At 44.6% G+C, this 57,671-nt stretch carries 54 protein-coding genes, 3 pseudogenes and 1 riboswitch (1 of these 58 running past the window's edge); of the genes and pseudogenes, 34 read left to right on the forward strand and 23 right to left on the reverse strand.

The genetic code is table 11. The annotated features are described in order from the left end of the window. Positions 1 to 197 precede the first annotated feature (197 nt). The 5 genes and pseudogenes from napA to VTH8203_RS09040 all read left to right on the forward strand — a co-directional run. A pseudogene (gene napA / locus VTH8203_RS09020) lies at positions 198 to 2,318 on the forward strand (periplasmic nitrate reductase subunit alpha); the annotation flags it as partial. Positions 2,319 to 2,391: 73 nt separating this feature from the next. After that, the gene (locus VTH8203_RS09025; protein WP_096993374.1) at positions 2,392 to 2,853 is read left to right on the forward strand and encodes a nitrate reductase cytochrome c-type subunit; all 462 of its coding nucleotides are present in this window, start codon (positions 2,392 to 2,394) and stop codon (positions 2,851 to 2,853) included. Between the two features lie 25 nt (positions 2,854 to 2,878). Then, positions 2,879 to 3,457 (forward strand): NapC/NirT family cytochrome c, encoded by a 579-nt coding sequence (locus VTH8203_RS09030; protein ID WP_096993375.1) that lies wholly within the window; start codon positions 2,879 to 2,881, stop codon positions 3,455 to 3,457. 10 nt (positions 3,458 to 3,467) lie between these two features. Then, positions 3,468 to 3,602, forward strand: coding sequence for a TIGR02808 family protein (locus tag VTH8203_RS09035; RefSeq protein ID WP_096993376.1), 135 nt, complete (start codon positions 3,468 to 3,470; stop codon positions 3,600 to 3,602). A 129-nt stretch (positions 3,603 to 3,731) separates the two neighbouring features. Next, entirely contained in the window at positions 3,732 to 6,896 is a 3,165-nt protein-coding gene (locus VTH8203_RS09040; RefSeq protein WP_096993377.1) for an HD domain-containing phosphohydrolase, read from the forward strand. Between the two features lie 86 nt (positions 6,897 to 6,982). On the opposite strand, the gene secF is transcribed toward VTH8203_RS09040, so the two are convergent. The 3 genes from secF to VTH8203_RS09055 all read right to left on the reverse strand — a co-directional run bounded on the left by secF (position 6,983) and on the right by VTH8203_RS09055 (position 10,297). After that, on the reverse strand, positions 6,983 to 7,885 hold the full coding sequence (secF, locus tag VTH8203_RS09045; RefSeq protein ID WP_096993378.1) for a protein translocase subunit SecF: 903 nt from the start codon (positions 7,883 to 7,885) through the stop codon (positions 6,983 to 6,985). A 2-nt stretch (positions 7,886 to 7,887) separates the two neighbouring features. Further along, a complete protein-coding gene (secD, locus tag VTH8203_RS09050) occupies positions 7,888 to 9,711 on the reverse strand; it encodes a protein translocase subunit SecD (protein WP_096993379.1) in 1,824 nt (607 codons plus the stop codon). A gap of 109 nt (positions 9,712 to 9,820) precedes the next feature. Further along, entirely contained in the window at positions 9,821 to 10,297 is a 477-nt protein-coding gene (locus VTH8203_RS09055; RefSeq protein ID WP_096993380.1) for a hypothetical protein, read from the reverse strand. A 158-nt stretch (positions 10,298 to 10,455) separates the two neighbouring features. Here VTH8203_RS09055 and VTH8203_RS09060 point away from each other — a divergent pair, with 158 nt between their 5' ends. Further along, on the forward strand, positions 10,456 to 10,848 hold the full coding sequence (locus tag VTH8203_RS09060) for a hypothetical protein (protein WP_096993381.1): 393 nt from the start codon (positions 10,456 to 10,458) through the stop codon (positions 10,846 to 10,848). A gap of 18 nt (positions 10,849 to 10,866) precedes the next feature. On the opposite strand, the gene VTH8203_RS09065 is transcribed toward VTH8203_RS09060, so the two are convergent. Continuing rightward, positions 10,867 to 11,538: an SH3 domain-containing protein gene (locus VTH8203_RS09065; protein ID WP_096993382.1), complete on the reverse strand. Its 672-nt coding sequence runs from the start codon at positions 11,536 to 11,538 to the stop codon at positions 10,867 to 10,869. A gap of 378 nt (positions 11,539 to 11,916) precedes the next feature. On the opposite strand from VTH8203_RS09065, the gene VTH8203_RS09070 reads away from it, so the two are divergent. Continuing rightward, positions 11,917 to 12,870 carry a phosphate/phosphite/phosphonate ABC transporter substrate-binding protein gene (locus tag VTH8203_RS09070; protein ID WP_096993383.1) on the forward strand — a complete coding sequence of 318 codons (954 nt, stop codon included), beginning with the start codon at positions 11,917 to 11,919 and terminating at the stop codon, positions 12,868 to 12,870. Positions 12,871 to 12,884: 14 nt separating this feature from the next. Continuing rightward, complete coding sequence (locus VTH8203_RS09075) at positions 12,885 to 15,047, forward strand: EAL domain-containing protein (protein ID WP_096993384.1); 2,163 nt, start codon at positions 12,885 to 12,887, stop codon at positions 15,045 to 15,047. Positions 15,048 to 15,049: 2 nt separating this feature from the next. Here VTH8203_RS09075 and VTH8203_RS25485 read toward each other — a convergent pair. Next, a pseudogene (locus VTH8203_RS25485) lies at positions 15,050 to 15,133 on the reverse strand (GGGtGRT protein); the annotation flags it as partial. A gap of 629 nt (positions 15,134 to 15,762) precedes the next feature. On the opposite strand from VTH8203_RS25485, the gene VTH8203_RS09080 reads away from it, so the two are divergent. Continuing rightward, the gene (locus VTH8203_RS09080) at positions 15,763 to 17,475 is read left to right on the forward strand and encodes an ArnT family glycosyltransferase (RefSeq protein WP_096993385.1); all 1,713 of its coding nucleotides are present in this window, start codon (positions 15,763 to 15,765) and stop codon (positions 17,473 to 17,475) included. Positions 17,476 to 18,832: 1,357 nt separating this feature from the next. Here VTH8203_RS09080 and VTH8203_RS09090 read toward each other — a convergent pair. Further along, positions 18,833 to 19,603 (reverse strand): annotated as a pseudogene (locus VTH8203_RS09090) (ABC transporter substrate-binding protein); the annotation flags it as partial. A 164-nt stretch (positions 19,604 to 19,767) separates the two neighbouring features. Here VTH8203_RS09090 and mpaA point away from each other — a divergent pair. Further along, positions 19,768 to 20,505, forward strand: coding sequence for a murein tripeptide amidase MpaA (mpaA, locus tag VTH8203_RS09095; protein ID WP_096993387.1), 738 nt, complete (start codon positions 19,768 to 19,770; stop codon positions 20,503 to 20,505). Positions 20,506 to 20,512: 7 nt separating this feature from the next. On the opposite strand, the gene VTH8203_RS09100 is transcribed toward mpaA, so the two are convergent. Beyond that, positions 20,513 to 20,731, reverse strand: coding sequence for a hypothetical protein (locus tag VTH8203_RS09100; RefSeq protein ID WP_158296102.1), 219 nt, complete (start codon positions 20,729 to 20,731; stop codon positions 20,513 to 20,515). Positions 20,732 to 20,964: 233 nt separating this feature from the next. On the opposite strand from VTH8203_RS09100, the gene VTH8203_RS24480 reads away from it, so the two are divergent. The 4 genes from VTH8203_RS24480 (at position 20,965) to VTH8203_RS09115 (ending at position 24,844) form a co-directional block, all read left to right on the forward strand. After that, positions 20,965 to 21,366, forward strand: coding sequence for a hypothetical protein (locus VTH8203_RS24480; RefSeq protein WP_158296103.1), 402 nt, complete (start codon positions 20,965 to 20,967; stop codon positions 21,364 to 21,366). Positions 21,367 to 21,464: 98 nt separating this feature from the next. Then, the gene (locus VTH8203_RS09105; RefSeq protein WP_096993540.1) at positions 21,465 to 23,564 is read left to right on the forward strand and encodes a protein-disulfide reductase DsbD family protein; all 2,100 of its coding nucleotides are present in this window, start codon (positions 21,465 to 21,467) and stop codon (positions 23,562 to 23,564) included. Beyond that, positions 23,554 to 24,081 (forward strand): protein disulfide oxidoreductase, encoded by a 528-nt coding sequence (locus VTH8203_RS09110; protein ID WP_096993389.1) that lies wholly within the window; start codon positions 23,554 to 23,556, stop codon positions 24,079 to 24,081. Before VTH8203_RS09105 ends, VTH8203_RS09110 begins: the two co-directional genes overlap by 11 nt. A gap of 25 nt (positions 24,082 to 24,106) precedes the next feature. Then, complete coding sequence (locus VTH8203_RS09115) at positions 24,107 to 24,844, forward strand: DsbA family protein (protein ID WP_096993390.1); 738 nt, start codon at positions 24,107 to 24,109, stop codon at positions 24,842 to 24,844. Here VTH8203_RS09115 and VTH8203_RS09120 read toward each other — a convergent pair. Further along, entirely contained in the window at positions 24,837 to 25,781 is a 945-nt protein-coding gene (locus VTH8203_RS09120) for a LysR family transcriptional regulator (RefSeq protein WP_096993391.1), read from the reverse strand. The genes VTH8203_RS09115 and VTH8203_RS09120 overlap by 8 nt on opposite strands. Before the next feature lie 100 nt (positions 25,782 to 25,881). Between VTH8203_RS09120 and VTH8203_RS09125 the strand changes: the two genes are divergently transcribed. Together VTH8203_RS09125 and VTH8203_RS09130 are read left to right on the forward strand one after the other, a co-directional pair. Beyond that, complete coding sequence (locus VTH8203_RS09125; protein ID WP_096993392.1) at positions 25,882 to 27,234, forward strand: MATE family efflux transporter; 1,353 nt, start codon at positions 25,882 to 25,884, stop codon at positions 27,232 to 27,234. A 70-nt stretch (positions 27,235 to 27,304) separates the two neighbouring features. Beyond that, positions 27,305 to 27,637 carry a zinc ribbon domain-containing protein YjdM gene (locus VTH8203_RS09130; protein WP_096993393.1) on the forward strand — a complete coding sequence of 111 codons (333 nt, stop codon included), beginning with the start codon at positions 27,305 to 27,307 and terminating at the stop codon, positions 27,635 to 27,637. Positions 27,638 to 27,755: 118 nt separating this feature from the next. Here VTH8203_RS09130 and VTH8203_RS09135 read toward each other — a convergent pair whose 3' ends face one another. Continuing rightward, positions 27,756 to 28,196, reverse strand: coding sequence for a YtoQ family protein (locus VTH8203_RS09135; RefSeq protein ID WP_096993394.1), 441 nt, complete (start codon positions 28,194 to 28,196; stop codon positions 27,756 to 27,758). Continuing rightward, positions 28,193 to 28,507 (reverse strand): putative quinol monooxygenase, encoded by a 315-nt coding sequence (locus tag VTH8203_RS09140; RefSeq protein ID WP_096993395.1) that lies wholly within the window; start codon positions 28,505 to 28,507, stop codon positions 28,193 to 28,195. Before VTH8203_RS09140 ends, VTH8203_RS09135 begins: the two co-directional genes overlap by 4 nt. Before the next feature lie 86 nt (positions 28,508 to 28,593). On the opposite strand from VTH8203_RS09140, the gene VTH8203_RS09145 reads away from it, so the two are divergent. Further along, complete coding sequence (locus tag VTH8203_RS09145) at positions 28,594 to 28,998, forward strand: VOC family protein (RefSeq protein WP_096993396.1); 405 nt, start codon at positions 28,594 to 28,596, stop codon at positions 28,996 to 28,998. Between the two features lie 43 nt (positions 28,999 to 29,041). On the opposite strand, the gene hutZ is transcribed toward VTH8203_RS09145, so the two are convergent. Genes hutZ through hutW form a run of 3 tightly spaced genes read right to left on the reverse strand, consistent with a single transcriptional unit; the run spans position 29,042 to position 31,597 of the window. Continuing rightward, positions 29,042 to 29,578, reverse strand: a complete 537-nt coding sequence (gene hutZ / locus VTH8203_RS09150) for a heme utilization protein HutZ (protein WP_096993397.1) — start codon at positions 29,576 to 29,578, stop codon at positions 29,042 to 29,044. Between the two features lie 57 nt (positions 29,579 to 29,635). After that, on the reverse strand, positions 29,636 to 30,157 hold the full coding sequence (hutX, locus tag VTH8203_RS09155; protein WP_370739215.1) for a heme utilization cystosolic carrier protein HutX: 522 nt from the start codon (positions 30,155 to 30,157) through the stop codon (positions 29,636 to 29,638). 24 nt (positions 30,158 to 30,181) lie between these two features. After that, positions 30,182 to 31,597, reverse strand: a complete 1,416-nt coding sequence (gene hutW / locus VTH8203_RS09160; RefSeq protein ID WP_096993399.1) for a heme anaerobic degradation radical SAM methyltransferase ChuW/HutW — start codon at positions 31,595 to 31,597, stop codon at positions 30,182 to 30,184. Positions 31,598 to 31,759: 162 nt separating this feature from the next. Here hutW and VTH8203_RS09165 point away from each other — a divergent pair, with 162 nt between their 5' ends. The 6 genes from VTH8203_RS09165 (at position 31,760) to VTH8203_RS09190 (ending at position 36,445) form a co-directional block, all read left to right on the forward strand. Then, on the forward strand, positions 31,760 to 32,509 hold the full coding sequence (locus VTH8203_RS09165; protein ID WP_096993400.1) for an energy transducer TonB: 750 nt from the start codon (positions 31,760 to 31,762) through the stop codon (positions 32,507 to 32,509). Between the two features lie 2 nt (positions 32,510 to 32,511). Then, positions 32,512 to 33,210, forward strand: coding sequence for a MotA/TolQ/ExbB proton channel family protein (locus tag VTH8203_RS09170; protein WP_096993401.1), 699 nt, complete (start codon positions 32,512 to 32,514; stop codon positions 33,208 to 33,210). Continuing rightward, positions 33,203 to 33,619 carry an ExbD/TolR family protein gene (locus VTH8203_RS09175; RefSeq protein WP_096993402.1) on the forward strand — a complete coding sequence of 139 codons (417 nt, stop codon included), beginning with the start codon at positions 33,203 to 33,205 and terminating at the stop codon, positions 33,617 to 33,619. Before VTH8203_RS09170 ends, VTH8203_RS09175 begins: the two co-directional genes overlap by 8 nt. A 46-nt stretch (positions 33,620 to 33,665) precedes the next feature. After that, complete coding sequence (locus VTH8203_RS09180) at positions 33,666 to 34,520, forward strand: heme/hemin ABC transporter substrate-binding protein (RefSeq protein ID WP_096993403.1); 855 nt, start codon at positions 33,666 to 33,668, stop codon at positions 34,518 to 34,520. A gap of 63 nt (positions 34,521 to 34,583) precedes the next feature. Continuing rightward, entirely contained in the window at positions 34,584 to 35,618 is a 1,035-nt protein-coding gene (locus VTH8203_RS09185) for a FecCD family ABC transporter permease (RefSeq protein WP_096993404.1), read from the forward strand. A 38-nt stretch (positions 35,619 to 35,656) separates the two neighbouring features. Further along, a complete protein-coding gene (locus VTH8203_RS09190) occupies positions 35,657 to 36,445 on the forward strand; it encodes a heme ABC transporter ATP-binding protein (protein ID WP_096993541.1) in 789 nt (262 codons plus the stop codon). A gap of 72 nt (positions 36,446 to 36,517) precedes the next feature. Here VTH8203_RS09190 and VTH8203_RS09195 read toward each other — a convergent pair whose 3' ends face one another. Next, positions 36,518 to 36,979, reverse strand: a complete 462-nt coding sequence (locus VTH8203_RS09195) for a TetR/AcrR family transcriptional regulator (RefSeq protein ID WP_096993405.1) — start codon at positions 36,977 to 36,979, stop codon at positions 36,518 to 36,520. A gap of 520 nt (positions 36,980 to 37,499) precedes the next feature. Here VTH8203_RS09195 and VTH8203_RS09200 point away from each other — a divergent pair. Continuing rightward, positions 37,500 to 37,799, forward strand: a complete 300-nt coding sequence (locus tag VTH8203_RS09200) for a YfcZ/YiiS family protein (RefSeq protein ID WP_096993406.1) — start codon at positions 37,500 to 37,502, stop codon at positions 37,797 to 37,799. 28 nt (positions 37,800 to 37,827) lie between these two features. On the opposite strand, the gene VTH8203_RS09205 is transcribed toward VTH8203_RS09200, so the two are convergent. Continuing rightward, positions 37,828 to 38,118 carry a YnjH family protein gene (locus tag VTH8203_RS09205; protein WP_096993407.1) on the reverse strand — a complete coding sequence of 97 codons (291 nt, stop codon included), beginning with the start codon at positions 38,116 to 38,118 and terminating at the stop codon, positions 37,828 to 37,830. Positions 38,119 to 38,162: 44 nt separating this feature from the next. Between VTH8203_RS09205 and VTH8203_RS09210 the strand changes: the two genes are divergently transcribed. The 3 genes from VTH8203_RS09210 (at position 38,163) to VTH8203_RS09220 (ending at position 40,705) form a co-directional block, all read left to right on the forward strand. Next, positions 38,163 to 38,765: a leucine-rich repeat domain-containing protein gene (locus VTH8203_RS09210; protein WP_096993408.1), complete on the forward strand. Its 603-nt coding sequence runs from the start codon at positions 38,163 to 38,165 to the stop codon at positions 38,763 to 38,765. A 113-nt stretch (positions 38,766 to 38,878) separates the two neighbouring features. Next, positions 38,879 to 39,097, forward strand: coding sequence for a hypothetical protein (locus VTH8203_RS09215; RefSeq protein WP_096993409.1), 219 nt, complete (start codon positions 38,879 to 38,881; stop codon positions 39,095 to 39,097). 3 nt (positions 39,098 to 39,100) lie between these two features. Continuing rightward, positions 39,101 to 40,705 carry an SgrR family transcriptional regulator gene (locus VTH8203_RS09220; protein WP_096993410.1) on the forward strand — a complete coding sequence of 535 codons (1,605 nt, stop codon included), beginning with the start codon at positions 39,101 to 39,103 and terminating at the stop codon, positions 40,703 to 40,705. A gap of 18 nt (positions 40,706 to 40,723) precedes the next feature. Here the strand turns inward: VTH8203_RS09220 and VTH8203_RS09225 are convergent, their stop codons facing one another. Continuing rightward, on the reverse strand, positions 40,724 to 41,623 hold the full coding sequence (locus VTH8203_RS09225) for a LysR family transcriptional regulator (protein ID WP_096993411.1): 900 nt from the start codon (positions 41,621 to 41,623) through the stop codon (positions 40,724 to 40,726). Between the two features lie 113 nt (positions 41,624 to 41,736). Here VTH8203_RS09225 and VTH8203_RS09230 point away from each other — a divergent pair, with 113 nt between their 5' ends. From VTH8203_RS09230 to VTH8203_RS09245, 4 genes are read left to right on the forward strand one after another with little or no spacing between them, the layout of a single operon-like run. Beyond that, a complete protein-coding gene (locus VTH8203_RS09230) occupies positions 41,737 to 42,495 on the forward strand; it encodes a (Fe-S)-binding protein (RefSeq protein WP_096993412.1) in 759 nt (252 codons plus the stop codon). Next, complete coding sequence (locus VTH8203_RS09235; protein WP_096993413.1) at positions 42,492 to 43,925, forward strand: LutB/LldF family L-lactate oxidation iron-sulfur protein; 1,434 nt, start codon at positions 42,492 to 42,494, stop codon at positions 43,923 to 43,925. The genes VTH8203_RS09230 and VTH8203_RS09235 overlap by 4 nt, the downstream gene beginning before the upstream one ends. 14 nt (positions 43,926 to 43,939) lie before the next feature. Beyond that, positions 43,940 to 44,605, forward strand: coding sequence for a LutC/YkgG family protein (locus tag VTH8203_RS09240; protein ID WP_096993414.1), 666 nt, complete (start codon positions 43,940 to 43,942; stop codon positions 44,603 to 44,605). Between the two features lie 17 nt (positions 44,606 to 44,622). Then, positions 44,623 to 47,496: an FAD-binding and (Fe-S)-binding domain-containing protein gene (locus VTH8203_RS09245; protein WP_096993415.1), complete on the forward strand. Its 2,874-nt coding sequence runs from the start codon at positions 44,623 to 44,625 to the stop codon at positions 47,494 to 47,496. A 73-nt stretch (positions 47,497 to 47,569) separates the two neighbouring features. On the opposite strand, the gene VTH8203_RS09250 is transcribed toward VTH8203_RS09245, so the two are convergent. Further along, positions 47,570 to 48,751 (reverse strand): GGDEF domain-containing protein, encoded by a 1,182-nt coding sequence (locus VTH8203_RS09250; RefSeq protein WP_158296104.1) that lies wholly within the window; start codon positions 48,749 to 48,751, stop codon positions 47,570 to 47,572. Between the two features lie 348 nt (positions 48,752 to 49,099). Between VTH8203_RS09250 and VTH8203_RS09255 the strand changes: the two genes are divergently transcribed. Further along, positions 49,100 to 49,441, forward strand: a complete 342-nt coding sequence (locus tag VTH8203_RS09255) for a helix-turn-helix domain-containing protein (protein WP_096993417.1) — start codon at positions 49,100 to 49,102, stop codon at positions 49,439 to 49,441. A 106-nt stretch (positions 49,442 to 49,547) separates the two neighbouring features. Here the strand turns inward: VTH8203_RS09255 and mepA are convergent, their stop codons facing one another. The 5 genes from mepA to VTH8203_RS09280 form a co-directional block, all read right to left on the reverse strand. Beyond that, positions 49,548 to 50,384: a penicillin-insensitive murein endopeptidase gene (mepA, locus tag VTH8203_RS09260; protein WP_096993418.1), complete on the reverse strand. Its 837-nt coding sequence runs from the start codon at positions 50,382 to 50,384 to the stop codon at positions 49,548 to 49,550. Positions 50,385 to 50,759: 375 nt separating this feature from the next. Continuing rightward, a complete protein-coding gene (locus VTH8203_RS09265; RefSeq protein WP_096993419.1) occupies positions 50,760 to 51,767 on the reverse strand; it encodes an adenosine deaminase in 1,008 nt (335 codons plus the stop codon). A 94-nt stretch (positions 51,768 to 51,861) separates the two neighbouring features. Further along, positions 51,862 to 51,961, reverse strand: a riboswitch (purine riboswitch). 92 nt (positions 51,962 to 52,053) lie between these two features. Then, a complete protein-coding gene (locus VTH8203_RS09270) occupies positions 52,054 to 53,451 on the reverse strand; it encodes a glycoside hydrolase family 1 protein (RefSeq protein ID WP_096993420.1) in 1,398 nt (465 codons plus the stop codon). 4 nt (positions 53,452 to 53,455) lie between these two features. Next, a complete protein-coding gene (locus VTH8203_RS09275) occupies positions 53,456 to 54,358 on the reverse strand; it encodes an ROK family protein (protein ID WP_096993421.1) in 903 nt (300 codons plus the stop codon). A gap of 21 nt (positions 54,359 to 54,379) precedes the next feature. Further along, positions 54,380 to 55,279, reverse strand: a complete 900-nt coding sequence (locus VTH8203_RS09280) for an ROK family protein (RefSeq protein ID WP_096993422.1) — start codon at positions 55,277 to 55,279, stop codon at positions 54,380 to 54,382. A 260-nt stretch (positions 55,280 to 55,539) separates the two neighbouring features. Between VTH8203_RS09280 and VTH8203_RS09285 the strand changes: the two genes are divergently transcribed. Next, positions 55,540 to 56,388, forward strand: coding sequence for a pirin family protein (locus VTH8203_RS09285; protein ID WP_096993423.1), 849 nt, complete (start codon positions 55,540 to 55,542; stop codon positions 56,386 to 56,388). Between the two features lie 146 nt (positions 56,389 to 56,534). Here the strand turns inward: VTH8203_RS09285 and ppnP are convergent, their stop codons facing one another. Continuing rightward, positions 56,535 to 56,816 carry a pyrimidine/purine nucleoside phosphorylase gene (gene ppnP, locus VTH8203_RS09290; RefSeq protein WP_031493856.1) on the reverse strand — a complete coding sequence of 94 codons (282 nt, stop codon included), beginning with the start codon at positions 56,814 to 56,816 and terminating at the stop codon, positions 56,535 to 56,537. Positions 56,817 to 56,950: 134 nt separating this feature from the next. Between ppnP and VTH8203_RS09295 the strand changes: the two genes are divergently transcribed. After that, on the forward strand, positions 56,951 to 57,671 hold the 5' portion of the coding sequence (locus tag VTH8203_RS09295; RefSeq protein ID WP_096993424.1) for an ABC1 kinase family protein. It continues 599 nt past the right edge of the window; the window shows 721 of its 1,320 coding nt (coding positions 1-721); its start codon is at positions 56,951 to 56,953; its stop codon lies off the right edge, out of view.

The raw sequence follows: 57,671 nt of genomic DNA on the forward strand, positions 1-57,671 counted from the left end.
GACCCCAGTTCAACGCCATAATGGAGAGGATAGTACCATCTTAGCTAAGCGCAAAGAGCTTTATAAACAAGCGAGAGCAGCCAACCCACAGCGGTGGTCAAACGAATCTAGAAACTGGGATGAAGTTGGTGAAGTTAAGCTAAATCCTGAAAGGCAGAAAGAAGCTGCTTAAAAAATTAAAGGCGACAACTACCTTGAAAAACGCCGACATCATGGCTGAGAAGTGGAAAGCTTCACTAAAAGCGAAAGGCCCAACGAGTATCGGTATGTTTGGCTCAGGCCAATGGACGGTTATGGAAGGTTATGCGGCTGCTAAGATGATGAAAGCCGGCTTTCGTTCAAACAACATTGACCCGAACGCTCGTCACTGTATGGCGTCAGCGGTAGTAGGCTTTATGCGTGCTTTCGGTATCGATGAACCAATGGGCTGTTACGACGACTTTGAAAATGCGGATGCATTCGTTCTTTGGGGTTCAAACATGGCAGAGATGCACCCTGTTCTTTGGACTCGTATCACTGACCGCCGCTTAAGCCACCCTCATGTTCGCGTAAACGTACTTTCTACTTACTACCATCGTTCGTTCGAGCTTGCTGACCACGGTTACATTTTCAATCCTCAGTCTGACCTTGCGATTGCAAACTTTATCGCAAACTACATCATTGAAAACGATGCAGTAAACTGGGACTTTGTTAACAAGCACACCAACTTCAAGCAAGCTGAAACTGACATCGGCTACGGTCTGCGTGACGATGACCCACTACAAAAAGCAGCGGCTCACCCGAACTCAGGCAAAATGTCAGACATTACGTTTGAACAATACAAAGCGTCCGTTGCGCCTTACACGGTAGAAAAAGCTTCTGAAATATCTGGTGTTGAGCCAGAGAAGTTGATTGAGCTTGCCAAACAGTACGCCGATCCAAACGTTAAAGTGATGTCTCTATGGACTATGGGTATGAATCAACATACTCGTGGTGTATGGATGAACGGTCTAGTTTATAACATCCACCTACTAACCGGTAAAATCGCCACTCCGGGTAATAGCCCATTCTCACTAACAGGTCAGCCATCAGCATGTGGTACAGCCCGTGAGGTTGGTACCTTTGCGCACCGTCTACCAGCAGACATGGTTGTAGCAAATCCTAAGCACCGTGCGATTGCCGAGAAAGAGTGGAAGCTTCCAGAAGGGACTATTCCACCAAAACCAGGCTTCCATGCAGTGTTGCAAGACCGAATGCTGCACGATGGCGTATTAAACTGTTACTGGATTCAATGTAACAACAACTTGCAAGCGGGTCCAAACATCAACACGGAACGTCTGCCAGGTTATCGCAACCCAGAAAACTTCATTGTCTGTTCGGACCCATACCCAACGGCAACAGCGCAAGCAGCAGATTTGATTCTTCCTACCGCAATGTGGATAGAAAAAGAAGGGGCTTATGGTAACGCAGAGCGTCGTACCCAAGCCTGGTATCAACAAGTAGAGACGGTTGGAGAAGCAAAGTCTGACTTGTGGCAAGTGATGGAGTTCTCTAAACGCTTTAAGATGGAAGATGTGTGGCCGGAAGAGCTGCTTGCAAAAGCGCCAGAGTACCGCGGTAAAACTATGTACGACATGCTGTTCCAAAACGGCCAAGTAGATAAGTACCCTATCGAAGAGGCTCGAGAGCTTAACGATGATGCCCATCACTTCGGTTACTATGTTCAAAAAGGTTTGTTTGAAGAGTACGCAGCATTTGGTCGTGGTCATGGTCACGATCTGGCTCCATACGATGTTTATCACCAAGTTCGCGGTCTACGTTGGCCTGTTGTGGATGGTAAGGAAACATTGTGGCGTTACAAAGAAGGCTCTGACCCATATGCAAAAGCGGGGTCTGGATGGGACTTCTATGGTAAACCAGACGGCAAAGCTCTGATTATTTCAGCACCATACGAAGCACCACCAGAAGTACCAGATGAAGAGTTCGACCTATGGTTATGTACGGGTCGTGTTCTTGAGCACTGGCATACAGGTACCATGACTCGTCGTGTTCCTGAGCTGTACAAAGCGGTTCCGGATGCGGTCTGTTATATCCACCCTGACGATGCGAAATCTCGTGGTCTACGCCGTGGCGATGAAGTGCTGATGGCTAATAAACGTGGTGAAGTACGTGTCCGTGTTGAAACTCGTGGACGTAACCGTCCGCCAAAAGGTTTGGTATTCGTACCATTCTTCGATGCTCGTATCCTAATCAACAAGTTGATTCTTGATGCGACTGATCCTCTGTCTAAACAGACAGACTTCAAGAAGTGCCCTGTTAAGATCACGAAAGTGGCGTAACAGAGTCAATAGGAATAATGGCTGCTTTAGCAAAGCAGCCTACGAAGAATTTGCCAAATGGCGGAGAATTAAAATGAAAAAACTGTTAGTCGCTATTCTTTCTCTTAGTGCGCTTCTTGTCGGTGTAGCTCAAGCAGAACTGAATAACCCAGGTGGTATCGGTGGAGTCGAATCTCTGCGCGGTGCTAGTGAACTAGAAGATACTCGTCCGGCGGACGATTTTAAGAAATACCCGAGAGATCAGGTAATCGAGAGTGATTATGTGTATCAGCCTCCACTAATCCCTCACCAAATCCGTGGCTATGAAGTATCGCTTAACGCGAATAAGTGCTTAGCATGCCATAGTTGGAAAAATGCGAAAGAAATGGGCGCTACCAAAGTGAGCGTCACTCACTATCAAAACCGTGAGGATGCGGTATTAGCGGATGTATCTCCGCGTCGTTATTTCTGTTTGCAATGTCATGTTCCACAGGCGGATGCAAAACCACTTATTCAGAACGATTTTAAGCGAGTCGATTCGTTACGTACTGAATAGCCATAGAAGTTAAGAGAGGCTATCTATGAAAATTTTAAAAGCGTTTTGGACGCGTCTGAAAAGTCCAAGCAAAGCAGCTGTGGGTGTCGTACTTTTCCTAGGCTTTGCCGGCGGCCTGTTGTTTTGGGGTGCGTTTAATACCGGTATGGAAGCAACAAATACCGAAGAGTTCTGCTCAGGTTGCCACGCGCCTATTGTAGCGGAAATTCAAGAAACGATTCACTATTCTAACCGTTCTGGTGTTCGTGCAATCTGCTCTGATTGCCACGTGCCTCATAACTGGACAGATAAAATCGTTCGTAAAGTACAAGCATCAAAGGAACTCTTTGCTCATTATGTAACCAAAACCATCGATACACCAGAGAAGTTCCAAGCACGTCGTGGGCATCTTGCTGAACGAGAATGGGCTCGGCTAAAGGCTAATGACTCACTCGAATGTCGAAATTGTCACGAATTTGAATATATGGATTTTTCAGAACAAGGACCTAGAAGCGTCAAGCAGCACTCGACTGCTCTAGCATCTGGTGAAAAAACGTGTGTTGATTGTCATAAGGGGATCGCACACAAATTACCAGATATGCATGGCGTAGAAGGCTGGCAATAAGGAGCACTGAATGAGCACATTTGAATCGGTGATTTGGCACATACTCGGTTATGCTGCAATGCCAGTCATCATATTGTCGGGATTCGTTGGGGTAGCAGCCGTGTCAATTTGGCTACTGTCTCTCGGCAAAGACAAACAACAATAAACTTCTTCGCCCCACATCTGTGGGGCTTTTTCGTCTTCTGATGATGCGATATTTTCTATAGAGAATGTACTCTAACAAAAATAACAATTAGAGTAATATAGTTCTAACAATATTAACGCTGCTTCTATTATGGAAAATATCAGTGGCCATATGACCCAAAAAAAGAAAACCTCTAGCCGACTGTCCATACGTCGAGTCGTTGCCTTGCTTTTTACTTTCGCAGTAACCGCCACAGCAGTAATCTCTGCCTCGGTGATTTATTCACTTACCAAAGAACGAGAACTCAATCACGCCCTCGATAACTACCGATTACTCTCTTCGCTGTTATCACAGCGACTAGAGCAAATCGACCATGTTGGTGAGCAATCTGCTGTTCAGCTTGGCTATTTGTTAAGTACTCAATTAAATGAAAAAGAGCCGTCTGAATTGATGGAGTTGTTTGGTGCCACCTTTTTAGGCAATCCATTTATTTATAGTATCTACATTGGTTTTAACGATGATAATTTCCTTCAACTTGTCAGCTTAGAACCGGACTATATTGCTGATAAATTGAATCTCCTTGACGGAGAGTCTTGGATGATGATCCAACACACCACAGACAGTGATGGCAACAGGGTCAAACGGACTAAGTTTTTCTACGACAATTTCACGTTAAGCCGAGAGCAGGAAGAAGCGAGTACCTATTACCCCACTCAACGCAGTTGGTATACGCACGCTTCTGATGAAAAAACGTATAAAACCGCACCGTATCTTTTTCATAACTTGCGAGTCACCGGGCAAACTTTCTCGCGCAAAGTACCCAACCTCGATGCGGTGATCGGTGTCGATATCGCCCTAGCGTCACTACATAAACATTTTGAAGACAGCCTGTCAGATAACATCTCGTTAGAAGGCGCAGATGCTTATATCACCAGCAGTGATGGTAGGATCATTGCTACCAACACTTTTTCATACGCGACTAGTGATTTGCCCTCAGTTGCTCGAATGCCGCTTAGCGAAGAGGAAATGGATTTAGTCATTAACTCACCCGCGCTAAAGGTCTCGAATCAATTAGATTGGGAACCACTGGACTTTACCGTGGTCGGCAATCCTGACGGTCTGGCCATTGACACGTTTCGCCTTATCTCAGACGCCACTGGATTGCAATTCAAATACGTTAACGGCCGCAGTTGGCAAGAGCTAATTGGAGATTTTCGACTTGGAGATATCGATATTCTTCAATCTATTGTAACTGGCAGTAATATTACAAATAGTACTCTAGAGAGCGGCCCCCTATTCTCTCTCGATTATGTCATTGCTACGCATCAAGATGCGCCCCAAATCACCTCTTGGGATGAATTAAATGGTTCAGCCATTGGTTTTTTGGATGGGTGGTTCATTGTTAATAAGCTCAGAGAAGACTATCCCATGGTTGAACTGCTTAGCTACGACAGTTATGAACAGGCTTTCGAGGATGTGGAAAACCAAAAAATTCTGGGTGTTATTGATGTCGCGCCAGTAATAAAGAGTAAAGTAACTCGACTTGTCGATAACAACATAACCATCCAACCACTGGGACAACATCCTGCGCTACCAAGCAGTTTTGTTTTTGTTGCTGACGATAAGCTTGAGCCTTACTTACATTTGATCAATAAAGCGATCACTTACCTCGATCAAAACCAGGTTCGAACAACTCTGGAGCAAAAATGGCTTGACAGCGAGCAACCCAGCACCAGTCATATTCCATCAAACGAACTGTTAGCCATGTTGGAAAATCCGAGTTATCACGGAAAGATTTCGTCGGTAGATATCAACGAACAACAGTACTTTGTCTATATCACTGAAGTGAGTGACGCTCCCGAAGAATACTTTGTGTTGGCAATACCTGAACAAAAACTTCTAAGCAATGCCTATAGCACTATCATCAATAGCGCCTTATGGACACTGGCAGTACTAATCATCATGGTCCCATTGGTTTGGCGCCTAAGTACCCCGCTCTCAAGCCCGATTAAGCAGTTGCTGTTGCAAACAAAACGCATCAAACATCGCCAGTACCATAAAGTGAAGAGGTTTCGTACTTCAGTAAGAGAGATTAACGAACTGTCTCATGCCATTTATGACATGTCCCAGTCATTAGACGCATTCCAACGCTCACAAGATGCCTTTATCGAAGCGATCATTCAGTTGATTGCTCGCGCCGTCGACGAGAAGTCACCCTACACTGGCTCCCACTGTTTGCGTGTACCAGAACTGGCATTTTTGCTAAGTGATGCTGCGGAACAATCCAATGATGGCATCTTTGAATCCTTTGAGTTTGAAAATGATGCCAAACGCAGAGAGTTTCGAATCGCCGCTTGGCTGCACGATTGTGGAAAGATCACAACGCCTGAATACGTGGTCGACAAAGGAACCAAATTAGAAACCAACTACAATCGAATTCACGAGATTCGGACCCGCTTTGAAGTATTATGGCGTGATGCCGAAATTACTGCATTAAAGGCTCAGTTAGAGCAGCCTGATTTGGCTGACGAAGCAAAACAACATCTAGAGCAACGCCAAGCAGAGTTACTAGAACAATTTAACTTTATCGCCAAGTTAAACTTAGGCAATGAGTTCATAAATAAACAAGATAAAATTCGAATTACAGAGATTAGCAAGCAAACTTGGCTAAGCCACTTTGACCGTCATTTAGGACTGTCTCCTGTTGAAGAGCAGCGCCTATCGACGCAACCGAGCGAGTTAACTCACGAACCACTACTGAGCGATAGACCTGAACATATCATCAAGCGCTCAAGTAACTATGACATAGATGAGAAACTAGGTATTAATATGAAGGTTCCTGAGCACCTCTATAACCTGGGAGAAATCTATAACCTCTCCATATCAAGAGGAACTTTAACTCAGGAAGAACGCTTTAAGATTAATGAGCATATGATTGCCGGCATTAAGATGCTAAGTAGCATCCCTTTTCCTGACGACCTGAAAAACGTAGAACGTATTGCCACGACCCATCATGAGACCATGCGAGGTGATGGATACCCTAGACGTTTAACTGGTGATGAACTGTCTATTCCTGAACGTATTTTAGCGGTAGCGGATATTTTTGAAGCGCTTACTGCCGCAGATAGGCCTTATAAAAAAGCCAAAACGGTCAGTGAGTCGCTAGACATTTTGCACAAAATGGCGCTTGAGCAACACGTTGATCTTGCTGTTTTTCAACTGTTCGTGAAAAGCGGTGTGTACAGGACATACGCAGAGCGATTCTTATCGACAAATCAAATTGATAATGTCGACGAAAGCAAATATTTAGGATAAAGCCTTATATTACTGATAACTTAGAATGTTAGACAATAAAAAACCGCCAGTCTTGTTAGCGGTTTTATTTGTTCATTCAATACCTGCTACGGGGCAGTATCGATTTCCACTGGTTGGTAGTGTTTCGCTTCAAGATGTAACCACTCAGGTATGACTGTACCCATTGAAATGGATGACCAAGTACCGGAGAAAATACCAATAAACATTGCTGTCGCAAAACCTTGCAGTGCGTCCCCGCCTAGTAACCATAGTGCCGCTACCGTAATCAATGTTGTACCCGAGGTGACCATTGTTCTTGCAAAAGTAGCAATAACCGCTTGGTCACTCACGTCCGCAGTTTGTTCATTGGGGCGTAATTTTAAAATCTCACGAATACGGTCAGCGATGATAATTGAGTCGTTCAACGAATAGCCCAAAATCGCCAGGATTGCCGCAAATACCGTAAGGTTAAACTCCATTTGAGTCAGTGCGAAGAAACCAAGGACTAGAATGACATCATGCAACAATGCAACAAGGGCACCACTTGCCAAGCGCCATTCAAAGCGAAAGCTCAAATAGCCTAAAATACACAACAAGCAAACGAGTAGCGCTAAACCGCCTTGGTCATAAAGATCCTGACCCACCTGCGCACCGACGATACTGTCACTGACAATCGTTGAACCTGGATAGGCTTTTAGTAACGTTTGTTTAAATTCGTTGTGTTTCTCTGCACCTTGGTCACCCGCATAACGAATCGTCCAACGACCCTCTTCACCTGATTGGGTAACTGTGATGCCCTCACCCAACACAGGTTCCAGTGTCTTCCTCAAATCGGCTTGGGTTGTTGATGAGGCTAATCGCACTTCTGACACCACACCGCCAGTGAAATCAAGACCAAAATTTAGCCCTTTGACGACAACCGCGATAATAGAGATGACCACCAACGCAATGGATAGGATGTTGGTGAAATATCGAATTGAACGAATATTAGTTTTAAAGAAGTCTTTCATGATTAAACCCTCACCTCACGACGAGTGTCTCGTCCCCACTTCATATTAATAATTGCGCGCGATGCGAAAATACCGGTAAACATACTGGTTAACAGACCAAGGCCCAGTGTTAGGGCAAAACCTTGAATCGGACCATTACCAATTGCGTACAAAATAACGGCAGTAATCATGGTAGTAATATTGGCATCCATAATGGTTGCGACAGCAGAGTTAAAGCCTTGATCGATGGCTTGAGCAAAGCTACGACCTTCCGCCAACTTATCTCGAATACGTTCGAAAATAAGCACGTTAGTATCTACCGCCATACCGACTGTTAAAACTAGGCCAGCGATACCGGGCAAGGTCAAAATAGCACCCGGGACAAGGGCAATCAGGCCGAGCAAGCAACTCATGTTTAGGATCAAAGCGACGTTAGCAACCCAACCCAATCGACGATACCATAAAGCCATGAACGTTAGGGTGAGTCCCATACCTAGTGCTAAAGCGGCAAAACCATTTTGGATATTTTCCGCACCAAGAGATGCTCCAATAGTACGCTCTTCAACAATGGTTACCGGAGCTGTCAGTGACCCTGCTCGAAGTAACAACGCAAGCTGCTGAGCTTCTTCTAAGTTGCCAGAACCCGTAATACGGAATTGGCTACCCAATTGAGATTGAATGGTTGCAACACTAATCACTTTTTCATTGCGCTGCGTTTCCCCACGAGCATCAACGCCGTACTCACGATAAACCGTTGCCATTGGCTTACCAATATGAGTTGCGGAGAAATCGCTCATCATTTTACCGCCAGCATGATCGAGTGAAATGTCGACTTCTGGACGGTGCATTTGGTCAAACCCTACGCGAGCGTTAACAATGTGCTCACCGGTCAGTACGGGTTTTTTCACCAAGGTGACCGGTTTACCCTGTCCATCGTTCACTCTTAGTGTCGAAACTGGGTTTGAGGATGTGCTCACTTCATGAAAAGCTAGGCTTGCTGTCGCACCAATCACTCGTTTAGCCAATGATGGGTCTTGCACGCCGGGCAACTCAATACGAATCCCCGATTCGCCCTGACGCTGAACCATTGCTTCGGTGATCCCCAGTTCCTCAATACGCTGGCGCATAATCTTTAAGTTTTGCTGCATAGTAAGGTTTTGGAAGTCAGCGTAGTTTTGCGCTTTCATGTAAATCGTTAGCTCGTCTCCGTCCCCTTTCGCTTGCCATTCAGGGTAATTAGTATTGACGAATTTACGAACCGCGATTTTGCCCTCGCTGTCTTTTGCAATCACTCTAATGCCAGTATTATTATCTGGGCGAACTTGCACACCAAAGATACGTTCTTTACGCAGATCTTGCTTAATTTCATCAATGACAGCATCACGCTGTTCAGATACCGCTTGACCAACGTCAACGTTCAACAGAAATTGAACGCCCCCACGTAAGTCTAAGCCTAACTTAATAGGCGTAAAACCCATCGTCTGAAGCCACTCTGGAGCGACTGAGGTGTAGGAATATGACATGGTGTCATCTTTACTTACCCACTCTCCCAATGCGTTTCGAGCTTTAGTTTGTTCCGCCTCATTGTCGAATACAAGTTGAGCAACATGGTTTTCCATGGTGACAGATTCTGGCTTGATGCCGTCATCATGGAGTAAAGAGTTGATCTTAAACACTGAGTTTAGGTGCTCATTGTGCTCGCTCACTTTCAACTCTATTGCAGGCTTCTCACCATACCAAGACGGCAAAGCGCTTAGAGTCAGTACCACACAGGTCACAATGAGAACGATATATTTCCAAGAGGAGTAATGATTTAATACTGCTCTCGGTTGAGTCTTTTTACGCATAGATTTCCCTCAGCGTTATGCTGATTTTTAAAATAAATAACCTCACGCACTATCATCTGCATACAGCAAATCAATAGCGGTGGATAACAGGATGTTTTTTGGAAATGAACTAAGCGTATTGAGTATTCAGGAAGACATACAGCGTGTTGCCATCTTTCCAACCACTCACACGATGGTTGCTTTGGGCATAGCTAAGGTAGGATGGTGTAATGAGTCGTTGGCGCACCGTCGCACTGAGCAGCTCGTGCTGACCACTGCAACTGTAATCAAACACCACGCTATAGGTTGGTGTTTCTAACTCATGATTTTCGTTATTACTACCCGTCCAACGCCAGACTGTAAGAATGGCTTTGGCGTCATGATCACCGAGTGATTTTGATTTGGGTTTGTTTGGATTTGAGCATTGTCTGGTAGTGTGTCCCGGCCTCGTTGAATTAATGAGACTAGAGTGGTCTTTCCAAGACGAGAAACCGGAGTCTGAGGTCGATGTTCTTTGCTGGCTCACTTGTTCAGACGCAGCACCCCCTAATGGTGCGAAAAACGCAACAATCAGAGAAACGATAAACTGCAAATAGAACTTAGACAAAAAACTGGCCTCACGAGATCAATATCCGCATTATCGACCTATGTTGCAGCAAAGACAAATAAAAAATACTAAATCGAATATGAGAACCTCTTAACTTAATGTTGAGGGAATAAGCTCCGGCTTCTATAGGCAAAGAGTAATTACATCGAGGAAACAAGATGGATCTGTCGCAAAACGAAAAACTGACTTTAGTAAAGTACGCTTTGATTATTCTAGACGGTTGGGGAGCTTCAAACTTGCAAACAGAAGCTATCTTGGCAGTGTCACCGGAGCAACATGCACGGTTAAAAGTCACGCCAGCTCCTGTTTCTATCGGGCCGCCAACGCTTGAGCGAGTACATTTGGTAGTTGAAATCGACGGTTTCCTTCGTAGCACGTTCGAGAGCTCCCACTTTATTAACAACTTTATAAATGTGCGAAGCCACAGTGCAAACCTCAATGGCTATGCACCCATAGAACATATTGAAAGAGGCGACCTTACAGCACTAAAACTTCTAAAACAGTACGTGAGCGAAATGGCGCAAAACGCAGAGCACGAACGAGACCAATAGCCAGAACCTCTCAACCAATTAGAACAATTTACCAGTAACGGCATTTAGATACACTTTGTCCTCTGTCTCGATTCCACCACAGTACGTGAAATAGACGCTATCTGGATGGTTGATAGACTTAACCCACCCCTTCATTTCTTCGAAATCTGATAGCCTACATTGTTTTTGTTTGACTAATACCGTTGAAGCCTCAAGAAAAACCTCGTGAAACAGCATGAAATCATCACTGTCTTCAATGTATTGAGTTAGCACGTTAAACCAGCCTTCGCCATTTAAAGGCACGGCTTGGGTCACGAGGTGTTGGGTGCTCACCCATTGAGATATCTCTTCGGATCCCTCTTCCAGTTGGTAGATAGGTGCGATACGTATCCAATCCCCCGCTCGCTCCAATACTTTCAGTTCTTCACCGTAATACGCGACACCGTCTGAAGTCGAATCAGAATGAGGTTGGGTGTGAACTTCTTCAAATGCTGAAGCCACAAAATAGTGATCTGGTAATGGCTTTGCTGGAGGCGGTTCGATGGCTATCTCGGTTGACTCATCATCAGACGTATCCGTTTCCTCAAAGTGAGAAGCCGACTGAATCGGTTTTATTTCTTCTTGATTAAAGTAACCTAAATAATAAGCAGTGCCCGCACCGATTAACATTAGTGCGACAACCACTACTCCAATAACCACTCGTTTTTTCACAATCGACTCTTTCCAGCTGTTTACTGCTTATTCTATATCGGCAACCAGTACGAATAATTAACCTCGGATTCTAGCAGATAATCACACTTCACCAAATTAGCGCTTCAAATCGCGCCGCAATACATATAAATACATTCATTAACTTAATGAATGTGCTAGTATTTCCGGATTGTTTAAATCGTCTGCATTTACCTGCAATAGAACGACTACATTTCAATCAATAGAGTGTCTAGCACCCGTTTCTGCTCTGCATTGCTTGCTGTAATACAGAAGGTAAGCTCGTTAGTTAGAGTATAATCTTAGTGACGGTTTAAACTCGAATCTGAGTTTGAATCAACTAGTATACATTTAGCTCCATTGTGTAAAGGTTAATTATCAATGCGCTTGAAGTTGTTATTAGGACTACTGATTTCTCAGTTTTTATTTGGTATTTCGTTAACGAATGCCAGCACTGAGGTCAATATAGAGAATGGTAAAACATTCACTATTGGAGTCCTTAGCTGTAAGGCTCGAAAGCACATTGTGTTCTCTGCACCTCTAGCTCGGTATCTCGCCAATAAACTCAGCAAATATGGTTATGTTAGATCCGAAGTGAAAGTCACCAACTCAGCGTTAGAACTAGAGCAATGGCTAGACTCAGGTGAAGTCGATCTGGTTTCCGAAACCTTATTCTCAGCATTGGCGTTACAAAATGAACATAATGGTGAAATCCTTCTTCGACGTTGGAAAAAAGGTGAGTTTGAATACCACACTGTATTTTTCGCTCGAAAGGACAGTGATATCAATTCGTTGTCAGACCTCTCTGGAAAAACGATTGCGTTAGAAGATCACAATTCGACATCCGGTTTCTTCCTACCCATTAAAGCGCTTGAGGAGAAACAACTCCATCCCGTGCGCTTTTCGAGTTCGTTAGCGCCTGATCTTACCAACAAAGTCGGTGTTATTCTTACCGGAGAGGTACTTCGTAAAGCAGATGAAATCTCATTATCGACTTGGGTTTATCGCTCTCAAGTGGATGCGGCCGCGTTTTCTAGCAATAATTGGAATGATTTGGCCGATATGCCACAACACATAAAATCCACGATGAAAGTCTTTCATCGCACCGAGAGTGTACCTCGCAGTGTCATCGTTATAAGAAAGGACTTACCGGGTGCGGTGAAACAGACCATTAAGCACAGTCTCTTGAGTGCAGATAACGACCCTGTGGGGATTGCGGCAATTGCTCAGTACCAAAAAACCGCAAAGTTTGATGAAATACCACCATCACAACTCGCACTATTTCCACAATACAACGCTGCTCGTCTACAAGTCGAAAAAGCTTGGTTCAACTGATTTAGGGTATTTGAATGAAGTTGAGACTCCGACTACAGGGACAATACATGCTAGTGACCTTCGCGCTAGCCGTTGTCATGACGTTGACCAGTGCTGGTATTCACATCTGGCTTTCCTCTGCTCAATCAAGTCGGCTACTGAACGAACTCACCGTGCAAAATAGTAAAACGTTTCGTGCTGAGTTAAGTAAACGTGCCGAGCAAATGTCGAGTTATTTGTCAGACGCAATGTTTGACCCTCTCTACATGTACAATCATGAAGAAGCCAGCAATTTAACCAAACCTATGACTCAATTAGACGAGGTGAAACAGATTGTCATCTTTGACAAAAAGGGCCATATATTTCATGACGGGGATGATTCGCTTAAAAGCTTAGGTAAACCTTTCCCCTATCCACAACAGATTAACAGTGTTCTGCGCTATGGCAGTTCCATTCAATCATTTGGAACGCATAGTCTTACTGTATTTCGTCCAATTTCCGCCGCAGATCAGATCATCGGCGGCGTATTTATTGAGTTGTCGCTTGATAAGGTTCAGAAAGATATCAATTCGGTTACTAGGCTAATCAAAGCTATTGATAAACGCTCAAAAGAAGAGCTATATATTGGTGTTGCACTAGCCGCCATATTACTGCTTACTATTTCTGGACTTATTGCGACGATTATTTCACGCCGTTGGAGCAAACCATTAATAAAACTGACCGAACAAACCGACGCAATCGGCCGTGGAGACTTTACTCGCGCCGAAAACATCACCGCAGTTGATCGACAGGATGAAATTGGCGACCTCAGTATCGCGGTTCGCTCTATGGCAACCAAACTTGAACAACGCACGCAAAAAATCACTCACCTTGCGTATCACGATGCTTTGACTGAGTTACCGAACCGAACACGCTTTATTCAACATTTGCAAAGCACGATCAAGTCTTACCCTGCAACGTCGTTTTCAGTCTTGTTCCTCGATTTGGATGAATTCAAAGTCGTCAATGATAACTATGGTCATGACAGCGGTGACTTCTTACTGATTCGTTTGGCTGAGAAACTAAGCTCGTGTGCGCGAGATATTACCAATGATCACCCATTGACCATGATTTCGCGAATCGGTGGCGACGAATTTTTGATGTTAATTCCTCATCTGAAAACGACCGAAGATGTAGATGCCGTTGTGAAAAAGATTTTCGTGGCAGTGCGCTCCCCTATTTTGATGGAAAACGAAGAATTAGTCGTCGGCGGCAGTATTGGGGTTGCACGCTACCCATACAATGGTAAAACATCCGAGGATTTAATAAAAAATGCCGATATTGCCATGTATCGTGCGAAAGCTGATGGTAAAAATACGCATAAAGTCTTCACGCCTAAGATGTTCAAATCCGTTGTGCATCGAGCCAATATTGAACGAGAGTTACGACGTTCACTCTCTGATTTACAACAGTTCGAGCTTTGGTTTCAACCACTGGTTTGCATTAAAACTGGCCGAATTCTTGGGGCCGAATCACTCGTACGTTGGCGACACCCAACACTAGGTATCGTTCCCCCAATTGATTTTATTTCAATTGCTGAAGAAACGGCGATGATATTGCCATTAGGCCAATGGTTGATTGAAAGACTGTGCATTCAAATACAACAGTGGGCACCTTACTTTGCGCCTGATTTTCATGTCTCCATTAATATTTCATCAAAACAGCTTTATCGTCAGAATCTCGTTGAAATGTTTGCGTTTTACATGGAAAAGTACCAAGTCCCAGCCAAAGCTATCCGTATTGAGATTACAGAAAGCTTGCTGTTACAGGATGAAGATGAAGCAGAGCGTACCTTGAAAGCCATCCGTGCCAGCGGTATTGAAGTATGGTTGGACGATTTCGGGACGGGCTATTCGTCACTCAGCTATCTCCGAAAATTCACTGTTGATGGGATAAAAATCGACCGCTCTTTTATTCGCGATATTACTACTGACCCTAAAGATCAACAATTAGTACAAGCGATGGTTGCGATGGCTAAGAACCTCGACTTGTTGGTCGTGGCTGAAGGGATCGAAAAATTAGAACAAGCCGAGAAGTTATCTCAATACGGTTGCCAAATTGGACAAGGGTATTATTACGATAAACCAATGCCTGTTGATGACTTTGTGAAGCGATTGATTAACGCCAGCGAATCCAACGTAGTCGAATTTGAGATTTAAAAAAAGCCTACCATCGCAATGTGAGCTGGTACTGAAAAGCTACCAGCAAATTGAGCTTCAGCATGCATTTCCATCATATTTGTCATACTGGAGCAACCTATCGTTTCAGCAAGCCCTTCCTCTACGAGGCTAATTTAATCCCAAGTGTTAGCCTAGCTACACCTTTTTGTAGCGCATAAGCATCGATGCCATGACATAGGCCAGAGATTGCAATAACGTCTTTTATCTTGACCCAAATACCCTTCTATAGGAGTTGGCGCGGATGGATGAAGATCGAACCTTTGAATTGGGCATATGGATTGAATTTCTTGACCGTTTTACACCTGTTTTTCAGAAACTGTAGGAGTCGTTAGCTTATTGGCGTTTATGTAGGGGAACCCCCTTAGTACCGCAGTCAGTTTGAGATCTGAATCACACTTTATGGCAAGATTGGTAATCTATAGCCATTAATCATATGAAAATTAGTTTTTATATTAATAATGAATTGAAGCATAATGACACTGACTATTACAAAGTCGATACATAAGCAACATTGATATCGAGGTATAGTCGTGTCATTTTGGCGTTAATTATCTTGAAAAACATAGGTCGTTTAGCCTGTTAAGCCTTGCTCTTTGAGTGCCGGCTTAATAAAATTTTCAGCTCTAATTAATCGCCTATATTCATAGAATTATCGTAACGCGATACCTAGTCGCACTGCCATTGGAGAAAATTAGTGTCAACATCGTATTCAAGTGAACAAAACAACAGTTGGAAGTTGGTTTTGTTACTTGCCATTATCGCAGTGGTATTTAGCGGGTTATTCGACCATGACGTCTGGACACCTGACGAACCGCGTGTTGCAGCTATTATTCATAGCATGTACCTAACAGGTGACTTCATTATCCCTCAGTTTGCTGGTATCTCCTTTGTAGAAAAACCACCTGTGTTCTTTGTCTTTTCCACCTTATTAATGCACGCAACGGGCTTAGATGCAGTCATGGCGGGCAGACTCGCATTGTCACTGCTGTGCTTGGGCTCTTTAGCAGTAACGTACCGTATCGCGTACCTATTTAAAGGTGAAAACTTCGCCTGGATGGCTTTGGCAGTTCTTGGCACACTAGAAGGCTTTGTGCTTAACTTCCACTGGCTCCGTGTCGATGCTGCTTTGATGTTTACCACCATTGCGGCAACTTGGGCCTTTAGTGAAGCCTACCTACGTCAGAAGCTCGGCTACTTAATTGTTGCAGGCGCGTTCACCGGGCTGGCCTTTTTAAGTAAAGGACCTATCGCTATCGTGCTATGTATTGGGTTGGCTTGGGTACCGTTAGTTATGCGAGCGCTCACCCTGAGAAAGCAGTTCCCACAAGAAGCAACCTCCATCAGTCATTTTGTATTCATGCACTTTGTTGGTATCAGTGTGATGTGCTTAGTGGCAGCGAGCTGGATATATCCTTTCTATAAAACGGCATCTCCAGAGCTTTGGACAGCCTGGTTTTGGGATAATCAGGTGGGCCGACTCACCGGTTCTGCCACCAATACGCTAGGCCATAATCACTCGGGTAAGCCTTTCTATTATGTAAACGGTATTCTGGAGTACAGTGCTCCTTGGACGCCGCTCTTATTACTTTGGTTAGGCAACTTTATCTATAAATTACGCCAACCTAAGCAGCTAACATGGACTGATGGTTTCTTCGCTTTCTGGTTTGCAGTCGCTATCTTTGTGCTCTCTTACTCAGTGACCAAACGATCTATGTATCTAGCTCCCCTGATGCCACTATTTGCTCTTATTATTGCTGATGCATTGACAAGTTTCTCTGGTAAATGGTTTAACTGGTATCGCAAAGGCTGGCTGGCGTTAACGTCTTTGGTACTTATTGCGTTTGCTGTCGTGCCTTTATGGTCGGGTCTGCTGCCATCGCGCAAAATACCACCAGCGTTAATGGAATGGTTAAGCACATGGCATTTAGTGGCATTAGTGCCTATCGCCGCCATCGTTTTGATGGTAGTCGTAGAGCGTAAGCCTTGGCCACAGTGGAGCAAAATGGCTATCATCACTGCCCTGTTCTTCTCAAGTGCGTTTAACTACTTGTTCCCTGCTATCGATATCGCCAAAGATATGAAGCCGGACTTACGCAATTTTGTAGAGCAAGTGCCCGTGGAAAAAAGAGAGCGTATTGCGAGCGTTCGTTTTTCAGAAACGATGACGTCAATCTTTTTCCTCTATCATGACTGGTCCGTTCCACGAGTCAGTGTTGAACGCGCGCAGGCCATTTTAGATGGTGTGGATCCCGACTATGATTACTTGTTACTCGATAGAAGTAACTCCACCACCGACATCATCAAGTTTACGCCATTCCGTGAGGATACCCAGTATAAAATTCTTGCCAAAGGTACGCCTCGAAGTGACAAAGAAAAAGACGCTGTTTTTTGGCTTTCTGGTAAATAGAATTCGCTAAATTGTCATAAAACATTTCAGCCCTCTAATAGTAGAGGGCTTTTTCTTTAAAAGAACTGCAGCCTAGATCACAATACCACTGGCAGATACCACTAATTTAATCAATTCATTAATAATTGGTTGACAATACCACTGTTACATCCAATTGAATTTAAAGCCTTTATTACCTGAAAATGGGACAACAATCTACTCTCCTAATAACCTTTTTCGTTCTATATAGTCTTTGCATCCGAGATTCCGCAGGTGTTTTTGCAATTATTTTCGAAGCATTTAGTGGCTTTTTCGAAGAAGATGCAGACTTTGCGCTATTACACCTTTCTCCGTAAATTCACGAAAAAATATCAAACAATATCCCCTTCAATATCATGCAATTATGTGTCTTTTTACTTAACCTTACATTAATAGCACTATTTAGCTCTAAAATCACGCCCCCAATAAAACCAGGTTAAAAATCGTGTTTCGTATCACATTTTAAAATACCTGAATTAAGTGCGGAATCACGGTTGCATTTGATTGGAGTTATTGAAGCCGATATCATTTTTCAAACATGGGTTGATATACCAAACAACATATTTTAAAGTCTTACTCCACACAGTTTGGCTAACTGTCATCTAACTCAGATAGACTTAAAAAATCAAATAAGTAAAAACAACGTCACAGGCACATAAACATGTTCGAACAAAAGACATTTCAGTTAATGAAGAGCACTCTTGAAGGTAAAGTAAAAAACATTGATGTCATTCCTCGCTGCAGTAAAGAGTCACTCATTGAGGCTATTCATAGCGCGTCCACTGTTAATGACTTAATTGGAATCAATAAAGCAATCCTAAGGCTTATTAGTAAGGCTTAAATGATACTTGGGGACAGGCGATCGCCCAGTCCCTCTTTGATTAACGCTGAATTGAACAATGTCGCCCTAGTAATATCAATTTAGGTTGGAATGCTCCCTCCGCTCCTATATCTACAATAGTATATTATTGTAACGTTCGAGACAGTCATAGCGGCTTTGGCACAGCTTGTGAGCGTTAATCATCAGCGCTTCGGATAGCTTAATTGACTCGACATTTTCCAAATCACGCAGCATAGATGCATAGATTGTTCATTTAGGCCATGACGCTTCATCAGTTCGTAAGCACTAAGATAATCGTCAATAGTCCCTGTGATTTGGGTATAGAGCTTGGGGGCATGTATCTGAATTACATCGACGCAGCTATCAAGAGACGCCAATGGCTCAATCTGGCTTTTTCAACTCGACACAAAAAAGCCAGCTAAAATTAGCTGGCTTTGCATCATTGTCGTGGTTTTAAGTGGACTATTATTTCGCTTTTACATATAAGTCCTTGGAGTAAATTCTTCCTTCAACATTATTCATTGGGAACCCGCCGACCGTCGGTCTTACTGGGCGAGCTTGCATGTAATATTGGCTATTTCTCACTAGCTCAATACGTTCGTTAATGACCCAGTCTTCTAAAACAAAAGCGCCGTTAGAGACCATATTTCCGGGTCTGGTCCACTTATCACCAAATTGTTCTAAGTTCGACTTATGTACAGGCATCATCGATGAATGTGCAGTCATAGCAACAAAATACGGCACCTGACTATCCAACTCATATTGTAAGGTGTAATCATCCAGTGCTTTAATCCCTAACGAGTCTAACGGAGCCTCGCCATTAATGATGGCTTGAATATTCTTAATTTTGGTTAGTTTTAAATACCAACCATTGGCAGAGGCAAAGTTAGGGTCAGCGGCTCTTTTAAGGCTATAAACAAAATCTTGCGCGGTAACTGGATCGCCATTTGACCATTTCGCATTCTTTCTTAAGTGAAAAACAAACGTTTTGTTGTCACTGGTTTCCCAAGACTCTGCAACACCGGGAACGACATTTCCTTCTCTGTCTTGAATCACAAGCCCTTCAAATAAGTCCCTCAGAACATGCATCTCTGGTAACCCTTCAGCATTAGCAGGGTCCAGTGTTGCTACTTCTGCATCGTTGCCGCGTACAATTTTTTGAGTCTCAGCCAGCGTTGTGCCATCGGGCACCGTTGCACTCTGTACTGAAAACGTCGCTGCAATGAGCGCTGAGAGAATCGATACTTTCCATGAAGAGGTGTGTTTCATCCTAAACCGCCTGATTGGTGTCGTTATTATAAAGTTGCCGTTTCGTCATAGATAACACCTTGGTTTATTACAACAAAAAGGCTTTCAATAGCATTACATCATTATTTATGGCATATATAACCACACAATGCCGTGAGGGAAGGCAAGAAGTTGGGAACGAGAACATGGATAATGTAAGTCAAACAAAGCCAATATTCCGTCCAAGATCATTACGGGCTGAATTTCAGAACATGCCTGAGACCTATGGACACTCGGTGTTGGGCGCTCCGTTATTGTTCTTTCCGGCCCAATTAGAAACGCCTGAACGCGGACTCATTCTTGCCGGCACTCACGGTGATGAGACCGCATCCATTACTGCATTGTCGTGCGCACTTCGTACCCTACCCGCTCAATACCTGAAGCACGATGTGATCGTGTCATTGAACCCCGACGGCAATCAATTAGGGACTCGTGCCAATGCCAATCAAGTGGATCTCAATCGTGCGTTTCCAACGAAAACGTGGACCGACAAAGGTACTGTGTATCGCTGGAGCACATCGGCAAGTGAACGTGACGTCAAAGTTAAAACCGGTAATGCGACCACCCTTGAACCAGAGATTCGTGCACTTATCGATTTCATTGAGGCTCGAAAACCCAGGTTTGTTGTGTCACTTCACGAACCTTTGGCCTGCGTAGATGACCCCGCGCATTCTACGATGGGTCAATGGCTTGCAAAGCGTTTCTCTCTTCCTTTGATCGACGACGTTGGTTACGATACACCCGGCTCGTTTGGGAGTTGGTGTAACGAGAAAGGACTGCCTTGTATCACGTTGGAATTTCCGGCTATCTCGGCAGACAAAGCAATAGAAGAGCAGCTAGAAGCACTGGTCGATTTGTTGCAATACAGTGCAACAAGTGCTTGATTAAACATTATTTGTTATTGCGGCGCTTAAATTTACGACCAAGGTAAACCACACCCACCAGCAATGCTATGTAGTAAAAAGACTGACTGACATACATTCCAATTTCATCTTTGTTGGGCAAAGTCACGTGCTCCCCAAAAGTGAACACTTGATCCGACTTGCCCGAATCAAAAATCATCCAAACGGTCACCGCCAGACACACACCCATGAATACCAAATTTCTCATTTACTACACGTGCTCCATTCATTGACGTTCTCACTTTAGTCACTTATTGAGTGAGAGCGAGTAATCTGACAAGACTATCAGTGTAGGTAGGCAAAATCAGTGATACATAGCCATTAATTTTCACGTTCGTTAAAATTTATCGCGTTCAGTTTACATTTTTGGACATGATTTCACTTGACGTTTATGGCTAACAAGATAACGTAAGCACTCATTTCGAACACGACGGCTTTGGTTTGCATACATTTAGGCAATCTATTTTTCGCACTTTCTTCTTATTTACTGCCATTTTGGTAGTAATGTTTTGTACGCTAAAAACCAACATAGCCTATCACAGCCAATGGGTAGAATCTGTGCCGACGCCAGTGCCATACATGGGTGAAGCGGCTCTGTTCAACTCGAATTCCATCGAGAAAATCGTCCATAGTCTCACTCCTGTAGACGAACCGTGTCGGTTGACTCAAAAGTTATTGGGGCAGTCTTTTGCCCATTTAGAAACCTTTACTCCACTTCTGTTTTTGGTTGCTTTATTGGCGTTGCTTTCAGAGCGTAAAGTTAAGCCTGCCCATACCCGTAGAAGTGATACCTATCCTCCTAAGCTCAGGCTTCACGTCACTCACTGTACTTTCCGGGAATAAAATGCCTCCAACTTAGGTCTATTTATTACTTATTGGAGATTACTGTGTCTTATACCAACACGATATTAACGACTCGCATTGCGCGTAGCCGTCATTTTATGTCGCTTTGTCGACAAATATTAAGCACCTTAGTGCTAACATGCGCGATCGCCTTGACTATGCTCTATAGCACGATGTCACACGCGCAATCTACTGGTTGGATTCAAGATCCAATGCACCCACCGGTTAAAGTACGACTGTTGTCTACTGGCCACCTCGATTCGCAAACCAAGCAGATGGAGATGGTGCTTAACGTTGAACTGGATGGAGAGTGGAAAACCTATTGGCGTAGTCCAGGTGAGGGTGGCGTCGCGCCGGAATTTGATTGGAGTGCATCAACGAACGTCGAGGCAATAGATTGGCAATGGCCTGTGCCAGCTTACTATGAGCAGCTAGGAGTGATGACTCTTGGGTACAAACATGAGGTAAGTTTCCCGATTATTATCACCGTGTCAGATATATCCAAACCCATCTCGCTCAAAGCCAACTTGCGACTGCCAAGCTGCACCAACATTTGCGTGATAGCGGACTACCCTATTGATTTAGACATCGACCCCAACACGCTATCACTAGATTCTGATGCGGCGTATTTGTTTGGTCAAGGCATGAGCTTGACGCCTAAGAAAGACAATCAAGTTTCTGTAGAAGCAAGCTATTGGAATCAGCAAGCACAAGAGCTTCAACTGAAACTCGAGAGCAAAACGGATTGGAAAAAACCACAGATTTTGGTGGATGGTAATGAGGTCAGTGATGAATTTTTCTCACAGCCTAACATTACCATCGAGGGTCGTAGTCTGTATGCCACATTTGCTGTTAACAACTGGCTTGGTGAAGCAGATATTAGCGGCAAAACCATTCAAATTACCGTGTCAGATGAACTGATATTAACGGAAACGTCAACGCAAGTATCGACGACACCAATGGCCTATCCGCAGAGCGGCAGCCTGATTTGGATGATAGGGTTTGCTCTCATAGGCGGTCTTATCCTGAATATCATGCCTTGTGTGCTGCCGGTGCTTGGCATGAAGCTTAACAGCATCATCTCAGGAATGAACCAATCGCCAAAACAAGTTCGATTGTCATTTCTCGCTTCATCAGCCGGTATCATCACGTCATTTCTGTTACTTGCTGGCGTACTCACATCGTTAAAAATGGCGGGCCACATGGTGGGTTGGGGTATTCAATTCCAAAACTATTGGTTTATCGCCTTTATGGCAGTCGTGACCTTATTGTTTTCTGCGAATTTGCTTGGTTTGTTCAACATCCAACTCCCAAGTAGCCTCAACACATGGATGGCCTCTCAAGGTGACCACAGCTGTGGCGGTCATTTTGTTCAAGGAATGTTTGCGACGCTACTTGCGACACCATGCAGCGCCCCTTTCCTTGGTACGGCTGTTGCGTATGCACTGGGGGCAACCTACACCGAGCTTTGGTTGATCTTTGTAGCACTCGGCGTCGGCATGAGCTTACCGTGGCTGTTGTTTACTCTGTTTCCATCCTTGGTCAACGTTTTCCCTAAGCCGGGTCCATGGATGAACAAGGTTAAGCTGGCATTCGGCGCAATGATGCTATTGACCAGCCTGTGGTTAGTGACACTACTCTCGACCTTTATTGGCTTTGCTCTAACCGCCGCACTGATTGCCATCGTTATCATTGCTACCTTAGTGCTCATTGGCAAACAATACGGCCGAAAGGCGGTGACTATTCTCGCTGCCCTATCGATTTTTGTCGTTGGTGGTGGGTTGATTATCGGCAGTGTAACGGCAGATAAATGGTCCACCCCGCTCGTTGACGATCTTCAATGGCGGAAACTAGACCGTGACCAAATACCAGAGCTCGTAGCCCAAGGGAAAACCGTTTTTGTTGACGTTACTGCCGACTGGTGTATCACCTGCAAAGCCAACAAAATCGGCGTTATTCTACAAAATCCGGTATACGACAAACTTCAGCAATCCAACATTGTCCTGATGCGTGGCGATTGGACAACACCGAGTGACAGCGTGACTCAATACTTACAGAGCTACGGACGCTTTGGGGTGCCATTTAATATTGTCTATGGTCCTAAGTACCCACAAGGCATACCACTGCCCGTTGTTTTGACGTCAGACGTGGTGTTGCAATCTGTTGACCTGGCCAGTGGAGAAAGCCATGGAAGCTAAGGAAACCGAAAACAAAACCCGGCCTAGCCGCCTAAAAAAGTGGTCAAAAGAGCTCATCAGTATTGTCATTTTGATGACATTGGTTTCGATGGCTCTGGATTGGTATCGCAGTACATCCATGCCAAGTGGAGAAGCACCTTCACTAAAAGCAATGACCATCCAAGGCTTACCTGTTGATATCATTCAACAAAGCCAAGAAAAGCCCGTTGTTCTGTATTTTTGGGCAACGTGGTGTGGTGCGTGTAAATTTGTCAGCCCAACAATCAATTGGTTTGCCACCGACCATCAGGTACTTTCCATTGCCCTATCGTCAGGTACCAATGAACGCGTGCAACAGTATATGGCCGCCAAAGAATACGATTTTCCAGTCATTAACGATACGACAGGGCTAATCAGTCGACAATGGAACATCAGTGTCACACCGACCGTTGTCATCATAAACAAAGGTCAGATTGAGAGTATCTCGACTGGCATTATCACGCCAATTGGGCTGTGGTTACGAATTTTATTTGCCTAGTGTTCACTGGGCATAAGGAAAAACAATGAAAAAAACGTTTATTTCAATGGCGATCAGTATCGCTGCGCTACTGCCAACTCTGTCTCATGCTGCCTTAACCGCTGAGCAACAACAACAGTTAGACAGTATTCATCAGCTATTGACCGAAAACCCAGAGATCATTGGTGATCTGCAGCTAAGTCTTCAACAATATGTCGAAGGTCAGAAACAGCTAGAGAATGCAAAAAAACAGAGTGAATCATGGCTAAACGATACGACGATTCATACTGTTCTGGGAAATACAGATGGATCGACAGTCATCGTCAATTTTACCGACTATAACTGCCCATATTGTAAGCGCTTAGATGGCGAACTGACGAAGTTAGTTGCTAACTATAAAGATGTCAAAGTCATCAATATCTATGTCCCGCTCAAGCAGCAAGTCATTGAAGGACTCGATACTAACTCCGCTGCATTTGCCATTAAGGTTTGGCAGCAAGCACCTGAGAAGTTTGCAGAAGTGAATCGTCTACTTGTTGCGAAACCGGGCATACATACTAAGGACTCTATCGAAGCCATCGCGAAAAAAACCGATACAACACAGTATTTAACAGGTGACACAAAAATTAACGAGTCTTTAGTGAAAAACTACAAGACATTTGTTGCCTTGGGTTTACGTGGGACACCTGCTATGTTCATTGGCGACGAGCTAATTCCAGGCTATGTTCCTTACGACAAGCTAGAGCAAATCATCAAAAAGAACATGGCTGAAAACGCTAGTTAATCGGCCCCCAACCATAATGCTCAGAAAGCTGATTGAGCTTTCTGAGCTCTTCTTTCGTTTCAGTCATTAGCCATTGCGCTAACTCCTCAACAATCGGTGAGCCCGTCCTCTTATGGCAGAAATAGCGCCAACTACTAAAATGGATCTGTGCATTTTTGGGGCATACAAGATACTCTCGCTCCAGTTCTGGTAAGGCGAGCAGTAAATCGGTAACGGCAACACCATGCCCTGATAAGCAAGCACTTAAGGTTAAATCCAAGGTAAAAAACGTTGAATTTCGCACCGGTTGCTTACTCTTGTATGGGATTTTATCCAGCCATACTCGCCAATCAATATGATCCAGTGTTGGATGCAGTCTTGGTAGCGTCAGAAGGTGTTCAATATCTCTGTTTTCACCGAGTAACTGCTGAGTACAAACAGGTGCCATGTACTCTTCTCGCATAAAGGATATTTCTGGATCGTTTTGATAAGCTTCACTTTCGCGCGTGGTAAACACGAATAAGTCATAATCGCCTTTTCGCAAACTCTCTTCTTCATCAATCACCGGAATAACGACAATTTCATATTCAGGGAAACGCTCGTTTAGCTTCTGTATTTTCGGTAATAGCGCTCGTGTGGCATAACTTAACGCTGCGCGAATCACTATTTTGTTACTCTGGACTTCTTTCCACGACTCAAGCAACGACTGAAGTGCCTGATAGTTACGTCCCAACACCTCAAACAGTGCTTGCCCTTTCAACGTCAGCTGAATTGAACGATGACCACGAATAACCAATGATGCATTGAGCTCATCTTCAAGTTGCTTAACTTGGCGACTCACTGCACTTTGAGTAACGTGAAGCTCTTGCGCAGCAGAGGTAAAGCTCATATGCCTCGCAACAGCTTCAAAGACTTTTAGTGCATTGTGTGAATAGGGAATATTCGAATATAGATTCATAATTTCTCACATGACTTGAAGTCATGCGAGAGTGACACAAATGTTAATTGAACACCATAGTTATGCATATAAAATGACCTCATCATAACCCGAGGCTATCATGAAGAAAATTTTATCCCTTGCTGCACCACTTATTGTTTCTCAGCTAATTTCAATGGCGCTAGTCCTCACTGATGTTTGGATGATGGCGCAATTGAGCATGAGTGATCTTGCGGGCGGTGGTCTTGGGGCCTCAGTCTATACATTCGTTTTCCTCATCGCAGGTTCAACCGTCGGGTGTGTTGCTAACCTCATCGCCATTGCCTATGGACAAAGTGTAGCTCGCCCCAAGTTCGGGTTGAAACAAGTACGATTGGCAGTAAAAGGCGCACTAATGTTGGCTGTGCTGTTGACTGTCATTCTAACGACAGCGTTTGTTTTCGCTCCAGATTTTCTCAGAGTTGCCCAACAGCCTGAAGAAGTGATTGCGGTTGCCATGATCTACCTTGATACTTTGAAGTGGGCCATGTTGCCAACGTTATTGCTGCTTATCTTGCGTGGCCTGACAAGTAACTATGGTGATGCCAAATCCGTGATGATCATGTCTTTGGTTACCGTCATTTTGAACGTGCCTTTCAGCTATTGGCTAGCATTTACTTTGGATTGGGGCATTGCCGGGCTTGGTATAGGTACCGCTCTTGCCGCCACACTGGTCTTAATTGGTTATGCGACTTGGGTATTCAAACGCCCCGTGTACTATCGATTTGCCCCTTGGCTTCATCTTGAAGAATACAATTGGCGTTTAATGTTGCCGTTATTGTCTATGGGTATCCCTATCGCTATTGCCGGTGCTTTAGAAATGGGGTTGATCTACGGCGGGACGTTAATGGCAGGATTTATCGGTGTCACTGCTCTTGCTCTGCACCAAATCCTATTACAATGCTTAAGTTTCACTTGGAACATCAATTTTGGTTTTTCGCAGGCCGCTGCCATTCTTGTCGGTAAGGAGTTCGGTAACGATAATCTTATTGGAGTCAAAGCCGTCGCGAAACGAAGCTTCGCACTTGTTACCGTATTGAGCGCCGTATTAGCTGTGGTCTTTATCGTTTGGCCGGACGCAATCGCCAGTCTATTCCAGCTCGATGGAGAAGGCGAACATGCGCTAACAGACATGTTGTCTTCACTGATCTGGGTGGTTGCGCTGTGCTTCGTAGTGGATGCTTGGCAGTTACTCGCGATTAACCTGCTTCGCGGTATGAAGATCGTCAAGCTTCCGACTCTGATGACGGCCATAGGATACTGGGCATTTGGGCTACCCGCGGCATGGTGGTTGATGGCGCGTTATGAGCTTGCTGGCATCTGGGGCGGTATATTAGTGGGTTTGGCGGTAACCGGGTTATTGTTACTGGCACAACTGATTGTCGAGCTGCGTCCTTCAAAGACACTAAAAGATAATGTCGTTGGCATTGGCTAATAAACTGCTCGCATCACACAGACAGAGTTATTACCATACACAGCAACTATACTAAAATCAGGATTTAACCATGTCTCTTCCTCCTTGCCCAAACTGTCAATCTGAGTATGTGTATCAAGACCAAAGTCAGCTCATCTGCCCTGAATGCGCGCATGAATGGAATCCTAATGACGTATCAGAAGATGCCATCATTGTTAAAGACTCGAATGGGGCAATATTGGAAGCGGGTGACAAAGTGACGATGATTAAAGATCTTAAAGTCAAAGGCAGTTCTCTAGTCATCAAGATTGGCACAAAAGCGGTTGTTCGTAATATCAACGATGGTAAAGACCATCAGCTTGATTGCAAGGTGGATGGCGTCGGTGAAATGATGGTGACAGCGAAGTTCGTTAAAAAGGCCTAACCCTCCATAAAACAAACTGCTATCACGCTGACAAGCCAACCGTTTTCTAGATTACGAATAAAAACGCACGCTTTTTTCATTAGATAAATAAAAAGCGTGCGTTTTTCGCTATCTGGCCTCAGTTGTTCGTCACGTACCGTAGAATCTCCACGATCTGTTGTGGGGTCTCAGCCCAGGCCATTGCTGCGGCATCTACCTCTTTCAGAGGATGAATGATCCCTTCGTCGTGCAAAGTAATAAAGGGTTTATCTAACGCGGCCAACATACCGGCATCAAAGGCGGCATTCCATTGACGGTACTTGTCTCCGAACCTGACTACACCAATATCACATTGTTTAATCAAGTTTTTGGTGCGAATCGCATTGACTTTGGATGACTGATGATCGCGCCAAAACGGGACATCGTTAGATCTAAGGTGATCGCCCGCGGCATCGCTAGATTCATGATCCGTATTCGCGGAGTAAAACTCGATATCTAACTTAAGCTCCTCAGCACCTGCGATGATTTGTTCACGCCAGTCGGTATGAATCTCTCCGCTCAAATACACTTTCCAACTCATTTTATTTCCTTGTTTTCTGGGTTTGTCGCAATCACATCAGCTCTTATCACCGTGGTGTCGAGCACCAAATCTGCAAGCAATTTACGACTGTCTACGTAGTGCGATGTCTGTTTATGTACCTGCAATGCGTGCTGGTCTTGGTAGATTTCGTATAGGTAGAAATCTTGGGGTGCTTCCTTATCTTGAATAACGTCAAACTGGTAACATTCAGGCTCATTTGTCACTGAAGCTTTAGCGTTCTCCATCATTACCGATTTGTAGCGCTCTTCACTACCTGGTTTCACCCTGTTTCGAACAATAATGCAGTACATCTTACCTTCTCCTTGGCATGAATTTGAAATTACGTGTATTTATTGTATACAATTTAACCCAAAATAAAATACAAAGGATGTAAAGAATGAAAAGGCCTTCTCCATTTAATGGCATGAGACACATCGCGTTAGTGGTGGAAAAATTTGAAGAGTGTGAGGCGTTTTATACCGAAATCATGGGTATGGAAGTGTTAAGAAAAGCGAATGAACACCTAGTTTACCTGACGAGTGGCAATGACAATCTGTCGTTAGGAAGAGCTAAAACACAACGAATTTGCTCACCAATCAGCGTCGACCACTTCGGATTTATCGTCAACAGCAAACAAGAGCTTCAAGATTGGTACGAATTTATGCGAGCAAAAGGGGTAACACTACTGGATGAGCCCCACGACCATAGTGATGGCGCGCGGAGCTTTCATTGTAGGGATCCTGAAGGACATGTGCTACAGCCCCTCTACCATCCCACCCTTTCGTGCCAGACATTGTTTTAAAACGTCTTTGGATGCGAATGGTCAATGACCCCGTCAAAGAAGGTTAGGCGTCAGAATTCTCGACTTTACGGTGGCCTTCTTGTAAGTGCACAAAGTCTACAAGATCATCGCCTGATACTTGATAAGCTTGACCAAAGCCTTTGACAAATAGACCTTGTTCCGCTTTTAGGTTAAATAGAATGAAATCTTGTAGCTGACTTAAACCGTCAATAATCTCACCAAAGCGGTCTTGCATTTGAGCAATGACCGCTTGCCATTGCTCAGTATCGCGCTCAACCACAGATGCAATCGCATCAAATGTTAATCGCTTACGAGCAAACAGCTGCTTACTATCGCCCTCGTCTTCAATCATCATCAAGGATACATTGGGGTTTTTCTCAAGATTGCGTGCATGACGCGCAATCTGCGAGATCAACACGAAGTATCCGTCTTGATTTTGTACATAGGGCGCATAGCTCACATTTGGGCGACCTTCTTCGTCTACTGTTGCTAATTGAATGGTCTTACGTTGTTGACGAAACTCTTTGATTTCTGGCCCGAGTCGACCTTGTAAGCGTTCTTGCTTAACTTGTTGATCCATATTGAATTCCTCACTTTCTCTAATAATTATAATTCTTTGTATAACGGTATTGAGCGTTTATTGATTTGATAGCTTCCGTTTCAGCGCCAAGAATTGCTCAACTTGTTCTGGAATGAGCACTCGCTTCTTGTCGCGGCCTAGATAAATCTTGAATACGTTATGACCCGTTTCGTCAAAGAAGCCAAAATAGTGGCTTTCGCTGCCCATGAAAGGCTTGCTGACCAACGCAACCTTTGTGATTAAATCGAGTTTCAAATGTCCGTGGAGCTCACCTTCTTTACCCATTAAGTTGTAGTAGCCACGTGCAACTTTGCCTTTTGGGAATGGTGCTTTTACTTCAAAGATTGAACCGAAAGAATGAACAATCGTAGTCACAGGCCCCCAAGTGGTTAAGGACTCCAGAAGTTCTTGAGCAAAACTTCCATCGGCAATTGTCACCATGTTTTCCGGCATGGCACAAACCACATCACATTCGGTCACCTGAAGCTTTTCAGCAATCGCAGCCGGCAATAATGAAGGCTCTTGTTCCAATATCTCAGCAACTTGTTGTTCTAAACTTTTTGACATTTTTCTTTCCATTGTAGGTTTTTTAATATTTACGAGCTAAGAGGCCATCTTAGCTGGGTGTCCCTTGCCACTATGACCGTGACCATGCGGGTGTGTACTCATGGTTTTGCGAGGACCTAACGTGTTGATAGCCTCGATAGCACCTTGTGCTAGCGTTACTGCCCAAAAACTCCCCGCAAGCGTGAGAACCAGATAATCGTGTTCTAGTTCAACCAATCCGTTTTCACTCCAAATGACGAATAATGGTTTGAGCAGCTCAAACGTATCCTGCCCTTTAAAACGTGGAAGTGCGCTACGACGAACTACACCACTATCAAAACCCGCTTTGAGTGCTGCATTAATCGATTCTGTCGGTCCTTGTTTTACCATCATAGCTATCGTAGAACGGCCGTTATTCATTGCGTCCATATACGCATCAAGTGAGCGATGATGCATCAGCCCATAGCCTCCGATATTGCCACCAGCCCCACAACCAATAGGTAACACCTCAGCATAAGTTTTCGCCAAACTGTTATATTGACTGCGTTCACGATTATCACGGGCCCAATGTTTAACACTCAGTTGTTTGATATGGTGTTTATTCATAAATGCAACACCACGTTCATACATACTGGCTTTGTCCGGAGTCGTTGCTGGCGCTGGAATTCTGCCTTTCTCAACCATATTGAGCATAGGTGCACTGCCACCCACGACAAGTTGATATAGATCGACGCCATGAGCACCAGTATCTAGAAAGTCGTGTAAATCTTGTTCAAATACATCGAGGGTCTGATACGGTAAACCGTAGAGCAAATCGATGATGATTGGCGCTTCGTCTCGTGCACTCAAAGCGGCTACACGTTCCAACACCACTTCCCTATCGTCTAGGCGTTTCGCGCTACGACGAACTTTGGTATCAAAACTTTGAATCCCAAAAGAAAAACGGTTAAATCCACCTTCTAACGCTTTATCAAACATTTCATCAGTGAATCTATTAGTACGTCCTTCTAACGTGATTTCACAATCTGTTGATAGCGGGAATGACGTGCGAATCGCTTTGCCGAGTTTTTCCACTTGATCTGGCGAGAGATCGGTCGGAGTACCACCACCTATATATACCGCATGAAACAAACCAGATTGTGTCCAAGCCAATTGTGATTTGATTTCAATTTCCTGCAAAAGCGCGTGGAAGTAATCATCAACCAGCTTTCTACTCGCCGCGTTTTGAAAGAAGTTGCAGAAAGTACATCTAACTCGGCAAAACGGAATGTGAATATAAAGACAACGCTTATTTGATTTAGACACGGAATTAGACGTGACGTTCTCGAAAATTTTAGGTTGCTGATCCGCAGCAACTGGCATCGACATCCCCCCCGCATGAGGCGAAGATTTTTTGCTGAATGCGAAGCGGAGTGGATCCAGCGTCGATATACCAAAATGAGAATCGTTTAATTGATTTAAGTCAACTTTCATAGCTAGTCTCAAAAGAGTTCAAAGCCCGTAAACAAAGGGCTGATACAAAACTCAAACGATCATAATTAGACTTAAATGATAATGCAATTGATAATTGATCTTATTTTCTTTGTGATACATAATCTCATTCGTGAATTGATTTGAGGGATAACTGGAGTTGCTGTGAATATTACTCGCTACGTTGTTGCTGGCGTTGTTTCTGTTGCCTTACATTTGGGGCTGATGTTGACCCATAAGGAACAACAAGTATTTGCGATGCCTTCAGGAAGCACTTCTCAATCTGTTTCTCTCAATTTTGTTGCGCCAAAAGCGCCCTCAGTAGATAAACCAGCAGAGCAAGACGCCCCTGACGCTACACCACCAAAAGAGCCAGTGGTCAAAGAAGCACAACCCGAAGTGGTCAAAAAGGAAGTGGCGAAGAAGAAGCCACAACCCGTAAAGAAGCCTGAGCCCAAAAAAGTAGTTAAGAAACCACAGCCAAAGCCAGCGCCGCAAAAAAAACCTGTTGAGAAGGTCATTAAAAAAGCGCAACCCAAGCCAGAGAAAACCGTTGAGAAGAAGGCTGATAAGGCACCATCAAACTCTGACAATGCACCACAGACTGTTGTCAATAGTGGTGTCAGCAGTGAACCTATCTTGGTGACAAAACCCGCTTTTCTTTCAAAACCTGTGCAGCCTCGTTACCCGCGTATAGCACGTAAGCGAGGTATAGAAGGTGTCGCTACTTACGAAATTTGGCTAGATGAAAAAGGTCAGCAAGTGAAGCAAGTTCTGATCTCATCATCTGGTGCCACCATCTTAGATAAATCAGCCCTCGACGCTATCAAACAGTGGCAATTCTCCACACATACTGTCAATGGTGTGGCGATGGCACATCGAATTCAAATACCTGTTCGTTTTAAATTGGATTAATCATGGAACAACTGCATTACCTTGAAGAGCAACTTGGCTTGATGGCATGGCCACTTATCATCTGCTCTGCCTTAACCGCAATGATCATCATCGAACGTCTTTTTCAGATAGCCATCAGTAGCGGAGTAGGAAAAAATGCTATTCGACAAGAACTCAATCAAGCATCTCCAGTTAACGAAAAAGAGATAGAGGCGCTTGCAAAACAGTTGGCGAAAAAACGCCCGCTTCTATATCGAGGTGTGGCTATGCTGCTCGCTCATCACTCTTTCGCTAAGTCGCTAAGAGAAGACGCCGCATCCATTTGGCTTCAAGCGAAGCGTCATCAGCTTCTCTCTGGCTTGCGCCTGTTGGGCTTGATTGGTGTTATTAGTCCTCTTATCGGCCTTCTTGGTACGGTATTGGGCCTAATCGAGATGTTCAAAGGTATTGCAGCAGCTTCCGGCAATGTAACCCCAAATGATCTGGCGGATGGCTTGGGTCTCGCTATGCGAACAACTGCGGCGGGACTCATCATTGCTCTACCAGCCATTGCTGGCGCACAGCTTATTGGCCTTTGGGCCGACAGAATCGTAGCCAAGCTCGAACACACCCTTAACTACGTTAACTTGTGGCTTGAAGGTGTAGAAATGCAGCATTCTGACAACGACCCACTTATTGTTGACAATATCGATAAGCTGCCAACGAGAACTGCTCATGATTAAAGTCAGTCAGAACCAGCAGCAGAGTTCACTCTACCCGGATTTAACCCCACTTCTCGATATCATCTTTATCGTCATGGTGTTTTTGATGCTGACGGCATCGGTACGTTTAGAGTCACTTCAAGTCGATTTACCTACGACTGAGTCCTCTGCGGTTTCAGATGTCGATACCCAATCAATTACCGTCAATATCTTGGCTCAAGAACCTTATTGGGCGATAGATGGAAAACAGTATATCGATTGGGAGAATTTTAAACTCGCGTTACTTGAACAATCTAGTTCCAGTAAACACCCGATCATTATTGGGGCAGAAAAGACCGCAGACGTACAACATCTGGTTCAACTGTTAGCCTTTATGCAAGAAAACGGCATTCCTGCGACTCAGCTTCTGACTGATGAGAAGTCAGATTGATCAACAATATAAATCAAGAAGAAAACCAATTCACAAGGACTATTCCATGAACAACACGCTTAAAAACCTGATGTTGGTTGGCGCACTCACTACGATTCCTGCCTTTTTAGCCGGCGCACAAGCCGCAGAAAAAATAGTCAGTGCCGGCGCATCGGTCACTGAGCTGATTTACGCGTTGGATGCTCAATCTAAGCTTGTCGGCGTCGATGTAACAAGCGTAACACCAGAAGGGGCGAATATTCCTAAAGTCGGTTACCACCGAGCACTCTCCGCAGAAGGGCTATTAGCATTAGAGCCAACCTTGGTTATTGGCTCAGATGAGATGGGGCCAAAACCGACTTTAGACCAACTCACTCGCGCTGGCGTTGATGTAGAAGTTGTTGACCCGTCTTCAACCATCGAAGGTTTAAATCATCGCATCGACCAAATTGCTAAGCTAACCGACAGCGAAGCGAATGTAGCTCAGCTAAAAGACAAAGTGGCTCAACAAGTAAATGACCTCAATAGTAACCAACCAAATCCATCCGAAGTGAAGAAGGTGCTGTTTCTATTGATCATCGAAGGTCGACCAGCCAATGTCGCGGGCAAAGGCACAACACCAGATGCCATCATTGAACTTGCTGGGGGTATTAATCCAGCTGCAAGCCAAATTGATTCCTATAAGCCCCTTTCTAACGAAGCTATGGTAGAAATGCAGCCCGATGTCATTCTTGTGAGTGGCAGCAGCTACGAGAAGATGGGTAGCAGTGATGCCGTGTTAAAAGCAATGCCTTTGCTGGCCGCCACTCCCGCAGGTAAAAATGGCGATATAGTGACTATCGATGGTCACGCGCTCGTCGGTGGACTTGGTCTAAAAAGCCTAGCCGAAGCTAAACGCATCAATGCATTACTTTATCCATAATCGCCCTGTACACAGCGTGGGGTAACAGCCACGCTGTGACATCCAAAGAGATATTCAGCATTTATGTTAAGACGCTTCTCTAATACCTACGTTTTTGGCGGATTTGCAATTTTGTTATTCTTCTCTGCCATCTACTCGATCACTGTTGGCCCGATGAACATCACCATTACGGACAGCATTATCGCGCTAACCAATAGTAACAACACACTAGCGCCACATATTAACCTTATTATTCATGATATTAGATTGCCTAGAACCATACTATGTATGTTTGTCGGAGCCATTCTCGCGGTCTGCGGCGCTGTCATGCAGGGACTTTTTCGTAACCCCCTTGCTGAGCCAGGCATTATCGGTGTCTCTGCAGGCGCATCTTTAGGCGGAGCTATCGCTATTGTTGGCTTCTCTATTATTGGTTTTGAGTTTCCCCAGTTCATGGCGCTAGCAGTAGTGCCCGTCTTTGCCTTCTTCGGCGGGGCACTGACTACGTTATTGGTGTATAAACTGGGTACTAGCAAATTCGGGACGTCAGTGACCATTATGTTACTTGCAGGCGTTGCATTCAGTGCATTGTCGGGAGCAGGCATCGGTTATTTAAACTTTGTTGCTGATGATCAAATGCTACGAGATCTGTCCCTTTGGTCTATGGGCTCTTTGGCCGGGGCTACCTGGGGGAAAATCGCATTATCCGCGGTAACGCTGCTTGGTCTATTTTGGTTCTTTCAACGCAAAGCCATGTCATTAAATGCACTACTTCTTGGCGAATCCGAAGCAAAACACTTGGGAATTCCTGTTCAAAAACTCAAACGTCAGCTCATTTTATTCACTGCCGTTGGTGTCGGAGTGACGGTTAGTGTCTCTGGAATAATAGGTTTTATAGGGCTTGTCATCCCTCATTTAGGCCGCATGTTATCAGGGCCTGATCACCGAACACTGATTCCACTTTCAGCGCTTCTCGGCGCGTTACTTATGACGGCTGCGGATATGTTTGCACGGGTTGCAGTCGCACCTGCTGAGTTACCCGTTGGTATCGTTACAGCGATTATCGGTGCTCCTTTCTTCCTTTACTTATTATTCCAGCAAAAAGGCAAGATTTTATGAGTGCAGAAAACCAAAAATTCGAAGTGGGTTCAACGCGGATGCCTATTGAAAAATCAACGGCGATCTCTGGCAAGAATATTAGTGTCCGTTTTGGTCATCGAATCATACTCGACGACGTCGATATCGAACTAAAATCAGGAGAAGTTACTACTCTACTTGGCCCGAACGGTGCAGGGAAAAGTACACTTCTGAAAATACTTTGCGGTGAGACCGAATCCAACGTCAACATTGAGTACTTTGGCAAAGCCCGAAATGAGTGGAACCCGAAAATACTCTCTCGACACTTAGGCCTATTGCCTCAGCACAGTACGTTGTCATTTCCTTTCTTAGCGTCTGAAGTTGTGGAACTGGGTGCAATCCCTTTAGATTTGTCCAACAAGGACACCAAACAGCTCGCCATACAAGCAATGGAGCAGGCGGATGTCGCACACTTAGCTACACGCCTTTATCCTTCCCTGTCTGGAGGAGAAAAGCAGCGGGTGCATTTAGCTCGTGTTTTGACTCAATTACATAAATCAGGTGACCAGAAGATTCTCATGCTCGATGAGCCGACATCAGCGCTCGATCTTGCCCATCAACACAATACACTGGCAATTGCACGTGAGCTTGCGGATAACCACAAAACTGCCGTTGTGGTCGTGCTGCATGATTTGAACCTCGCCTCTCAATATTCAGATCGAATTGTCATCTTGCATAAAGGTAAACTTGTCGCAGATGGTAAGCCAGAGAATGCAATTAACAGTGACACTATTGAGCAAGTCTATGGTTATAAAACAATCATTACCCCTCACCCGAAACTGGGCTTTCCTGTCGTCTTAGCCTGTTGATTAGTCATCCTAAGGCTAATAAGCAGCCACAAAAAAACCGCTTGTTATCAAGCGGTTTTTACAATTCAGCTTTTACCTAGATAATTCAATCAGTGAGCGCCCCATGAGCCACTCGAGCTCTTTGTCACTGCCCTCGCCGTATTGAGACTCTACTAACTTATACAGCCTACCGATTCCCTTAGACGCAAATTCATGAGAATTTTCAGAGGTAACGATGTGATGGAAAAGTAGTTTCAAAATGGCTAAGAACTCAGGGTTCTTCAGTGATTCAATCCAACTACTAGTGAATCCATCGATTCCCTTTTCGAACTCTAAATGCTCTACGAACATCTTAAAAATGCGTCCATCAAGCGCGGCAGTAAAGTCTGTTTTCTTGGGAAAATGGTGGCTAATGCCGGTTCTTGAAATACCTGTCTGTTGGCTCAAAGTAGTGTACGACATTTTGTCATATCCTAGGCGAATGATCTGATCAACGACCGCTTCCATTATCTTTTGGATCGTAATCTCCGTATCTTCTTTACTACGCTTTGGCATCTTAAAGCTCTTCTCTCATCGTTGTGTGCGTTCACTGTATGCTATACCCTAATTAAAGCAGTACTCGGTATAGTTTTCTATTTATTACCGTATCGATTTATTAAAACTCAGTTTACGGCACCTGAGGCAAACTATTTAGTAAACTCATGAAAACAAAGCATCTCATTGAGAATATTATAAAAAACAAATCATTAAGTAATAAGTTATAAAGTCTAACATTTCTATGATATTGATAAACTAGTCTGTACCACATCGTTTGTACGCAAGTCTCATTTATGAGAACTGGGTCACGTGAATGCACCATCACTTGCATAATAAAAAAATATTAAAAAGCAACAACTTATGGGAATTTAATATATCATCTGCAGTGTGATTAAACAAAAATAACTAACAGTTGAAAACTATTTTCGACACTGCCACATCGAGAATTGATAACAGAATGCTGTGATCACGTATTTATTACTGGATACCTTATTTCCACAGTTATAGAATAAACCCAGATTTTGTAAGAGGTATCGTTATGTCAAACACATATGAAGAGCCGACTGTATGCGAAGCATGTGGTGTGGCTGGTGAAATGGGCTTTATCATCAAAGAAGGTGACGACGTCGCCGAAGTTCAACTATTCAGCGACTCAAAAGCACAACTAGAAAGTGAATTTCAGAAATATGTAGAACTTGCTCAAACCGTGTGCAAAAACGTTGAGTTTGAAGTTTCACCTCTGGAAGAAAACTCAAAAGAGCTCACAGCACGCTTCAAATTTGAAGTCAGCGCAGAAAAGCTTATCTTCGAGCTAAAAACGCGCTCTCTAGCAAGATAACCAGCGCTAATCCTGTATCAAGCGAGCATCACTGCTCGCTTTTTAATTGCTTCCATTTCAGTTGACCGTTCATTTCAAAATCCTGCTCTGCGACACACTGCAACACTACGCCTTCCACATTGATAACCGAACCTAGTGAATAAGCTTTGTCATTGTAGTAACAGACACGCTTGCCAAGCTTAGAGTCTGATAGCAGCACTGCCGCTCCCACATCCGCCCCTGGAGTGGTAATCGTTTTAGCTGACAAGGGCATAGCAGCGACCCACAATATCGCGGTCACAAGGCCCAGTGATTTATGTTGTTTTCTCTTTGTTTCCATTGCAAACTACCTACGTCGCTCTGATTGTATGGTATCTCGTTATTATGATTCGTTCTGTTGCTGCACTTGTCACAGCTTTACTTTTCTCTACGTTATGTTTCGCGCAAGATCTCGATCATCATAAATTACTTAACCATCTTGATAACTATGGCAACCTACATCTTAGGAATAAGCCGTATACAACACTCCCTGATGGACTTGTGGTCAACGGTAACCTCAATGTCGCGAAGACCGCTATCAAAATGCTTCCGAATAAACTGGAAGTAAAAGGTAGCTTAGATGCCTCAGATAGTTTAGTTGAATTCATGCCAAGAGGAACCAAAATCACAGGATACGCCAACTTTATCGGCAGCCAACTCAAGGCTTGGCCAGCAGGAGTAGTTCCCGGCGGCTATATCAACCTCACGGACACGCCTATTACCAAATTACCAAATGGTATGTATGTCAAAGGCGACCTAAGTGTCATCCGCACTAAATTAACTGAACTCCCTAATGGCCTCGTCGTCGAAGGTAACCTGTATCTAGGTGGTTCGAAAATCACTACGTTTCCAAAAAAGCTCACAGTACAAGGAAACATCTATCTGGGCGGTAATACCATTACGCAGTGGCCAGAGGACTTAACCCTAGGTGGGGCCGTCGCTCGTTAAAGTGTCACCGACCAACCCAAGCATAAAACCGGAACAGTAAAAAAATCTGCTCCGGTTTTTGAAATGCTATCAAGTGTAAGCTTTTACTATCAAAACAATAGAGGCTTCACACCATGACATTTTTCAATTTCGTTGCTAATTACTTTCAAGCCACCTATAAATATGAAGACAATGATAGTCTATTGGGTAGGCTATTTTACGTCTCACCAGCAGAGCGTGCCGAGCGACTGAATGAACTCTTTAGTACCGACGCATTTTGGGGACTATCGTCGTTTGCTCAAACACAGAAGCAAGATTCCATTACTGAAAACCGGAACAACAAGACCGAATAATCAATGGCAGCAGATAAACGTAAACTTGAGCTCTACGAAAACCTTTTTAAACAATTAGGACCGGGTGAGCATTGTATTACCATTGGCACGATCGCCGACTATTTTCAATGCAGCGAACGACACTCGCGTACACTACTTAAGCAAATGCAAACCAAACAATGGCTATCTTGGAACCCAGCTAGAGGCAGGGGACTGAGAGGCACACTCGTCTGTTTACAAGAGCCAATTGATGCCTGTTACAAAGAGGTTGAACGCGCGACAGTAAAAGGCAACTACGACATGGCGCATAAGCTGATCGGCTTCAATGACCGTAATGTCGCAAGCGGACTTAAACAGTACCTAACACATGCGACTACGGCCAGCGAAGATACCATTTTTGCCCCATTTCACCGAACGCTCAGTTGGCTGCACCCCCACCACACGATGGAACGTACCGAACGCCATCTCATCCATGAAGTGTTCCAAACTCTGGTGAACCTCAAAGGATCCGAGTTAACTGGTGGCATTTCTCATGCGTGGGAAAGTGATGATAACAAAACTCTGTGGACCTTTTATTTGCGCAGTGGTGTATTCTTCCATGATCAATCTCCAGTCACCACCAGTGATGTAGTAGAGAGCTTAAAAGCGCTGACGGTTTCCCCTTACTGGCGCGCCCTGTATGATCACATCGCCGACATTAATAGCCATACCGCTAACCAAATTCAGATTACACTCAAGCACTCTGACCCACACCTACCTAAGCTACTTAGTCGGGCGGAAGCGTCCATTATGCCTAAGCAATTTATCTATCGCGCCGAAAGACATTTCAAACCGATAGGTTCTGGTCCTTTCGTCGTGGAAGTCAGTTCTGAGAAACTGCTTCGCTTAAAACGCAATCCTACTTTTAGCGGCCAATCCGCTTTGGTCGAACATATCGAACTTTGGATTCACAAGGAGTGGGCTGAGGATAAGAAGTGCGCTGAAAACTTCTTCTTCCTGAGTGATGAGCAAGTCCAATACACTGCAGCCACCTCAGATATTGGCTACTTTTTCCTGCTCATCAACAACAAAAGCCTACAGAATGAATGCTTTCAGAACAGTTTAGAACGGCTATTCAACGGTCAATTAGACGCCCCTATTCCCTGCGATAGGCATATCGATTTTTGTTTTGAAAACAACAACGAAAACCGTTGGTTTTCACGCAAGCTGACTAGTGCACTCAAACAACAAGGAATAACTTCAGTAGGTACCCAAGTTGTCTATGGTCACCCTGCGGCGAAACAAGACTTGGCCATTGGTGGTATCCGTTTAGAAGGCGACAGAACCACCAGCCTATTGGCGTTTTTTAAACTCTACCCCTACTGGCAGGCAAACCTGACTTGGAAGCAACAAGACCATTTGAAGCAAACTCTGTCAGTCGTGCGCTCTGAAGTAGACACATCAAAGCAGAAGCAAACTATCGATGAATTGCTAACTTGGCTACACAACAACCGTGTGTTGACCATTATTCGTTCGGAAGACCTCTCATTGAGTATCCCTTCACGTATTCGAGGCGTGGAAATCAACTCTATTGGCTGGTGTGACTTTTCCAAACTTTGGATCAAGCAGAGAATGACGCCGTCTCACTAGACTATGTGTCACTCTTACTTAGAAGTAGTGAGAAATAGCTAAATATCGAGTTCGAATATGCTCGATCAATAGCCTTACTTTGTTTGGTGGCTGTCGAGTAAATGGATAGACCGCATAAATGCCCAAACGCTTACCCACTTGATCTGGGAAAATATCCACCAACTGACCGTTGCGTATGTCATGATACACCAAGCAACGTGGAACATAAGCGATACCATGTCCACCTAATGCTGCCTTACGCAATGCTGTGGCATTGTCAGTAGAGAATGAGCCCGAAACTCGGACGATATAATTGCCTTTATTGGCCTTAAACTCCCACTCTGATGCTCCAGTGGTTTGATAAGCATATTGCAGGCAATTGTGCTGCGTCAGATCCTCGGGGTTAAGCGGTTTACTGTTTTTCGCAATATAGGAAGGTGAAGCACAAACCACCCACTGAGAGTCCAAGATATGACGCGCTATTAGACTTGAATCCTCTAGATATCCAGTGCGAATAACAAGATCAAACCCGCCATCAACCAGATCGACAAATCGATTATCCAGCGACATATCGACAGTGAGCCCCGGATGCATATTACAAAACTCGGCCACGGCATCTGCTAAAATCAAATCACCCGAGATAGACGGCACGGACATTTTAATATGACCGCTAATATTCTCCCCAAAACCTGACACAGACTCCATTGCCTCTTGGGTGGCTTGCTTCACATTTTTCGCACCATGCACCAGTGCTTTACCCGCCTCAGTCAGCGTTAATTTACGCGTTGTTCGATATAATAATTGAACCCCAAGCTCTTGCTCCAAACGTGCAATTCTTTTACTAACTACTGAATTTGTAAGGTTATTTTGTTCTGCCACTCGGCTAAAAGCGCCTGTTTCTACCACTTGGTAAAACAGAATTAAGTCATCTGCTCGCATCAAATTATGTCATTTTTGGAAATAATCATTTTCATTATTTCTCTATATCAATAAAAAAGAAAGGGATAAATTTACTTTAAGTCAACAGCATTATTACAAAAGCAAGCAAAACAATGAGAATCTATCCATCAAAACCGAGTAAAGTTTATTTTTATGCCACTTGTCTCGTCGATATGTTTGACCCTGATGCGGGTCTTGACGCTATGGCCCTGCTAACGCAGCAAGGTATCGATGTCGTGTTTGTTGAAAAGCAAACTTGTTGTGGTCAGCCAGCCTACACCTCAGGCTATGAAAGTGAAGCCAAGCAGGTCGCACAAAGTCAAATGGATTTATTCTCAGAAAACATTCCTGTCATTGTCTTATCTGGCTCATGTGGTGGGATGATGCATCACCATTATCGTCGATTATTCAAAGGCGATAGTAACCAAGCTCAAGTGGATAGCTTCTGTGACCGCGTTTTTGAACTTACTGAGTTCTTAGTAAACGTATGCCGAGTGAGGCTCGATGACAAAGGTCAGCCAACAAGCGTTGTCATGCATACTTCTTGCGCAGCTAGGCGTGAAATGAACGTCCACGTTACCGCCACGGAATTGCTAAGCCAACTGACCAATGTCGAGCTGAGAATGCAAGACTACGAGAGCGAGTGTTGCGGCTTTGGTGGCAGCTTTTCCGTCAGGCATCCTAATATTTCCCAAGCGATGGTTGAAGACAAAACTCGACACATCGAAGCAACAGCATCCGATACTTTGGTCAGTGCTGATTGGGGGTGCTTACTCAATATTAATGGTGCTTTTGAATATCAGGGCAAGGCCATCAAAGGTCGTCATTTAGCCTCATTCTTGCTAGAACGTACCCAAGGAGAATCCCTATGAGTCAGACTCCTGAACTATTTCACGCCCTAGCAAAAGAGGCGCTAGCCGATAAGCAGCTTAGAGCTAATTTCCGAGGCGCAATGGACTACCTGCGCGATAAACGTAAAACCGCTTTCTCTGATTTGGATGAAGAGAAGCAGACTCGGGACTTAGCTGAAACAATACGTCAGCGCTGTCTTAGCAAGCTTCCGGAGCTGCTCGAACAACTGGAGTTCAACTGTTATCGAAATGGTATCCAAGTTCATTGGGCAGAAAATCCAGAGCAAGCGAATGCGATCATCGCCTCGATTGTTTGCGAGCATGACGCCAAAAGCATCATCAAAGGTAAGTCTATGGTCAGTGAAGAGATCGAGATGAACCATGTGATGGCAAAACTGGGTATCGAATGTCTTGAAAGCGACATGGGTGAGTACATAGTGCAACTTGATGGTGACAAACCGTCGCACATCATCATGCCAGCTATCCATAAGAATAAGCAGGAAGTTAGCGACACATTCGAAGCAAATCTTGACGGTTTTACTCCGACCACCGACGTTGATAGCCTGATTCAGACCGGGCGCACTCGCTTGCGACAAAAGTTCTATGACGCCGACATCGGTTTATCGGGCGTGAACTTTGCCGTAGCCGAAACGGGAACGCTGTGTTTGGTAGAAAATGAAGGCAATGGCAGGATGTCCACCACAGTACCTAACGTCCACATCGCGATTACCGGTATCGAAAAAGTCGTTGAATACCTCGCTGACGTGCCGCCTTTGTATAGCGCGTTGACTCGCTCTGCCACTGGGCAGGCAATTACAACTTACTTCAACATGATCAGCTCTCCGCGTAAAGCAGGAGAGAAAGACGGGCCTCAACAAGTCCATTTGATTCTGCTCGACAACGGCCGTAGCCAAGCCTTCCAAGATGAAGAGCTACGCAAAACGTTGCAATGTATTCGTTGCGGCGCATGCATGAATCACTGCCCTGTTTATACCAAGATTGGTGGCCACGCCTATGGCACCGTTTACCCCGGTCCAATTGGCAAGATCCTTTCTCCTCACCTATTGGGAATCGATAAAACTAAAGATCTGGTGACGGCTTCAAGTTTATGTGGCGCGTGTGGCGAAGTGTGTCCAGTACGAATTCCTATTCCAGACATGCTGCTGCGCCTTCGCAAAGAAGCAAAAAATAAAGCGAGTAAAAATAACCTAGAACTCAACGGACAGAACGCAGCGCACAGTAAACTGGAGTCTGCGGCGATGAAAGGGTTTGCTTTAGCCGCAAGTTCATCCCATCTCTACCATGCAGGGACATTTATGGCGACAAAACTGCAGAGCTTAATTCCAAATAAACTGGGTGCATGGACGCAATGTCGAACCAGCCCTAAGCCTGCCAAGAAAACACTACATCAAATTATGGTTGAGAAAAATAACACTGAGCCTAAGAAGTAACAGAGGACATGAGCATGAATACCAGACTTGCGAAAGATAACATTCTTGGGCGTCTAAAACAGGCCAAGCGAACCCCAAAAACAGCCGAAGAGATGGCGTTTTTTCCTTGGGGCAGTCATCCAGATATTACCGCAGATGATAAAGCCCAGCGCTTCTTTGACATGATGACAGCAAACCACGCCGACGTCCGTATTATCACCAGAGCGATATTAAGCCCGACTTTACAATCCGTTATGGAACAATATCAGTTTCACAACATCGCAATTGGCACGGCAGGTGAATACATTAACGATTTCGAAATCGCCACCAGCACACGAAACGTCACCATGTTTGATAAAAACATTGAGCAATGGAAATCTGAACTGTTTAACGATATTGATGCAGGTATCACACACTCTCTTGGCGGTATTGCCGATACTGGAGCTTTAGTACTTTGGCCTACAGAGCATGAACCTAGAACACTCTCTTTAGTACCACCAAGCCACATTGCTGTCGTCAAAAAATCAGCACTGTATGGTCATTTTTTACAAGTGATGCAGGATAACAACTGGAATCATTACATGCCGACAAATGCGCTATTAATATCCGGCCCTTCGAAAACTGCGGATATTCAACAAACGCTCGCCTATGGTGCACACGGACCCAGCCAGCTGATCGTGCTATTACTGGAAGACGAATAAAAGGAAAGGACACTGGAATGAGCCATGTAGACGCTAAGACACAACAAGAACTCAATAGCAAAGAACAACGCTACTCCGCAGTAAAACAGCAACTCGCCACCAAGATTGATAGCGAGCGCATTATCACAGACGAAGCACAACGACTGGCTTATGGTACCGATGCCAGTTTCTATCGACTCACTCCACAGATCGTTCTAAGACTCAAAAATCTTGATGAGGTGGTGTTCGCTATCCAATGCTGCAAAGAACACAACGTCCCTTTCACGTTTCGCGCGGCAGGAACCAGCCTTTCCGGGCAAGCGATATCTGACTCTGTATTGATTGCTCTTACCGACGACTGGCGCGGTCACACCATTATCAATGATGGCGCACAAATCAAACTGCAACCTGGTGTCATTGGCGCTGATGCCAATAAATATCTACTGCCTTTCCAACGAAAAATCGGGCCAGATCCAGCGTCGATCAATACCTGTAAAATCGGCGGAATTGCAGCGAATAATGCCAGCGGCATGTGTTGTGGTACGGCACAGAACTCCTATCGTACTGTTGAGAGCATGACATTAGTGTTCGCAGATGGCTCAATTTTGGATACGGGGAGTCAACAAAGTATTGAGAGTTTTAAACAAACCAACCCGAGTTTGATTGAAGGACTCAAAACATTAGCCCAAGAAACGCAAGCCAATAACGAACTGGCTAATAAAATTGCTCACAAATACCGATTAAAGAACACCACTGGGTATGCATTAAACGCACTCGTTGATTATTCTGATCCTATCGAAGTCCTTGAACACCTGATGATTGGTTCAGAAGGCACATTAGGTTTCATTGCTGAAATTACTTACAACACGGTTGTAGAGCATGCGTTCAAAGCCTCTACGTTACTGGTCTTCTCTAACATTGAAGAAGCAAGCCAAGCAGTGACAACGCTATCGAATACCCCAGTCGCTGCCGTGGAGATGATGGATGGTCGAGCGCTGCGCTCGGTAGCCGACAAACCGGGTATGCCTAGCTTTATTCAGCAACTCGACCTAGAAGCCACCGCTCTGCTTATCGAAGTCCACGCCTCAGATAAAATCACACTGGATGCTCACACTACGACAGTGATGGCGTCACTGTCGGATTACACCATTATTGAGTCGGTGCCATTTACCCTTGACCCGACTACGGTCGCAACGCTTTGGGGTATTCGCAAAGGCATGTTCCCTGCTGTTGGTGCCGTGCGCGAAGTAGGCACCACCGTCATTATTGAAGACGTGGCATTCCCAGTAGAAAATTTAGCCGCTGGAGTTCGAGATCTGCAGCAACTGTTTGACAAATATCAGTACGATGAAGCCATCATCTTTGGTCATGCGCTTGAAGGCAACTTGCATTTTGTCTTCACTCAGGGGTTCGATAGCCAATCAGAAATCGAACGCTACGGCGGCTTTATGGATGATGTAGCGGATTTAGTCGCAGTAAAGTACCAAGGTTCATTAAAAGCCGAGCACGGTACAGGGCGAAACATGGCGCCTTATGTCGAGCTTGAATGGGGGCATGAAGGCTATGCCTTAATGCAACGCATCAAGACCTTGTTCGATCCTCAAGGACTATTGAATCCGGGCGTAATCATCAATGACAACCCGCATTCGCACATCGAAAATCTCAAACCTATGCCCGCAGCTGACGATATTGTGGACCGTTGCATTGAGTGTGGCTTTTGTGAACCGGTCTGTCCATCACGTACCCTTACCCTTTCTCCTAGACAACGTATTGTGCTATTCCGAGAGCTGCAACGTCGCCGAGCCAATGGCGAATCAACTCAAGCTAGCGAGCTAGAAAAAGTATTTGAATACCAAGGTTTGGATACGTGTGCGGCAACCGGGTTGTGTGCTGATCGCTGCCCTGTCGGTATCAATACCGGGGAATTGGTGAAGAAGCTGCGTGCTCCTATGTATGAGAAGTTTCGACCCATTGCAAAATGGACCGCGGACCACTTTAGTGCCACAACCACTATCGCTAGGTTTGGCTTAAAGAGCGGTCACGTGGCCTCTAATCTCCTTGGGGCACAGCGAGTAGCGAATATCGCCAAAGGAATGCGCTCAATCACTAAAGACACCACACCGACTTGGCTCGCGGAGACTCCAGACGGTAGTCACTTTGATCTTGAAAAAGCGCTCGATAATACTACCGCTGCAAGCTCGATACATAGGAAAGTGGTTTATCTCCCATCATGTGCAAGTCGTAATATGCAAACTCAACCTGCTGCAAAAGATCAACGCTCACTGGGGGAGGTGACAATGTCACTTATTTCAAAAGCTGGATTTGAGTTGATTACGCCTAAAAAGCTCAGTGACCAATGTTGTGGTATGCCCTACGACAGTAAAGGCATGGTGGATTTAGCAAAACAAAAGAGTCTGCAACTTGAAGACGCATTATGGGAAGCCAGCGAACACGGTACATACCCTATCCTTATGGACACCAGTCCATGCGCAAAACGCAGTATTGAGCAATTCACCAAACCCATGACCATTGTTGAGCCAGTCAAGTTTACCCACGATTACTTGTTAGAGACTTTGTCACTGGCACCGATAGACGAAACTGTGATGCTTCATGTTACCTGCAGCTCTAGACGTATGGGTTTAGAGCAATCAATGTTAAATCTCGCTAAGGCTTGCGCCAGTGATGTGGTGTTACCCGAACACATTCAATGTTGTGGCTGGGCAGGAGACAAAGGGTTTACCACTCCAGAGCTTAATGAAGCAGCGGTTGCTCCGCTCAAGCAGCAAGTGCCAAGTGGATGCACACGCGGCTTTAGTAATAGTATTACCTGTGAAATCGGTCTGTCTCATCATAGCGGTATTCCTTACCAGTCTATCCTCTATTTGGTAGATGAAGTTGCCCAAGCTAAATAGTAGAACGCCCCTTGTTATCAGGGGCATTTCTCTGTTCGCCTCCGACCAAGAGGCGCATCGCTGCTAACTCTCACTAGCTATAGCATCGATCCGATGACGTCAAATTGCACGAGCACACCTGACTTCTTCCAGATTCTTTGGCTTGATACAACGCGTTATCTGCCCTTCCTACTAACGAATCCCAAGGTTCACCTTCAACAAGCTGAGCAACACCAAAACTGCAGCTGACCGAAAAATCTTGTCCTTTGATGCTGCCGTAAGTCTCTATCTGATTTCGCAGTCGTTCCGCTAATGCTCGAGCTTGGTGCAAATCCATGTCATAGAGAACAACCATAATTTCATCCCCTCCAAAGCGGAACGTCGCACTATCGGGCTGAAGCGAATCTTGAATGATCTCAGAGACTTTACGAATGACTTTATCCCCGACAATGTGTCCATATCGGTCGTTGATTATCTTGAAATAATCAATATCAAGCATAATGATACTGACCGTCCCTGTAGATAAATGCTTGGGGAGATCATCTTCTATATAGACTTCAAGTGCCCGCCTGTTACCCAATTGAGTTAACGGATCAAAATAAGAAAGGGCATAAATGGCTTGTACCTGCCTACCGTTGATCATCCAAAGCATACTGAAGCTGATAGCAACAATTAAGAAGATGCTAAATAGAAATGCCAGGGCATGCACCACACCGGCGTCCATGAACTTTGCCACAGACTCACCAATAGCGTAGTAACCTCGATACACCATGAACAGCCCATAAAGGATAAAGGTCATTGCCATGGTCCTAACGGCAAGCGGTAAATCGTCCTGTTTTCCTATCAGCATTACCTTCGCTGAAGCAAAAGTAACCAATGAAAGATAAACGGCACTCACCACAATTCGATTCTCAATCGAGGGCTGGAAGTAGGTAAAGTAAACAAAGAACAAACAGACCAAAGGAATCGTTGCCATACACCAATATGAATATTTAAACTGAGCTTGTCGAAACTCGCACAAGCTATGTAATATCATTTGGAACGCACACGTGACCATCATGTTCGCCGTTATTATACTCAGCGAATCTGGTAACAATCCTCTAAAACTGATCAAAAGCGGTCCGGCTCCCATCACTAGCAATGCTAGTGAAAACATCGTCAAACCCGCGACTTTTTGCTGTGAGCGTTGATACAGCAGTAACCCAACACAATAGACACAACTAAAAAGTATAATGATAAAATTAAGCGTCCTCATATCGAGAGAAAACGCATCCATAACCACCACCTGACATATTGTTTTTTGATTATTTTTTATTAATTCATTCACAGAATAAATCTTACATATCCACGCATACTAGAATAAATACTTTGATTTTTTGTGTAACTCCCTAGAAATGGGATCAAACTCACTAATATAGATGTTAATAGATTGATCGAGTTATCGTTATCCTGTTTGAACTCACCTCCAACTTAAATGGAAATTGCAGAAATCTTTCAGTACTCAAACTTGGCATTTACTTGCCTTGCACATTGCTGACACCTCGCCATATCCATTGATGTTGAATAGGCACCAATTACATGAAGAGGGACCATACCCTCTCGAGGTTGCAGGGGTTAAACCAATATGAACTTTACAAAACAAGATACAGAAGCACTTTATCGAGTCTGGATGTCTCAAAAAGCAAAAATGCATATCACGCAAATGGAAGTCGCAAAGCGATTGAATTTGAGCCAACTGGAGCTATCCAATCGTCTTAACGGTAATGTGCCACTGGACAGTACTTTTATAGACCGATTTTGTAAGCTATTGCACATTGACCCAGCATACCATCTGCCAACGCTGCGTGGTTCGGTTGACACGGCGCCTAGTCCTGACCGTGTCTACAATACCCGTCTAACTGTCGATGGAGATATCACCAACATTCGTGTCGATGGAAATCAAGTCACCATTGAGTACCGTCTCTAAGGGTTGCTTCGTTATTTCCATCACACTAATGTCCAGCCATCCTTGGTTGGAACAAGCACCGAAGGGGAGTAATCCCCTTCAACCTACTTTAATTCCTGAGTATGCGTTACGGCTCATTTAGTAAAACCACGCACTCACTGTATTTGGGTCTAGGTGTCGCTTTTTTCTTCACGACTTCCTTCTCTGACTTCGAGACCTTTTTCTCAGGAATATAGGGCTTCCATGATGCGAGCTCTGCTCCACAACCATCTCCCGGAGGCGGTGCATTTTGAGCGACACATTGCTTACCCCCGTTAGGACAATGGAGTCTGACATGGAAGTGGTAATAATGCCCCCACCACGGTCTCACCTTACGCAGCCAATCTCTTTCTTGCCATGACACTTCGCATAGCTGTTTTTTGATCAGTGGGTGGACGAAAATTCTCGCTACACGGTCATCCACTGCGGCGACTTGAATCAATAAAGAATGATTGCTGGTCCATTTATCCTTTTTGAAACGATACCTATCGATATCGACTACTGGATATGGCTCGGGATCTTGCAACTCTTGTTGCGTAAGCGGTTCATTAGGCAGTCGTAACCAGATATCGGCATCTAAACCGGTCTGATGACTCGCGTGTCCCGATGTGAACCGTCCTCCGCGTGGAACAGCAATGTCACCCACCAACAACTGCCCCATACCTAACCTATCGACTTTACGGGCTAAGTCAGTCAAATACTGGATCATATCTTGATGCCCGTAGTAACGGTTACGTTGAGAACGAATAACCTGATACCCAGTGCCGTCTAAAGCAAGCTCTTCACCGCCGGCTAGACAACCATTGGCATAACTGCCAATTGAAGAGGAAGCTCCTTCGCTGGGGACAGTAATTTCATCCCATGAGCGCTCAAGCGCAAAGCCGCTAATTGGCAGCAGTAACCACAGCAACCATCCATATCTCATCATCTTGTTCCTCTGCATCCCTTAAGAATCTAGAACAGACCTCTAAAAGCATAGTGTTAACTCGATTCGAATGCCTGCTCGTATTCGAAAATAAAGCAATGGCGAAAAAGACTCAGCTGATGATCGCAATCTGACATGATCTCGATCCGAGTAGTGAGGTGAATTTGATATACAGAAGTTGAAATGTTTCACAAATGTAAAGAAAAACAGCTTTATTGTGCTGGTTATTATTGAAGCCAAAAGAGTAACGCGCTAAAAATAAGGAACTCAATTGCCCTAATGACAATTGAGTAACTGTATAAGTCGTCATTCCTTTTTTGAGGCTGCCACCTTTTTCGGGAGTGACGACTTTGCTATTCCTACCGATGAATCCCTTTAACTAAAACGCGCCACATAATCAATAACTCTGCTGCGATACTCTCGCTTCGTTGACTCATCAATAAAACTTGCGTCAATGGCGTTAATTGTCAATTGCGCCAGTTCTTGGTGGGTCATATCGTGCGCTTCACTTACCGCTTTGAAATTGTCTGTCATATAACCACCAAAATAAGCTGGGTCGTCTGAGTTAATAGTAACCGCGACACCTTTGCGAAGTAGGCTCACAATATTGTGCTGCGACATATCATCAAATACACACAGCTTGATGTTTGATAGTGGGCAGACAGTTAACGGCATTTTCGTCTCAATAAGACGCGCAACGAGTTCGTCACTTTCCACACAGCGAACACCATGGTCAACCCGGCTTACGCCTAATAGTTCTATGGCATCAACGATGTTCTGAGCAGGCCCCTCTTCTCCAGCATGAGCGACAGTCAAAAAGCCATGTTCTTTAGCCATTTTAAACACACGCACGAACTTCTCTGGCGGATACCCTTGCTCAGAAGAATCCAACCCCACTCCCACGATAAATTCTTTGTATGGCAAGGCTTGTTTGAGCGTCTCGATGGCAGAATCCTCAGAAAGATGTCTTAAAAAGCACATAATGATTTGTGAGGTAATATTCAGCGTCGTTTCCCCGTCTTGCAGTGCACGGTGAATACCTTTAATCACCGTCTCAAAGGCTATCCCTCTCTCTGTATGTGTTTGAGGGTCAAAGAAGATCTCGGTATGAATAACATTATCCGCTTTACAGCGCTCCAAATAGGCCCATGTTAAGTCGTAAAAATCTTGCTCGGTAATAAGCGCATTCGCACCTTGATAATAGATATCGAGAAACGACTGCAAATCTTCAAAGTCGTAGGCCGTGCGCAGTGCTTCAGGTGAGGCGTAGGGAAGTGAGATGCCATTTCGTTGCGCCAACTTAAACAAAAGTTCTGGCTCTAATGAGCCTTCGATATGGAGGTGCAACTCTACTTTGGGAAGATCTTGAATAAATGCGTTCATATTCCACCTATTATGATTGTTGTGGGTGCACTTACTCTAAGTATAGGAATAATTTGAGGTAATTTTCGAACGCCAATACAAAGAGCAAGACACTAATGTGATCTTGGCTCTTCGTAATCAGCACTTTGCGGGAGCTGGTAGAGACCCCCAAACCATATCATTGGGGTTATACGAAGCAAACGATTGGTATTGTACACGACCGTCACTTACGTTCAATAGTCGCGACGGACAAACAAAAACGGTGTCACATTGGACACCGTTTTTCATCAACTTGCTACCAATGAGCTTAGTCTTCAAAGCTGCCCGTTGTTGCCAGTTCTTTGAACCACAAACCGTGTTTTTTCGGAATTCGGTCACCCGTTTCTAAATCCAAACGATAGAAGCCATATCGACGCTTAAACGAGTTTAACCAAGACCAGTTATCGATGAATGTCCACTGATGAACACCAAAACAGTTTGAACCTTCTTGGATTGCTCTATGCAGCTGAACTAAGTGCTCTTTCATCAACCCTGTGCGGAATGAATCGTCAATCAGTCCATCCTCACCCGGTTCACCTTCTGACTCGACGTCCATAGCAATGCCGATTTCAGCTAAATACCATGGGATATTACCGTAGTTTTCCTGAACATTTTTGGCAATATCATAAACGGCAGTTGGTAAAATCTCGTTATTATCACGATAAGGATTGAATCGGCCTTCTGGATTCACATAGTTCTCAAAATAAACTTCTGGCGTAAAGTAATCCAAGTCATAGCTCGCTTCACGTGCTTTCACGCGACGTGGAACGTAGTAGTTCACACCTAGAAACTCAACTTTGGCGGTTGTGATTAACTCAACTTCCTTCGATGTCGTCTCTGGTGTTACGCCCTGCTCTTCAAGAACATCACACAATTCTTGTGGAATTTCATTTTTCACCATTGGGTCTAGGAAGCTGCGGTTAAATAGTAAGTCGGCATACCATGCCGCTTTCTTGTCTTCTTCGCTGTCATTGCGCGTATAGGACGGCGTCAGGTTAAGCACAATACCAATCTTTGAGTTCTCAAGCTCCAGCGCATTGAAGCGATGAACTGCTTTTGCATGAGCAAGAATGATATTAAACGCGACTTGCACCGCCAACTTGCCATCTTTCTTACATGGATAATGGAAGTCATACAGATAGCCGCCCTCTACCGGAACAATAGGCTCATTAAACGTGATCCAGTACTTCACTTTATGACCGAACAGTTTGAACGCTGTCTCGGCATAATCGGCAAACATATCGACCACTTTTTTCGATTCAAAACCACCGAATTTCTCTTGCAGCTCAGCAGGCATATCGAAGTGATATAGGTTCATCATTGGCTCGATGCCATTAGCGATCATTTCATCTAAGTAGTTGTTATAAAATGCCACTGCGTCCTGACATACTTCACCCGTTTCATAATCTTTGATCAGTCGAGACCACTGAATAGAAGTTCGGAACGAGTTAAAACCAACCTTCTTCATGTTCTGAACATCTTCTTGGTATCTGTGATACGTATCCGTCACCGTCTCTGAGCTAATTCCACGGTAAAAACGCTCAGGGCTCTTTTGATGCCAAAGATCCCAAATAGAGTCGTTTGCTTTATTGGTAGAGCCTTCTGTCTGAATGCCAGACGCAGCTGCGCCCCACATAAAGTTCTGTGGAAAAGTGTACTTAGTCATGTTGCTAACCTTGTGTATTCAAAAAATGTTTCAATGCCCCAATCAAATTGGCATCGTTGCCAAATTGGGTCAGTTTTGGATTTGGACGGACTTTCGCTATAGGGTGTTGCGCCAATATGGCATCCAGCTTTTGATTAAGCTTGTCGATCAAACCCGAACTGCGACTGATAGCACCACCTAAAAGGATGTATTGCGGATCTACTGAGTATTGGACATTGATAAGTACGGTTGCCAAGTCAAAATACCATTGCTCAACGGCAGCGATAACTGCCTCATCACCTTGTTCGTAAAACTCAAACACTTTAAGGCCATCTAACTCTTTTGGTGATATCTCTTTAGCGCGAGCGGTTTGTTCAATGATGCCCCGCGTTGAGGCCAAATCAGAGTATGTTAATGGTTTCCCTTGTTCAAAACGCAAAATGCTGTAGCCGAACTCTCCACCATGAAGATGATGTCCTTTTAGGATATGACCTGATTTGACAATGGCGCCGCCGACACCAGAGCCTAGTACCAATAAACAAAAGTCGTTTGACTCACTGGCTGCGCCTAACCAATCTTCTGCTAGTGCAGCGCAACAACCATCATTCTCAAGCTCTGTCGGTAGCCCAAAGCGTTCTTGGTATAGCGACTTAACATCAAAACCATGGATGTAATCGAGTGCACTTGAACCTTCGATCACACCCGTTTCAACGTTCACAGCGCCACAAGTGCTAACAGCTATACCTGCTATCGCGTAATCGTGTTTCAGCTGTTCCAACTTCGGAGCTAAAGAGTCTAACCAAGCGTCATAAGACGCTACTCGGCTTGGCAAAGAGAAGCGTTCGAAAATCTTTGCTTCCTGATTCATTACCGCACACTTTACCGATGTGCCTCCAAAATCTAAGACCAGATAGTAACGTTCAGTCATCGACGTATTTTTCCTGTCAGACTATGATAAAGAGTGTAAGAACGCAGCGCCGCGTACACCGGAAGAGTCACCATGAACACTCTTCACTACCTTGGTTTTTACCGATTTAGTAAACGTATACTGAGATAGCTTATCTTGGACCAGAGGATAGATTTCATCGACATTAGACATTCCACCGCCTAGTACTATTACCTCGGGATCAACAAAATTCACTACGTTAGCGAGTGTCCTTGCCAACTGGTCACAGTAGAGCTCCAAGTGCGCAATGGCTCTGCGATCACCCGATGCATGTAACGCCATGATTTGCTTAGAATCTGCTGGCGAATGCTTTTCTGAGAAGGTGCGACCAAACCCAGTACCGGAAACAAACGACTCAGCACAGTTCATCGACCCGCAATAACATTTAACCGGTTGACCATCAATTTCTGGACTGTAGTTAGGCAGTGGATTGTGGCCGATTTCACCACCTAATCGATTTAGCCCCGTGACAATGCCGTTATTGATAATAACGCCTGAACCGCAGCCAGTACCTATGATTATGGCAACACAAGAGTGCTTGGCCTCCTTGGCAGCCCCATCCTTAAACTCCGATAGCGCCAAACAGTCAGCGTCATTAGCAATGGCAACTGGTACATCGATTTGTCTTTGAATGTCACCGATAAAGTCATGGCCGTTTAGCACAGTGACATTCGCGCCTTGCATTAGCCCGTCATTACCGACTGAGCCACAACATCCAATACCAATAGATTCTATTTCACCCTTCTCTGATACTGTGTTAATTACTGACATCACGGACGCGAGAAAGCCTTCATACGAACCAGTCTCTGTCGGTTCACGATGCTTCACAATGGTTTGATAACTAGCAGAATCGAGTGCAACACCTTCAATTTTAGTGCCGCCAATGTCCAGTCCTACGATCATGATGGATTCTCTCTAAAGTAGATTGCGCCGAATTAAACCCAGCGATTTACTTTACTTAATCAAATTTCATTGCGGATCTAAAGCACGTGTCTGTTAAAATCTCGGCGTCGTCACAAAAACTATATACTTTTAAAGTATAAAACTATATAGATATTATCAAGACATACTCATTCGAAGTTATTGAACGACTCTTTCATTTTTTCCCCCTCTAGATTGTTTCATTATCCGCCTATAGTTGATATCAACAAAGGAGGTCAGCGATGACACTGGTTAGAACAATTGAACAAGTCATTCCATCTCATTCCACATCAGATGGTGATGGTGTAAAAATTCGCCGAGTACACGGCTTCGATAATGCGGCATTTTCACCGTTTTTAATGATCGATGAGCTTAAGTCCGATGACAAAAAAGACTATGTGGGCGGCTTTCCTCCGCATCCACATAGAGGTATAGAAACGCTAACCTATATGATGAAAGGTCACTTTCAGCATAAAGATCACATGGGCAACGTAGGCGAATTACGCTCAGGCGGAGCGCAATGGATGGCAGCAGGTCGAGGTGTTATCCATAGTGAAATGCCAATCATGGAGGAAGGTGAACTACACGGATTTCAAATTTGGATCAATCAGCCAGCCAAAAACAAAATGACACCGGCGCAATACCATGACTTTCAACCAGAGACTATTACTGAATATGAACAACAAGGGAGTGGCTTAATTCGTCTACTCTCCGGTGAAATCAGGGTAAATGGCTCCCTACTCGCTGGGCCACTGGCGAAAACTGGAGTCCCTGCAACAGTGGCGGACTGGCGCAGCAATCGAGGAGATTCGGTAAGACTAAACGTCCCTTCAGAACACAATATGATGCTTTACGTTTACAAAGGAGCTGTGAGTGTTGCGGATAAAAGTTTGAAAGAAGGCGAACTTGCACTAGTTTCAAAAGGAGAAGCAATGGAGATGACAGCGAGTTCCGAGTCCGGGTTATTAGTCTTTGTTGGTGAGCCAATAAATGAACCTGTCGTTCACTACGGACCTTTCGTCATGAATAGCATGCAAGAGATTCAACAGGCGATTAATGATTATAACTCAGGCGTATTCGATACTTACTAACCAATCCGAGTTGAAGATTTTAATTTGACACCCCAATCCACTGCCTGTGTATCACGCATCGACGAGATCGTCGATGCGTTCTTTTTTCTGACGCATTTTAATATCGAGCCAGACGCAGCGATACTGGTGCTTTACATTGTAAATCTCTATAGATATTCACACAGGTATGCAGTCGCTTGTTGCACTTTTAGATCAAAGCTAGAGTCACCAGCCACATTAAAATGTTCACCCGACGAATACGTCTTCCATTCTTCTTCTCCAGCAAGGCGCACTGTTAACGCTCCTTTCACTACCGTCATTTTTTCAGGGGCAGCCGTCCCAAACGTGTATTCACCTGCAGCCATCACACCAACACTGCTGTCGCCATCTGCTTGGGTAAAACCCAGTGATTTCACAGAGCCTTCGAAATAGGTGTTTTCTTTAATCATCTTTTTTGACTTCCTTGTTAGTTAATCATCGTAAAAGCATGGTTTTACCTCACAAATTGCCGTAAAACAAGAGAATGATCAATTGCTAAGATCAATTGGTATAAACGAGTAACATGATTTAACAAGGTTTTGATATGTCGGACAAAGCAACTCGAGTACCCACTCATCGCATAAGTCGCTTAGGCAAGTTGGCGTCTTTGGCCACACGTGTGACGGGAGCAATGGTGACGGAAGGCGCAAAACAATTAGCTCAAGGCAAGCGCCCTGTCGCAAAGGATTTATTGCTCACCCCTGGCAATATCAAGCGAGTGGCCGACCAACTAGCGCATTTGCGAGGAGCAGCAATGAAAGTAGGGCAACTCATGTCTATGGACGCAGGCGACCTCATTAGTCCTGAGCTTGCAGAAATTCTTGCTCGCTTACGATCCGACGCTTCCCCGATGCCCGCCAAGCAACTCGCAGCTGTGCTAACTCAAGAGCTAGGGAGCGACTGGAAACATAATTTTGTTGAGTTTAATTTTAAACCTATAGCCAGTGCCTCTATAGGCCAAGTTCATCAGGCTCACTCTGATGATGGCACTAAATTGGCTATCAAGGTTCAATATCCAGGCATCAAAAAAAGCATCGATAGTGATGTCGACAACGTAGGTACTCTGCTCAATGTCGTCGGTTTGATCCCGAAAGGCGTCGATTATCGTGGCTTACTTGAAGAAGCAAAAAAACAGCTTCATGCTGAAGCAGACTATCTTCTTGAAGCTGAGCTTCTAGAGCGCTATCGCGACTATCTAGGTGACGACCCAGATTTTATTTTACCCACAGTGCAAAGAAACCTCACCACTGATAATGTACTGGCGA

Origin of the sequence: Vibrio thalassae, assembly GCF_900089835.1 — a bacterium.
Lineage (GTDB): Bacteria > Pseudomonadota > Gammaproteobacteria > Enterobacterales > Vibrionaceae > Vibrio > Vibrio thalassae.

Coding starts and splice junctions, on each gene's coding strand:
- VTH8203_RS09025 (WP_096993374.1), top strand. CDS start 2,392: ATGAAAAAACTGTTAGTCGCTATTCTTTCTCTTAGTGCGCTTCTTGTC.
- VTH8203_RS09220 (WP_096993410.1), top strand. CDS start 39,101: ATGGCAGCAGATAAACGTAAACTTGAGCTCTACGAAAACCTTTTTAAA.
- VTH8203_RS09225 (WP_096993411.1), bottom strand. CDS start 41,623: ATGCGAGCAGATGACTTAATTCTGTTTTACCAAGTGGTAGAAACAGGC.
- ppnP (WP_031493856.1), bottom strand. CDS start 56,816: ATGATTAAAGAAAACACCTATTTCGAAGGCTCTGTGAAATCACTGGGT.
- VTH8203_RS09075 (WP_096993384.1), top strand. CDS start 12,885: ATGAAGTTGAGACTCCGACTACAGGGACAATACATGCTAGTGACCTTC.
- VTH8203_RS09105 (WP_096993540.1), top strand. CDS start 21,465: ATGTCGCTTTGTCGACAAATATTAAGCACCTTAGTGCTAACATGCGCG.
- secF (WP_096993378.1), bottom strand. CDS start 7,885: ATGAAAGACTTCTTTAAAACTAATATTCGTTCAATTCGATATTTCACC.
- VTH8203_RS09205 (WP_096993407.1), bottom strand. CDS start 38,118: ATGGAAACAAAGAGAAAACAACATAAATCACTGGGCCTTGTGACCGCG.
- mpaA (WP_096993387.1), top strand. CDS start 19,768: ATGGATAATGTAAGTCAAACAAAGCCAATATTCCGTCCAAGATCATTA.
- VTH8203_RS09215 (WP_096993409.1), top strand. CDS start 38,879: ATGACATTTTTCAATTTCGTTGCTAATTACTTTCAAGCCACCTATAAA.
- VTH8203_RS09100 (WP_158296102.1), bottom strand. CDS start 20,731: ATGAGAAATTTGGTATTCATGGGTGTGTGTCTGGCGGTGACCGTTTGG.
- VTH8203_RS09195 (WP_096993405.1), bottom strand. CDS start 36,979: ATGCCAAAGCGTAGTAAAGAAGATACGGAGATTACGATCCAAAAGATA.
- VTH8203_RS09140 (WP_096993395.1), bottom strand. CDS start 28,507: ATGTACTGCATTATTGTTCGAAACAGGGTGAAACCAGGTAGTGAAGAG.
- VTH8203_RS09200 (WP_096993406.1), top strand. CDS start 37,500: ATGTCAAACACATATGAAGAGCCGACTGTATGCGAAGCATGTGGTGTG.
- VTH8203_RS09035 (WP_096993376.1), top strand. CDS start 3,468: ATGAGCACATTTGAATCGGTGATTTGGCACATACTCGGTTATGCTGCA.
- mepA (WP_096993418.1), bottom strand. CDS start 50,384: ATGAGATATGGATGGTTGCTGTGGTTACTGCTGCCAATTAGCGGCTTT.
- VTH8203_RS09145 (WP_096993396.1), top strand. CDS start 28,594: ATGAAAAGGCCTTCTCCATTTAATGGCATGAGACACATCGCGTTAGTG.
- hutX (WP_370739215.1), bottom strand. CDS start 30,157: ATGGAAAGAAAAATGTCAAAAAGTTTAGAACAACAAGTTGCTGAGATA.
- VTH8203_RS09170 (WP_096993401.1), top strand. CDS start 32,512: ATGGAACAACTGCATTACCTTGAAGAGCAACTTGGCTTGATGGCATGG.
- VTH8203_RS09180 (WP_096993403.1), top strand. CDS start 33,666: ATGAACAACACGCTTAAAAACCTGATGTTGGTTGGCGCACTCACTACG.
- hutW (WP_096993399.1), bottom strand. CDS start 31,597: ATGAAAGTTGACTTAAATCAATTAAACGATTCTCATTTTGGTATATCG.
- VTH8203_RS09190 (WP_096993541.1), top strand. CDS start 35,657: ATGCCTATTGAAAAATCAACGGCGATCTCTGGCAAGAATATTAGTGTC.
- hutZ (WP_096993397.1), bottom strand. CDS start 29,578: ATGGATCAACAAGTTAAGCAAGAACGCTTACAAGGTCGACTCGGGCCA.
- secD (WP_096993379.1), bottom strand. CDS start 9,711: ATGCGTAAAAAGACTCAACCGAGAGCAGTATTAAATCATTACTCCTCT.
- VTH8203_RS09270 (WP_096993420.1), bottom strand. CDS start 53,451: ATGACTAAGTACACTTTTCCACAGAACTTTATGTGGGGCGCAGCTGCG.
- VTH8203_RS09235 (WP_096993413.1), top strand. CDS start 42,492: ATGAGTCAGACTCCTGAACTATTTCACGCCCTAGCAAAAGAGGCGCTA.
- VTH8203_RS09030 (WP_096993375.1), top strand. CDS start 2,879: ATGAAAATTTTAAAAGCGTTTTGGACGCGTCTGAAAAGTCCAAGCAAA.
- VTH8203_RS09175 (WP_096993402.1), top strand. CDS start 33,203: ATGATTAAAGTCAGTCAGAACCAGCAGCAGAGTTCACTCTACCCGGAT.
- VTH8203_RS09110 (WP_096993389.1), top strand. CDS start 23,554: ATGGAAGCTAAGGAAACCGAAAACAAAACCCGGCCTAGCCGCCTAAAA.
- VTH8203_RS09125 (WP_096993392.1), top strand. CDS start 25,882: ATGAAGAAAATTTTATCCCTTGCTGCACCACTTATTGTTTCTCAGCTA.
- VTH8203_RS09210 (WP_096993408.1), top strand. CDS start 38,163: ATGATTCGTTCTGTTGCTGCACTTGTCACAGCTTTACTTTTCTCTACG.
- VTH8203_RS09120 (WP_096993391.1), bottom strand. CDS start 25,781: ATGAATCTATATTCGAATATTCCCTATTCACACAATGCACTAAAAGTC.
- VTH8203_RS09115 (WP_096993390.1), top strand. CDS start 24,107: ATGAAAAAAACGTTTATTTCAATGGCGATCAGTATCGCTGCGCTACTG.
- VTH8203_RS09130 (WP_096993393.1), top strand. CDS start 27,305: ATGTCTCTTCCTCCTTGCCCAAACTGTCAATCTGAGTATGTGTATCAA.
- VTH8203_RS09040 (WP_096993377.1), top strand. CDS start 3,732: ATGGAAAATATCAGTGGCCATATGACCCAAAAAAAGAAAACCTCTAGC.
- VTH8203_RS09245 (WP_096993415.1), top strand. CDS start 44,623: ATGAGCCATGTAGACGCTAAGACACAACAAGAACTCAATAGCAAAGAA.
- VTH8203_RS09070 (WP_096993383.1), top strand. CDS start 11,917: ATGCGCTTGAAGTTGTTATTAGGACTACTGATTTCTCAGTTTTTATTT.
- VTH8203_RS09275 (WP_096993421.1), bottom strand. CDS start 54,358: ATGACTGAACGTTACTATCTGGTCTTAGATTTTGGAGGCACATCGGTA.
- VTH8203_RS09185 (WP_096993404.1), top strand. CDS start 34,584: ATGTTAAGACGCTTCTCTAATACCTACGTTTTTGGCGGATTTGCAATT.
- VTH8203_RS09265 (WP_096993419.1), bottom strand. CDS start 51,767: ATGAACGCATTTATTCAAGATCTTCCCAAAGTAGAGTTGCACCTCCAT.
- VTH8203_RS09250 (WP_158296104.1), bottom strand. CDS start 48,751: ATGGATGCGTTTTCTCTCGATATGAGGACGCTTAATTTTATCATTATA.
- VTH8203_RS09255 (WP_096993417.1), top strand. CDS start 49,100: ATGAACTTTACAAAACAAGATACAGAAGCACTTTATCGAGTCTGGATG.
- VTH8203_RS09230 (WP_096993412.1), top strand. CDS start 41,737: ATGAGAATCTATCCATCAAAACCGAGTAAAGTTTATTTTTATGCCACT.
- VTH8203_RS09240 (WP_096993414.1), top strand. CDS start 43,940: ATGAATACCAGACTTGCGAAAGATAACATTCTTGGGCGTCTAAAACAG.
- VTH8203_RS09280 (WP_096993422.1), bottom strand. CDS start 55,279: ATGATCGTAGGACTGGACATTGGCGGCACTAAAATTGAAGGTGTTGCA.
- VTH8203_RS09135 (WP_096993394.1), bottom strand. CDS start 28,196: ATGAGTTGGAAAGTGTATTTGAGCGGAGAGATTCATACCGACTGGCGT.
- VTH8203_RS09285 (WP_096993423.1), top strand. CDS start 55,540: ATGACACTGGTTAGAACAATTGAACAAGTCATTCCATCTCATTCCACA.
- VTH8203_RS09060 (WP_096993381.1), top strand. CDS start 10,456: ATGGATCTGTCGCAAAACGAAAAACTGACTTTAGTAAAGTACGCTTTG.